The following is a 57,671-nucleotide window of genomic DNA, read 5'->3' on the forward strand; positions in this document are numbered from 1 at the left end:
TTATTGTATGCCTGCTCAGTGACAGCCGCCTGCGCTCCACTGAATTTCACAAGGTCATTCAACATGAATTTTCCGACGAAGTGGTTCATATGGTTCAGGGGCTGGAAAAGCTGCACGGGTTTAAAGCAAGTCAATCGGATGGTCAGGTACAGTCTGAGCGTCTGAGAAGAATGTTGTTAGCCATGGTTGATGACGTGCGCGTGGTGCTCATCAAGCTTGCGTACAGGGTGCAGCGGCTCAGAGAGCTGTCCAAGGCAGATGAAGAGACACAAAAGCGCATTGCATCAGAATCACTTGAAATCTTTTCACCCATTGCCAACCGCTTAGGGATAGGACAACTGAAATGGGAACTCGAAGACCTGTCCTTCCGTTATCTGCAACCTGAGACCTATAAGCGCATTGCAAACATGCTTGAGGAAAAAAGAGGCGGACGTGAGACCTATATTAAACAGGTTGTCACAGAAATTAATACGTTGCTAAACAGCTCCGGGATTGATGCCAGAGTTTATGGCAGGCCAAAGCATATCTATAGTATCTGGTCAAAGATGACGCATAAAGACAAACAGTTCTCGGAATTGTTTGATGTGCTGGCGTTAAGAATCACGGTCACCACCATTGCAGAGTGTTATACCGTACTGGGGCTGATACATGGTCGCTGGCATCATATCCCCAAAGAGTTTGATGATTATATTGCCAACACAAAGCCCAATGGCTATCAAAGCCTGCATACGGCCGTTTACGGGCCCGAAGGGAAGCCGGTCGAAATTCAGATCAGAACCAAAGCCATGCACGAGTTTGCAGAATTTGGTGTGGCGGCACACTGGCGCTATAAAGAGCGAAGCAAACAGGACGATGTGCTGGAAAAAACGATTCATTCGATCCGGAAGTTATTGGAAACACCGGAAAATAGTGATGAGGAGTTTTTAGACAGTTTTAAAACAGAGCTCTTCTCTGACAGAGTATTTGTGTTAAGTCCTGAGGGCAAAATCATTGATTTGCCGCAAGGCGCAACCCCGCTTGATTTTGCCTACAGCATTCACACAGAAGTCGGGCATAAATGTCGGGGCGCAAAAGTGAACGGTCAGATCGTACCGCTAACCACGCAACTGCAAAATGGTATGCAGGTCGAAATTTTAACTACGAACCATGCAGCACCCAGCAGAGACTGGCTCAATCCTCACTTAGGTTACATCGCCAGCAACAAGGCACGCTCAAAAATCAAAATCTGGTTTCGGCAACAGGATTATGAGCAAAATGTGATGGATGGGAAAACGGCAATCGACCGCGAACTCAAGCGCATGCACATTTTAAATCCTGATACGAATAAAGCCCTCACTCATTTTAAAGTGAATAGTGAAAAAGAGTGGTACGCGAAAGTTGGGCGTGGCGATATCACATCAGTTCAGTTAACGCAGGGCTTAAACCAGATTTATGCCCATGAGTCATTGAAAGCACTGCCCTTTAAACCCAAACCGAAAAAGAGGGGTGCAGATCCATCGATCAATGTGTGTGGCGTAGGTAACCTGTTAACCTATATGGCCAACTGCTGTAAGCCTGTTCCCGGTGATGAGATTATTGGCTTTATCACCCAGGGCCAGGGGGTTTCGGTTCATCGCCCGGATTGCACAAACATCCTCAACCTGGAACATGATAAGCAAAAGCGACTCATTTCTGTTGAGTGGGCAGACCATGATCATCAGACATTTGAGATCCATCTTGTTATCGAGGCCATTGATCGAACCGGCCTGTTAAAAGACATTACAAGCATACTGTCCGACCTGAAAGTAAACGTACTCAGTGTTCAGACCCTATCAAACAAAGATACGCAAACAGCAGATATGCAAATCATGATGGAAATAGAGGATCTTGAACAACTGCAAAAAGTCACTGACAAAATTATGCAGCTACCCAATGTACTCAAGGTTTATCGGCAGAACGCATAAAAACGATAGCCTTAGCCTCGAGTTTCTAATATCCACAAAACAAGGCCTGACCCCGAAACTTCTAAAAAAACCGAGCTCAAGAAATGCTTTACAATCAATCTGTTTGACTCTGGATATGCTTTAAGACCCTATAAATCCAAGAAATTCAGAGGGGGTTAAGTTTTCACACAGCCTAGACCAAGGATGGATATTCAATAGAGCTAATAAGACTCAATTCGGTATTGAATATAGTGTCCTACTCATTTTCCTCAACGGCAAATATTCGTTGCTTTGAAAGGACGAGTGTTTTCTTAGTCTCAGTATTTAAAAAGAAAAAATACTGACTGTTTGCCGCTAACAAAAGTAAACTTTTACTGGGAATCTTAATATTAGGGTCGATCAAAAATGTTTCTTCAACGCTTGAGGGGGTTGCTACTTTAGCCTCGTACACTTCTTTTCTTGCCGATGTATATAGGTACAGAGAAAAAATAAGTGTAATACTTATAATTACATAAGCTTGTAGAGGTTGAGCGAAATAACGTATGTAAAATCTGGCTGGAATCCGAAAAATTAATAAAAGCGATGTGAGTTGTAGATAGGCGAACATCATCTCCTTCGAATAAAAATATCCATATGCTGTTGCAGCAATAGATGTGGCTAAGAGAAAATAATACATCTTATCATTTTGTTTGTTATTGTATTCTAGTTCTGAAGGTGACATACGACTGTCACCATTAACTCTAAAGATAAATCCAATTAACGCAAAAATAGCCCCTACTAGTGAAAACCGAATGGCTTCCATACTTGAAGCTAAATAATCAGCTAGCGTGAAATACCGCGTTACATCAATCCCAAAAGCGCCAAGAAATGTGTATTCATATAGAAATCCACTGGTAAGAAATAGCGCTGATAAAATTGAAAGAAATGCACCAATATTTATTTCATCAAATGAAATTTTTACAGCTGTTTTATCTGCAATTTCATTACGTATGCTCTTATATTTCTTTTTTGTTTTTCTATCGATTTCCCAAAGGTGTTTTGCTTCAAGGGGTTCAGCAGAGGCATCTAGTTCTCTAGCTCGAGTTAAATGCTGCTGAGCAGTTTTAGTCTTTTTTTGAAGCGTCTCAGTGAAATTCATCACTAGAAAATACCTAACAACAAGAGACCGAATGTTTTCATTATTAATGGCTTTTGAGGCGAGTTTGTCAATCACCTCTTTATTCGAAAAATAGTCCTGACGTAGGTCATGTATGGCTTTTTTTAGGTCTTCTGGGCGTTCGATTTCTTCAATACAACAATCTTCTTCAAATTCTTCCTGATGCGTTATTTTCCATGTTGCTAGATGGACCATCTTGTCGGTGTGTTCGTCATAACCATGAAGTCTTGAATCTGGGTCTAAAGCTCTAATCAGAATTTTTAACGCAAAGTGAATGGACAGTTGTGTTTTCAATGACTTTTTAAGTACCAAGAAGCGAATTTTGTATGCGAATTTAATAAGAGGGAGTCCAATATAATTGAAGCGAAACCTTTCAAGCTTAGTTTTCAAGCCAGCCTTAGACGAATCTCCAATATATTGATTCATAATTTTACTCTCCTAAATCACCCCTGATTTCACAGAAACTTCGAAACTCTTACTTTCCATTGAAGAGTACAATCTGAATGACTGGTTTTGGTCGGGATCAGCTATTCCGATTTCTATGAATGAACAATATTACTTATAAAGATATGGCGGGAATGAAGTCTGAAGGCCTTATTATGCCCGTTTGTAAACAGCGCCGCGGAGCAGGCCGGCGAGGTCGCGTATCTCCTCTTCCATGATCAGGCTCTCCGGTGTGTCGGGCAGGCCGCAGGTGCCGGTTTCGACGATGATATAACCATGCGGCTTCAGGCATACAGGTGCATCATTAAGGATGGTGGCGAGCAACTGCAGGCCGTCGGCCTCATCGGTCAGTGCATGGCGCGGCTCCAGAGCCAGCTCCGGTTCCAGTCCATGCATCTCATCGCTGCTGACATAGGGCGGGTTGGAGATCACAACATCAAAAGGGCCGTCTTCTGGCTGCAGCGCTTGCAGCAGATCACCGCTGCGCCATGCCAGACGAGATGCGACATTGAGTGCGGCGGCATTGGTCTGCGCCATCCTGAGCGAGGCTTCTGATATGTCGGTGGCAGTGACTGCGGCATGCGGGTATTCGGCGGCCAGCGTGACGGCGATGCAGCCGGAGCCGGTGCCGATGTCGCAGAATTGATAGGGCGCGCTTTGATCCGGAAAGCGGGCGAGAACAGCCTCGATCAGATGTTCGGTTTCCGGTCGCGGGATCAATACATCCGGGCTGACCCGGAACGGGCGCGACCAGAACTCTTTTTCACCGGTGATATAGGCCAGCGGCTCGCGTGCAAGCCGGCGTTGTAGCAGGGCTGCAAAATGGCGGCTCACCGTTGCGGGCGGCTCATCATGCGCGCGTATAATCAGATCGGTGCGACTGCATGGCCATACATGCATGAGCAGCAACTCGGCATCCAGGCGCGGGCTATCACAGCCGGCCTGTTGGAGGTCTGCGGCAGCAAGCCGTAGCAGTTCGCTGGTTGTCGTCACAGTGATGTTTCAGTGCCCGTCAGCGTCAGGCCCGTCATGAGATTTGTGGTCTCCGCCCTTGTGCAGGAAATAGAGTGCAACCGACAGGGCGAGAATAGAAAACGCAAAATAGAGCATTTCCAGCGGGCCATTGTAGGTGGTATGCAGTACCGTTTTGAAAAAGCTGACTACCAGCACCATGACAATGACCTTGGCGAGCTTGTCTTTGAGCTGATCAAGGTTACGGATTTCCAGCACATTGGATGATTCACTGGCCTGGGCGGCATCAATTTCGGAGATGAACAGCTCATACAGGCCAAAGCTGAACAGCAGCAGAACCACGGCAATCAGATAGAGGTCTACAGCGCCGATAATGGAGCCGACAATTGTTTCGTGGAATCCTGCCGGATGCTCATGATGTAGATAGCTGGAGACGGTGTCGGCAGCAACGGAGTAGATATCAACACTGCCGACAATAAACAGGATGACCGCGCCAATCATGCCGAAAATCACGGCCAGCAGAATAAACAGCCGGCTGTTCCATAGTAGTTTCTCAAAGTGTTTTTCGATGATATTCATCAATGTTATCCCCGGCCGCTAAGGCCTGCCCGTCTGAATGAGACTGATTCCATCACGCCTGCGCCAGTCAGGCAATCAGCCGCACTTATTGTGCCTGCTTATCCGTGTTGTGCTGCGAGCAGTTCAGCCTGATGATAGGTGATCAGCGCATCTAGCAGTTCACCCATATCGCCTCCCAGAATCTGTTCGAGCTTATACAGGGTCAGGCCGATACGGTGATCGGTAATGCGTCCCTGCGGATAGTTATAGGTACGAATACGTTCCGAGCGGTCGCCGGAGCCGACCATGCCCTTGCGTGCCTGGGAACGTTCGGCATCCAGCTCAGACTGCTCCTTGTCGAATAGTCTGGCCTGTAACACCTTCATGGCCTGAGCCTTGTTTTTATGCTGGCTGGCCTGATCCTGACAGGTGACGACAAGGCCGCTGGGTATGTGGGTGATACGCACTGCCGACTCGGTTTTATTGACATGCTGGCCGCCGGCGCCGGAAGCACGATAGACGTCTATGCGCAGATCTTCCGGGCGGATGTTGATATCCACCTCTTCAGCGACAGGCAGGATGGCTACGGTGCAGGCCGATGTGTGAATGCGGCCGCCGGATTCGGTTTCCGGTACGCGCTGCACGCGATGTGCGCCCGACTCGAACTTGAAGCGCGAGAAGACGCCGTTACCGCTGATCTGGGCGATGATCTCCTTGTAGCCGCCGATACCGGTGTCACTGGCGGAGAGGATCTCCACCTTGTAGCCCTGAGTTTCTGCATAGCGGCTGTACATGCGGAACAGGTCGGCTGCGAACAGGGCTGCTTCATCACCACCGGTGCCGGCACGGATCTCGAGAATAACATCGCGATTATCGTTCGGGTCTTTCGGCAGCAGCAGCATCGATAACGCGGCATCGCTGGCGCTGATGGCCTGCTTGATTTCACGCGCCTCGGCTTCCGCCATCTCTTTGAGTTCCGCATCGCAATCCGGATCGGCAATCAGCTCCAGATTGTCCGCCAGTTGTTGTTGCAGATCGAGGTAATGTTGTGCCTCTTCGGCGACGGGTTCGATTTCTGAGAATTCGCGGGATAGAGCCGTATAGCGTTTATTGTCGGAGGTGACGTCGGGATCGGCGAGCATAACGGCGATCTCTTCCCGCCTGTGCAGGATGTTATCCAGACGATTGTTCATTCTTCCCCTTTGTTGCCGGTACGGAGTGTAGATGGCGGGACTGCGGCAGATCCAGGTCAAACAGGCGGGTGGCAGCACCCATCAGCAGATCACCCTCGATATCATCCGGCAGGGTCTTCAGTGTTCTCAGTGTAGGGTGCATATAGCGTTTCATCAGCGCCTTGCTGAATCGTTCGACGGCTTGTAACTGCTCCGGTTCAAAATCTTTCATGTAGCGCAGCGCTTTCTCAACTTCCTCAGCACGCTGCTGTTCCATCTGCTGCTGAATGCTGCGGATCATGGGTACGGTCTCAAGCGATTTCAGCCAGACAAGAAATGCCAGCTCCTCTTCCTCAAGGATTTTGCGCGCCAGTTCGGCTTCTTCCTGACGTTGCTCAACATTGCCCTGTACAACCTGTTGCAGGTCATCGATGTCATAGAGGTATACGTCATCAATCTCGGCAATGCGGGGATCGATATCGCGCGGTACGGCAATATCGACGAGGAACATCGGCCGGTTGCGGCGCTTTTTCATGGCGGCGGCAACAACATCGGGCAGCAGTACAAAGGTGGAAGCGCCGGTGCTGGAGAGTACAATGTCGGCTGCATCCAGATAGTCTGGCAGCTGCTCCATACTCAGGGCATGGCCCTCAAATTCGACAGCCAGCGCTTCGGCCCGCTTCAGGGTGCGGTTAGCCACCAGAATGTCGGAGCAGCCGTTGGCTCTGAGATGACGGGCGGCCAGCTCTGCCATTTCGCCTGCACCCATCAACAGTACCGTCTTGCCGGCCAGATCGCCGAAGATGTGTCGGGCCAGCTCAACAGCGCAGGATGAGATGTTGACCGATTGTCTGCCGATATTCGTTTCGCTGCGGGCTCGTTTGGCTGCAGCGAACGTGGACTGGAACAGTCGGTGCAGTACATGTCCGGCTGTGCCGGCGGAGAGAGCGTGCTCGTAGGATGATTTAACCTGACCGAGAATTTGAGGTTCGCCGAGAACCAGTGAGTCCAGGCCGGAGGCAACAGCAAACAGATGACGAATGGCCTCTTCGGCCGTGTGCGAATAGAGGTGCTCGCTGACCAGCTCTATATCCATGCCCGCCTTATCGGCGAACCAGGTATGTACAGCGGCGATGGCGGCATCAGGGTCATGGGTCACCACGGTCATTTCCACGCGGTTACAGGTGGATAGCAACGATGCCTCGCGAATAGAGGGGTCGCTGACACAGTGTTGCAGAATATCGGCAATTTCACTTTCCGGTACGGCCAGGCGCTCACGCAGCTCGACCGGTGCGGTTTTATGATTCAACCCTATATGACAGATGCGCATGGGCGAAAGCTTAGCGTTTCAGTGCCACAGGGTACAGAGGGACATCTGTCATGCTAATCAGGTTTCGTCTTCCACCATATTCAGCGTGATCTGCTGGTGATGGGTTGCATCGCGATAGAGGCGTGCATCGATGCGTCCGGGCTGGTCGGGGTCGAGCCTCAGATAGCACTCGGGACGCCGTCCCAATGCGGATTGATACAGTGTTGTCAGCCGGGCAAGCGTTGCCTGACTGACATGGCTGCTGTGATAAATGCCGCAGATATCAAGCCCTCGGGTGTCGAGTTCGCGCTGCTGCTGCAGGATAAATTCAACGTTGTCAGGATCGGCGGAAATCAGGTTTTGCGTGACAATTAAACGTGTTTCCACGATATTTCCCGCCTTTGCTAACAGGCCGCTGCAATCCTGGCGCTCGTTGACAAGGAGTTCATGCAGCAGGTTTTGCATGCAATGGCGGCGAATGGATATGGTCTGCGGGCTGTTTTCAGGGTGTGATTGCATGAGGCAAGAGTAGAGCCATGGCTCTGCCCGTCAATGGATTGTGCTTATCATACGTGACGGATTGCTGGCGTAAATAAATGACCCGGGATAGGGGGTGTAATTGAAACAACAGTTGATGATATCTACATCTTCATCGGGCCGCCTGATTGCGCTGGTGATGGGGCGAAATGTTCTGACCCTGTCGGTACTTGTCATCTCTGCACTCGTTGCTTTTGGCGTGTGGGGCGCATATGGGACATGGCAGAGTGGCCGGCTTGCACTGGAGCTGGAAAAGACCGCTGTGCTGCTGCAGCAAGCCAGGGCGCAGCAGGCTGCAACGGTTGCAAGCCTGCAGGGGCAGTTGCAGACAGAGCAGCACAAATCACTGGTGTATACACGCGCATTGGGCGAATTGCAGGCAAAGATGACCCGGCTGGATGCGCTGGGTTCACGTCTGGTGGATGTGGCATCGCTGGATAAATCCGAATTCGATTTTGGCATGGAGCCTGCGCTTGGCGGTCTGCGTCAGCCGGGAACGGTGGTGGATGCTCCTGTCGTGCAACAGGGTATGGCACAGATTGATGCACGCCTGAAGCAGATGGACGCGCAGTTTACAGCTCTGGACTATATGTTGGAGAGCAAACGCACCCAGTTGGATGCCCGGCCGCATACCTGGCCGACGAAGGGCGGCTGGATCAGCTCCGGCTTTGGTCCACGCATCGATCCGTTTACCGGTGGGCAGGCGATGCATTATGGCGTTGATATCGCCAACAGACCCGGCGCACCGGTGCTGGCAAGTAGTGCCGGCGTGGTCAGTTTTGCCGGCAAAATGCAGGATTTCGGTTATGTGGTCGATGTCGATCATGGTTACGGTTATTCGACGCGCTATGCACATATGAGCAGCCTCAGTGTCAAAATCGGTGATGTCGTTGAGGACAGGCAGACGCTGGGAAAAGTCGGTTCCACCGGCCACTCAACCGGTCCGCATATTCATTATGAAGTACGTCACTACGGCAAGCTGGTTAACCCGAGGCAATTTCTGCCCAGAGGGTAATCTTCCGTCCGGCACAGGGTGATCCTGATGTCTGCACAGAGCCGCTATCTTCGAGCTGCTTCCATGATTATAATCCACAGGCTCGGATTCTGAGCTTATCTCAACTGACAGGCGCACTGTTACCGGGCAACGTCAATAATTTTTTTGCATGAAAGGGAGTAGCGATGATCATCGGCATACCTGCAGAGATCAAAAACAGGGAGCATAGGGTGGCTCTGATACCTGAAGGCGCCAGGGCGCTGGTGGAAGACGGGCATCAGGTGCTTGTCGAGCAGGGTGCCGGGGCAGGCAGTGGCTTTTCCGACAAGGAGTATACCGATGCCGGAGCCATGATCGTAGCCTCTGCAGCTGATGCATGGGCTGCGGAGCTGGTCGTCAAGGTCAAGGAGCCGTTGCCCCGGGAGTATCAGTTCCTGCGGCCGGGGCTGGGCCTGTTTACCTTCCTGCATCTGGCTGCCTGCCCGGAGTTGTTGCAGGTGTTGCTGGAGAAGAAGGTGCTGGCCATCGGCTATGAGACGGTGCAGACCGATGATGGCAGGCTGCCTCTGTTGGCTCCGATGAGTCAGGTTGCAGGCAGGCTTGCGACCCAGATCGGGGCGTCGTTGTTGCAGTCGGAGAATGGCACGCAGTGGCCGGGACGCGGTGTGCTGATGGGCGGCGTCGCGAATGTGAAGCCGGCGAACGTGTTGATTCTGGGCGGCGGCAACGTCGGGCGCAGTGCCGCCGAAGTTGCTATCGGTATGGGAGCAATAGTGCATATTCTGGAGGCGCGCGTGGAATCGGTAGCCGCTTTGCGCCAGCATTTCGGTCAGCGCTGTGAAGTGCGTTTCTTTGCTCAGCAAATGATGTTTGAGGCGCTGGATGAGTGCGATCTGCTAATTGGAGCCGCTCTGGTTCCCGGCGCACATGCGCCGCACCTGTTGACCTCCAGCTTTCTCGAGCGCATGCCCGACGGCTCGGTATTCATGGATGTGGCGATTGATCAGGGAGGTATCTCGGAGACGAGTCGTCCGACCAGTTATGAACAGCCGGTTTATGTTGAATCAGGTGTGCTGCACTGCTGCCTGCCTAATCTGCCGAGTGCCGTGCCGGTTAGCAGTACTCAGGCATTAACGGCTGAAACTTTCCCGTACATACGGTTGCTGGCGCAAGCCGGCATGGTGTCGGCGATACGCGAGCACAGGTCGTTAAGGCGGAGCGTCAATACATGGGACGGGCAGATTACCCATCCTGCCGTGGCTGAAGCTGCAGGCATGCCGTATGAGCCGCTGTCGCTGTAGTTCTGCGAGGGGCCATCGACCACGGTTGATCGGGCAGGGGCAATTAGCCGGCTGAAGTGTAAGGTCTGTCAAGCGTAAAAAAGGGGGGTGAATAGTATTATTCAGCCCCTTTTTTTTGTGCATCGCGCTAGCGGGAAATATGGCTGAAAGCTTTTTGATTCCCGGTATGCGATAGGTGCTTTTAAAGCTACATTCTACTCTGCTAAAGCAGAGCATCCCCCTTTCTTTTGCGGAAAAGAAAGGGGTGAAAGAAAGCCGCCCCCCGATATCTTTGCCCTGCGGGTTCCCTCATACGAGCCATTCACTACAGCCGCTGCATCCGCAGCTTGTTCCTGTAGTGAATAACTCTATTCGGCAAATCTATAAGGGGGAATCCAAATCACTCACTTTTCAACTATCGCGCGGCGGGACAGCGCCGCTTGCTTCCCGATAATGCGCTATGAACCTGAAACAGAGGGGGATTGAACACTATTCAATCCCCTCTTATTTATTACTTGTCAGCAGCAGCCCGTGCAGCGGCGATGGCGGCCATGTTGACGATGTCATCCACGCTGGCACCGGTGTGTAGCACATGCGCCTGCTGGGGCAGACCGAGCAGTATCGGGCCGATGGCTGTGCCACCGCCAAGCTCGCGCAGCAGTTTGTAAGCGATGTTGCCGGCCTGCATGGTCGGGAATATCAGTACGTTGGCCGGCTCCTGCAGTTTGCTGAACGGATACTGTTCCAGGATGGCGCCGTTGACCGCGGTATCGGCCTGCATCTCCCCGTCGACAGTCAGATCCGGCCTGCGTTGCTGCAGCAGGCGGGTGGCTTCGGCAACCTTGCGTGTTTCCGGGTGATCGACGCTGCCGAAGTTGGAAAAGGAGAGCATGGCCACGCGCGCATCACACCCCAGTGATGTGGCGGTATCAGCGGCCAGTTCGGCCAGTTCAGCCAGCTGCTCTGCATCCATCTCCACATTCACCGTACAGTCGGTCAGGAAATATGCGGCGTTTTCCATGACCATGATATACATGCCGTATACATGATGGTGGTTGCCGGTGTTATCATGACCAAGCACCTTCAGCAGCGGCCGTAGTACATTGGGATAATGGGCCGTACGGCCGGAAAGCATACCATCGGCAAAGCCCTGACGTACCAGCATGGCTCCGAGCAGGTTGATGTCACTGTGCAGCATTTTTGCCGCATCATCACGCAGCATGCCATGGCGCTTGCGATCAAAATAATAGGCATCGGCCAGGCTGGAAAAGCGCGAGTTTTCCACAGATGGATCAACGACCTCGATCCGGGAGATATCCAGTCTGTCACGATGACAGATCTGCTCAATCACACTCTTTCGGCCGATCAGAATAGGGTCGGCAATATTCATATCCTGCATGGATATGGCGGCGCGAATCACAGTTTCATCCTCGCCTTCCGGCAGGACCAGACGAGTCGGGTGAGCGCGGGCCTTGTCCGAAATCATGCGCATGAACAGGCGGGAATTATCGATGCGGCCGGCCAGCTCCTGCGCATAGGCCTTGGCATTTGTCAGTGGCTTGCGCGCCACGCCGGTGTCGGTAGCGGCTTTGGCGACAGCAACCGGTACCACTTCAATCAGGCGGGGATCGAACGGCTTGGGCAGGATATATTCAGGGCCGAAGCGCAGCTCTCTGGCGCCATAGGCTTTGAGTACGGAGTGCGGCACATCGGCGCGGGCCAGCTCCGCCAGCGCATGAACGGCTGCAACTTTCATCTCTTCATTGAAGGTGGTGGCGCGCACATCCAGTGCGCCGCGGAAGAGGAAGGGGAAGCCCAGTACGTTATTGACCTGATTGGGGTGATCGGAGCGCCCGGTGGCCATAATCAGATCCTTGCGGGTGGACATGGCCAGCGCATAGTCAATTTCCGGGTCCGGGTTGGCCATGGCGAAGACAATCGGTTTTTCAGCCATCGACAGCAGCATCTCCGCACTGACGATGTTGCCTTGTGACAGGCCGATAAATACATCGGCGTCTTTCATGGCTTCTGCCAGCGTACGCTCCGGCCTTTCGGTGGCAAAGTATGCCTTGTGCGGCGGCAGATCTTCACCGCTGTCTTTGTGGATGACGCCCTTGCGGTCGAGAAACAGAATATTCTCGTGCGTGGCGCCCAGCTGCTCAATCAGCTTCATGCAGGCAAAACCGGCAGCGCCGGCACCGAGACAGACGATTTTCACGTCCTCAATCTGTTTGTTCTGCAGTACCAGCGCATTGATGAAGGCCGCAGCCATAATCACAGCCGTACCATGCTGGTCATCATGCAGCACCGGAATATTCATGCGCTTTTTCAGCTCTTCCTCGATAATAAAGCATTCGGGAGCTTTGATATCTTCCAGATTGATGCCGCCGAAGGTCGGTTCCATACGGGCAATGGTCTCTACGATGCTCATCGGATCGTTTTCATCGAGCTCAATATCAAATACGTCAATGTCAGCAAAGCGTTTGAACAGTACGGCCTTACCTTCCATGACAGGCTTTCCGGCCAGCGCGCCGATATTACCCAGCCCGAGTACGGCCGTGCCGTTGGTGATGACGCCGACCAGATTGGCGCGTGAGGTGAATTCATCGGCCAGTTCCGGGTTTTCAGCAATAGCCAGACATGGTTCGGCGACGCCCGGAGTATAAGCCAGCGCCAGATCTCGCTGGGTCAGGCATGGTTTTGTCGGGCGGATGCTGATCTTTCCCGGTGTGGGTGAGCGATGATATTCGAATGCGTCCCTGCGTAGATCTTCTTTTGCCATTATGCACCCCATTGTGTTCGCTTCATGTTTATCTACAGTTGTTCTCTGTATCCGCAAGCATAGCGCCGGATGGAGGTGTGGTCATTGGGTAGATTGATGCGAATTGGATTTGTCGGCGCGGGTGCCGTCGGTTGTCATTATGGCAGCAAATTAATTCAGAGTGGTGAGGATGTGCTGTTGCTGGCTCGCGGTGCGCATTTGCAGGCGCTGCAGCAGGGTCTGATTCATGAATCGGAGGGAGAGCGGCTGCAACTGGCTGTGGATGCCACGGATGATGTGGCGCGACTGGCCGATTGCAATGTGGTGGTGTTAAGCTGCAAGATGACCGGGCTGAAGGAGCTGCTCAGCGCGCTGCAGGGCTGTTTATCGGAGGACGCCATGTTGGTGAGCCTGCAGAACGGCGTGCAGGCTCCGGATATGCTGGCGGAGGCCTTTCCCGACCATGCCGTGGTGGCGGGCACAGCCTTTATCGGCGTGCGCCTGGAATCACCCGGCCATATCATTCACTCGGCCGCTGGCGGGATCAGGCTCGGCCTGTGGCGTGAGGGCAGGGGCAGCGCGTTGCTGCCTGCGTTGAATGAGGCTCTGTGTGCGGCGGGTGTGGCAAGTGATATTGATGCTGATCCTGCCGCAATGTTGTGGCGCAAGCTGCTGTGGAATTGCGGCTTTAATGCCATCACTGCCATCACCCGCCGATATGCGCGTGAAGTGGCTGCCAATGATGAGACATTGCAGATGGTGAGGGCGGCGATGCAGGAGACGGTCGCGCTCGCAAATGAGCTGTCTGTCGCCATTGATGCCTCGGATATCGACAGACATATTGATGTGACGCTGGCGATGGGTCCGGTGAAAACCAGCATGTGGCAGGATGTCGAGGCAGGGCATGTCAGCGAGGTGGATTATATGAACGGTTATGTGGCTGAGCGGTCTGAGTCGCTGGGGCTGGCGGCACCGGTCAACCGGATGTTAACCACGCTGATGCATGCACTGACTAAGGCCGGCTGATTGCCCTAAGCCGCTCGGCAATCCACTGGCCGATATGGTTGATCTCCTGCGGACAAACGGAGTGCTGCATCGGGTAGCTGTGCCACTCCAGTTGATAACCGGCAGCTTTCAGCTGACGGGCGCAGCTGTCGCCGAGCGCAAAGGGTACAACAGGATCATCAATGCCGTGTGCCATGAACAGCGGCGTATTCAGCGATGCCTGGCTATATTCTGCAGCCGCTTCAGGCATGAGCAGGTAGCCGGAGAGAACAATGATGCCGGCCAGCGGAGACGGCTTGCGCAGACCGGTGTAGAGAGCCATCGCAGCGCCCTGCGAGAAGCCGGCCAGTATGATGCGATCAGCCGGAATGCCGCGCATGATCTCCTGTTCGATCAGCATATTGATACCGGCCGATGAGGCCTGAATACCCGCTTCATCGTGCTCGATGCCGAGGTCGTTCTGACGGATGTCATACCATGCCGGCATGATATAACCGCCGTTAAGTGTAACCGGTATGGATGGCGCATGCGGAAAGATAAAGCGCACCGCGATATCGGCGGGCAGCCCCAGCTGCGGAACGACAGGTTCAAAATCGTGACCATCTGCGCCCAGCCCGTGCAGCCAGATGACGCTGGCTGCAGGCTTTTCGCCTGTTTCGATGGTGATGTGGGGTAGTGGATGCAGTGTCATGGGCCAATCATGCCGTAATTAATTCTTTGTGTCTTTGCGTCTTTGTGGTTCAATTTCGAAATGAGTAAACATCTGCATATTCTCGGTATCTGTGGTACGGCCATGGCCGCCATTGCCGCACTGGCCAAAGAACAGGGGTGGCATGTGACCGGCTCGGATGCGGGCGTCTATCCGCCGATGTCCGATTACCTGGCGGGGCTGGGAATTGAAATTGCCCCGTTTGATGCATCCTGCCTGCAGTCGGCGCCGGATCTGTGCGTGATCGGCAATGCGATGTCACGTGGCAATGTCGAAGTGGAGGCCATCCTCGACGGCGGATTGCCGTACTGCTCAGGCCCTGCTTTTGTCGGCGACCATATTCTGCCCGGTCGCCATGCTGTGGTGGTGGCGGGGACACATGGCAAAACGACGACATCCAGCCTGCTGGCCTGGGTGCTAGATCGGGCGGATCTCTCTCCCGGTTTTATGATCGGCGGTATTCCGGAAGATTTCGGGACGGGGGCGCGAACGGGTGGCGGGCCGCATTTTGTACTGGAGGGCGATGAGTACGACACCGCCTTTTTCGACAAGCGCAGCAAATTTCTGCACTACCATGCACGCACATTGATTCTGAATAATCTGGAATACGATCATGCCGATATCTTTCCGGATCTGGAAGCCATCCAGGCCCAGTTTCACCATCTGATCCGCACCGTGCCTGCTGCCGGCAGCATCGTGGTGAATGGCGATGATGATAATCTTGATTATGTGCTGGCACGCGGTTGCTGGACGCCGCTGGTACGTTTTGCCCGTTACGGTGGTCGCGATGCCGAGTGGCACTGGCAGCCGTTGAGTGATGATGGCAGCCGTTTCCGTCTCTACCAGCATGGTGATGAGGTGATGGAGGTGAGCTGGGGCATGATCGGGCTGCATCAGGTTGCCAATGCCTGTGCGGTGGCGGCAACGGCAAGCAGGCTGGGTGTTTCAAGCGCGGATATTGCCGCGGCATTTGCCTCGTTCGGGGGGATTCGCAGACGCATGACGCTGGTCGGTGAGGTGGGCGGCATCCGTATATTTGATGATTTTGCGCATCACCCGACGGCCATCAGTGGCGTGGTGGCCGCTGCACGCGCGGCGATGAAAGGACGCGGCCGGTTATGGGTAGTGGTTGAGCCGCGCTCCAATACGATGCGCTCGCGCATTCATCAGCAGGCGCTGCCCGCCTGTTTTGCTGCCGCAGACCAGGTCGTGTTTGTGCCGGCATCGGATCGGAACCTGAACGCCTCCGATGTGCTGGATGTGGCAGAGGTCTGTCGCGCTATTGGTCCGCATGCTGTGGTGCTGGCGGATGCCGAAGCGATTATCGCGCATATTCGCAGCCACGCATCAGAGGGTGATGATGTGCTGATTCTGTCCAACGGCGGATTTGATGGTATCCATCAGCGTTTGCTGACGGCGCTGTCGGTTTGATGTGAAGGAAAATGCGAGCGGATATATTACCCAGCTACGCTTTTGTATATCGCAGGCTTTGTTGCTAGTATGACGCCGCTTTTGATTTTTCCGCACGCGGATTTGGAAGGGAGAGGGATATGCCAACAACATTGAATAATATCGCTAAGCAGGGAGCAAATGGCGCAGCCATGATGCCTGTGATCCAGGGCGTGGGGCGTGCAGCGATTGAGATTGCAGCCGTACTGCGTGGCGCTGTGTTCCGGGGCGCGTTGGGCGGCGCCGGTAGCGAAAATGTTCAGGGCGAGCAGCAGCAGATGCTGGATGTGCTCTCCGATGAGATCTTTCTGGATGAGATGCGTTCCACCGGTTTTGTCTGTGCGGTCGGCTCCGAAGAGCAGGAAGAGCTGCTGGTGATTGAAGAGTACAGCCACGCCGATTATCTGGTGCTGGTTGATCCGCTGGATGGCTCATCCAATCTGGATGTGGACGGACCTGTCGGTACGATCTTCTCCGTTGTCAAACGCAAAACCCCTAACTCCGATACCCCGCATGTATCCGATACGCTGCAGTCCGGTAAGGAAGTGATCGCGGCTGGCTACGTGCTTTACGGCCCCTCCCTGATGATGGTCTGCTCTGTCGGTGACGGCGTTCACGGCTACACCTTTAATCCCGGATCAGCCCGTTTTGAACTGAGCCATGGCGATATCCGTATTCCGGAGACCGGCGGCTACTACTCGGTCAATGAGTCCAATAAGGACAAATGGCTGGACGGTATGGGCGATCATCTGGATCGCATGAAAGCGGATACCGGCCTTGGCATGCGCTATGTCGGCGCCATGGTAGCTGATATGCACCGCACACTGCTCAAGGGCGGCGTATTCCTCTATCCTGCGGATGAGAAAAACACGACCGGTAAGTTGCGTCTGCTGTATGAAGCCATTCCGATGGGCTTTATTATGGAACAGGCCGGTGGCAAGGCGATGAGTAGCGGTATTGCTGTGCTCGATATCGAGCCTGAAGCACTGCATCAGCGCGTACCTGTCTATCTGGGTTCCCACACCAACGTTGATTCGCTGCTCGGATAAGCATTGCCTGAGAGCAACATCTTTGTAGAAACATATCTGAGGGAAATCGGCGTGCAGACGCCGGTTTCCCTTCTTTCTTTGGCGCAGGAAACTCAGCCGCCTGTGGCCCCCGCAGCGCAGCCGAGCCCGGTTGAGTCGGAGCCTGCGGCAGCGCTTGAGTCGCAGGTATCTACGCCTGCACCTGCTGCCGATACGGTTGTATTCAAATCGCTGGATGAGTTGTCGGCAACGGCATCAACCTGTCGCCTCTGCTCGCTGGCCGATACGCGCACGCAGGTGGTGTTCGGCGTTGGTAATCCGCAGGCGGATCTGGTGTTTATCGGTGAAGCGCCGGGGCGCGATGAGGATCTGCAGGGTGAGCCGTTTGTCGGCCGGGCCGGCCAGTTGCTCGATCGCATGATGGCAGCTATCGGCCTGGATCGGGATGCCGTCTATATCATGAATACCATCAAGTGCCGGCCGCCGAATAATCGCGACCCGCGAGCCGATGAAGTGAAGGCCTGTAACCTCTGGTTTGAGCAGCAGCTTGATGCGCTGCAACCGAAAATGATCTGCCTGCTGGGCCGCGTGGCGGCACAGACCGTGCTCGGAACCGACGCAACACTCGGCGCGCTGCGCGGAGCGTGGCATGAGTATCACGGCATCCCCGTATGGGTGACCTATCACCCGGCCTACCTGCTGCGCTCCCCGCAACAGAAACAGAAAGGCTGGCAGGATCTCTGCCTGCTCGCCGATCGCTACCGTGACCTGACTCAATCCTGATCTCTGGCGCCTGCTGCTGGACGGGCTTTTTTTCTCCCCATGCGGAAACAACCTAGCGGCCACTCGTAATGCCCGACACCAAGATGCCTCGTTGACCCGCAGCCTGAATCGGGACATTGTGACTCCTTTCAGTGTTTTCGGTGGAGGATTTATGTTCGTATCTATGAAGAAAAAACAAGGAATTATTTCCTTGTATCAACACTGTTATACGAAAAATCAGGAATCTGAAGCATGAGCGGAGAGCCATTTAAGCCACCAGAACAAGGGAAGTCAGCTTTCCATTGCCCAAGCTGCAAAGCCTACGCCAATCAACTCTGGGGAGGCGCATACGCGCCATTTCATGGAGGAGGCTCCATTCAGGAGGTTAATGGTGTTACTTTTGCTTGGTGTACGCATTGCCACCATGAATCTATCTGGGTGAGTAATAAGTTGATTTACCCTGCATCAACACAAGCTCCCCCACCCAATGCCGATTTACCAGAAGAAATCCTCCTCGACTACGAAGAAGCGTCACGCATTGTTGGTGATTCACCAAGAGGTGCTGCGGCCTTATTGCGATTGTGTATACAAAAATTGTGCAAGCATCTTGGAGAGTCCGGAAAAAATATAAACAATGATATCGCGGCGCTTGTCAAAAAAGGCCTGAACCCCACACTCCAAAAAAGCCTTGATGTAGTTAGAGTTATAGGGAATGAGGCAGTCCATCCGGGAACGATAGACTTAAATGATGAACCTGAAACGGCAATCGCATTGTTCAACCTAGTTAATATTATTACTCAGGCAATGATCACTCAGCCGAAGATGATCGAGTCTCTTTACGAAAGCCTCCCCGACGAAAAGCGAAACCAAATTGAGCAAAGAGATAAATAATCGTATAACAACCCATCAAGCCTATCCAAAAAAGCGCTTCGTGCTTTTTAGATCGGCTGATGTGAGGCGTTGTTAGGCATCTGGAGGAATATTTGTACTTTCACACAAACACCTGCGGCCCAAGCGTTGGTGCGTTCCGTACCATCTTGGTTGCTGCCATTGCCTATGCCGTTAAGAACAACTTCAGCCAAGTTGTTCTTGCCGTCCATGCCAAAGGCAATCTAGACAACGTTATTTCCGACTCAATTGGCAAGGATGTGGTTAAGAAAATTCAGAAAGGGCCAACTTCTGTTATTCAAGGAGTAAGACTTGGCCTTACTACAGAGCGCATTGCTGTTCCATTTCTGGGCGATGCGGTATTTGTTGCCGCACACACTTCAACCAGTTACCTCAAGAAATTAGAAGCTGACCACAAATGCAAGGCATTGTTCTATGTCCCATGGCGAGACGAAGAGTTGGCTGAATTTCTTGTGCGCCATCAGTCACATGAGATCAAGGCTGATGCCTAACAGGTCATTCACAGTGATCGGGGTCAGCCTTTGAATGGCGGATTCGACCCTATTGATCCATGTTGACTATAGAGGCGGACAGAGTCCGCGAGCTTCCTGTTTCGCTCCGGTTTCAGCGCTTTTAGCAGAACAACAGGTCATTCTTCATGCGCAGAGTGTGCGCGTGAAGTGGTTTATATCAGTGCGTGCGCGATGAAGAAGCCGGCCAGTGATGTGACTGCAATAGCGATATCGAATTCCATGTTGGTCTCCCTCGGTTTTGATAGGTGAACTCTGTCACCGGAAGGGAATGGTGGATGTGGTCTGAGTCACACCGGGCGATAATCGTTATGAGGCCTTTGGTGCAGGTCGCATTTTGTGCGCAACAGGGCGTCCGGGCCTGCCGGTTTTTACCAGCTTACAATCGACGAGGTGGTCGCGCAGCTTGTCGCCTTTGATTTTCTCATGGCTGTCGTTCTTGTAATAGAAGCAGCGTTCAAAGCCGTGGTTATCATACAGCATCTTCCAGTAGGCCTCCGGATAGGCAATGCCGGACTTGTGCATGCGTTTCGGGTTGCTGCCATAAATCACGCCGTTCATGACATTTACCGAACCGAGTTTGCGGGCGATTTGACGCTCATAGCGCTCGGCCTTGATCCAGGTTTTGCGGTTGATCCTGGAGTATTGCGGAATGATGTTCGCCATCGAATAGACCGAGTGCAGCGACCTCTTTGAGTAGTCGAATGAGGCATCCGGAGCCAGGTGGCCGCGATCGGCATGAAACTCGTTTTTGGTGTAGTCCGATGAGGTGGTTCTGTATCTGGCCGGGATATCTCTGTCGGGATAGAAGCGGGGACGCTTCTTGATGTTGCCGGCTTCCATATTGTTGCCGATGAGTGTGTAGCCGACGAACAGAGCGCCTTTGGCCTTGTAGTCATAACAGATCTGGTAGAATTTCTTGTCCAGAACCTGATCGCAATTGCGATTGTTGATGAAGTCGCTGATGCCGGCGGCTGAGGCGCTGGCGATGCCGGTAAGCAGGCTGAAGAGTATAAGACTAAAGCGAACCATGATTTCCTCTCCGTGGATATCTGTTGCGCAACGGGTTGTGGCTGCGGGATGGCTGTTTTGCTGCAGGCGCTGATTAAAAGAGAGCCGCGTGAGCAAGTGACTGATTCATACTGGAGCCGATGTCCGGAATCGAACCGGAGACCTTCTCATTACGAGTGAGATGCTCTACCAACTGAGCTACATCGGCCAGTGTTCCAGCAGGCCGCGCATCTTAGCAATATTTATGCGGATGGGAACTGTCAATTATCGGGAGAGCAAAAGCCCGCCCACCTGTTACTGCTCCTGTACGGCCTGGATGGCGGCCAGTAGTGCAGGGGCGGCGGTTTCCGTGCGCAGGATGCGCGGGCCGAACGCGATGCTGCGAAAGCCCCGCTCGCCCAGTGTGGCGATGTCCGCATCGCTCCAGCCGCCCTCAGGTCCCACGGCCAGCGTGATTTCGCTGCTCTCTCTGATCTCTGTGCGGATCTGCTGCCATGATGCTGCCGTGTGCGGATGCAGTGTCAGGCCAAGGCCATGACAGGGGATGTCGGAGAGGCGGGTGTGCCAGTGAACTGTCGGCACGATGGTGCGTCCGCACTGTTCTGCCGCCTCGGTGACAATTTTGCGCCAGCGATCCAGCCGGGCGTCCAGTTTGCTGCCGTCGAGCTTCAATGATGAGCGCTCGGAGCGGGTGATGTGGAAACCGGCGGCACCGAGCTCTGTACCTTTCTGCAAAACCGTCTCGATTTTCTCGCTGCGACAGGCGCCCTGAACAATATGAACCCGACAGGCCATCTCGCGATCAATGTTTTCAAAGGCTGTAATCCGGCATGATGCAGCCTTTCTGGAGAGGCTGTCGATGACAGCATGGTATTCACCGCCATGGCCGTTAAACAGGATTACTGTGTCACCGACGGCATGGCGCATCACGGTGTGCAGATAATGGGCGAGGTTGGCCGGCAGATCGACGGTTGTGCCGGCCTCAAGCGGCTGGTTCAGGTGTAGGCGACAGGACATGGGGCGGATTCGGCCTGATTTCCGAAAGGCATGCAAGCTGCGATACAAGAGAGGCGGTAGCTACTTGACCGGACAGGCTGTTGGCTCATGATGCGCGCATGTTTTTTGGCGATATTGAATCACAACCATGGCAGTCCGTACGCGTCTGGAAACCGGCCGATGCAGGCGTTGGCCGTGATGCGGCAGCCGTGCTGACCGTTGCCGGCTCATTAACCCGCTTTCTGGAGCGGCATTTTGCCATCCGGCTGGATGTGCGTGTGCATGACCAGTTTGTCGATTCCATGAGTGCGGAAGAGGCGCAGCTGCTGGTTTGCGCTCCCGGCGCATCGGCCTTGCGTCGTCAGGTGTCGCTGCTGCACCGTGGCTCGGTGATGTTTGATGCTGAATCGGTGTTGCCGCTGGAGGATCTGCCTGCTGATCTGATGCTTGAACTGCAGGAGGGTGCTCGTCCGTTGGGTAATCTGTTGCTGGATCGGGGACTCTCCCTGTCGCGTTCGGATCTTGCCGTGGTGAAGCTCGATATGGAGGGTGCAAATAACGGGCGCTGGGCCAGGCGTTCGGTATTGCGCTCACCTTCTGGAACACGCGCGCTGGTGGTTGAGGTGTTTCATCCGGCGCTTTGGCAGCGTATAGAAAACGCTGCCCGCCGTTACCCCCAGTGAGGTTTTCTCCGGCAGGGTCTGCATCTGACTGGTACAGGCTGCTGCGCATCGACAAACCTGCCGGTTACTGGTTGCTGCTGTGGCCGACCCTGTGGGGATTGCTGGCGGCATCGGGCGGTCGCCCCTCTTTAAAGAATATCATCATCTTTGTGGCCGGTGTGCTGTTGATGCGTTCGGCCGGCTGCGTGATTAACGATTTTGCCGATCGTAATTACGATCCGCATGTTGAGCGTACGAAATCCCGCCCGATTGCCGCAGGTGCGATTGCGCCCGGGGCGGCGATGGTCGGTTTTATTGTGATGTTGCTGCTGGCGCTGCTGTTGGTATCCATGACTTCTGCCTATGTGATGGCGCTGGCTGTGGCGGGTGCGCTGTTGGCATTCATTTACCCGTTTGTTAAACGCTATACCCATTTTCCGCAGGCCTGGCTGGGTATGTCCTTTGGCTGGGGCGCGGTGATGGCGTGGGCTGCTGAAACGGGTTCGGTGTTTGACTCGCCGGTGCCGTGGTTGTTGTTTGCAGCCAATATCTGCTGGTCGATCTCCTATGATACGGCTTATGCGTTGGGTGATCGTGCGGATGATCTGAAGATCGGCGTCAAGTCCGCTGCGATCTGGTTCGGTGACAGATCTGTTGTGGCGATTGTGCTGCTGGGTATGGCCACCGTGTCGCTGCTCGGCGTGGCGACTTTTATGCTGGGCGGCTTCTGGGTAGGGCTCGGCTGGTGGCTGGCACTGATGCTGCAGATGCTGTTGTGTGGCCGGTTGATGCGCTGCGGCGAGCGATGGGGCTTCGATTTCTTTCTGCAATCCCATTATGTCGGCGCACTGTTTGCCGCGGGTCTTGCACTGCAGGGCTTGTCCGCGACCTTATAAGGTATACAATACGCCGCTTCACGGGGGCGACTTGGTATCGACGGAGATGCTGAACCCTGTGGGGCATGTCGGGTTGTTGGTCCCGTAAAAAGCTGGCACTTGCATATAATTGCAAACGACGACGTAGAACTAGCTTACGCTGCGTAAGTTACCCCGCTCTTGAGGTGTCCATCCATTGAGAATCCGGGGCCATTTAGATGGAATCGCCACTACAGAACGGAGACTCGTGGTCTGTAGGGTTAAATAGCTACGAATCGACCCCTTGGGCATCTTGTCCGTTTGGTTCTCAAGGGGTGCTACTCGAACGGACTAAACATGTAGAACCACAGGCTGATGATTTTCGGACGCGGGTTCGAAACCCGCCGCCTCCACCAAACACAAATGGCCTCCCATCAGGGAGGCCATTTGTGTTTGGTGGTGTGCGTCCGGGATGAGTAGCTTGTTCGACAGTTCGGCAGGATAGCCGAACTGAACGTCGCTATAAGCGACGGCCCGAAGGGCGAGGGGCAGGAGCCCCGAGTAAACCCGCCTGTTTGGATGTGCCAATCACAGATCACTGGCATCAGGGAGGCCATTTGTGTTTGGTGGCTGTGCGTTAGTGCTGAGTGCCCATGGTTCATGGCGCACGTCCATGTGCGCCACCCTTACAGGGCGCTAACGCGTGCAATGATGCGATCCTGCATCATTGTCGACCAATCGGCAGGAGCAAGTAGCGGTGCTCCCGCTACGCGATAGGGGTTGTCGCTGAATCAACGTCGCGCAACGCGCGCCCGCAGGGCAAGGGCAGGATGCCCGCAGTCAAACCCGCCACCGGAGCAGGGACTGCACTCGAGGTGCCTGCTACGGCCCTCCGAATACATATCATACCTTCACGCTCAGAACTCCCGCTCACCTCTTTCGACAATGGCTCAATGTTGATTTTCAACCGGTTCAGGTGGTTGAGAAGCCATCTCTTGTTGCCCTATGTGCGTTTGCGCTTTAGTCTGACCACTGTTCAAGAAGGGGAAAGACCGCGCAGATTATATGGTTGAAGTTACATGGCGCCATGTTATTTTCCCCTAGTTATTAAACAGTTAAATAACGGGCGAAATCTTGACCAAATTGTGCTTCGGTGTTAGCAAGCGTGCCCATTTTTTTGGGGGGCTGGCTCAGGGAGTAGTGAATTCAGGAGGGGGTTTCAATGGGCGCGGAATATCTCGCCAATGAGTATGCACCAATTTTTATCTTTATAATTATTGCTTTTGTTATGGGGGCGGCACCGCTTGCACTGACCTATTTGCTGGCAGAGCAGCGGCCGAATGCTGAAAAGCGCTCGGCTTACGAGTGTGGCTTTGAGGCATTTGAAGATGCGCGCATGCAATTTGACGTTCGTTTCTATCTGGTGGCTATCCTGTTTGTTGTGTTTGATCTGGAAAGTGCCTTCCTGTTTCCATGGGCTGTCGTGCTCAATAAGATCGGTCTGTTCGGCTTTGTTGAGATGATGATGTTCCTGGTGATTCTGCTGGTGGGCTATATCTACGCTTGGAAGAAGGGGGCCTTGCAATGGGAATAGAAGGCGTTCTTGAAAAAGGTTTTATTACCACGACCGCAGACAAACTGATTAACGGCGCAAGAGCCGGCTCTTTGTGGCCGATGACCTTTGGCCTGGCCTGCTGTGCAGTTGAAATGATGCATGCCGGCGCATCGCGCTACGATCTGGATCGTTTTGGTATTGTGTTTCGCCCCTCTCCGCGTCAGTCGGATGTGATGGTGGTGGCCGGCACGCTGTGCAATAAAATGGCACCGGCGCTGCGCAAGGTGTACGACCAGATGTCTGAGCCCCGCTGGGTGATTTCGATGGGCAGCTGCGCTAATGGCGGCGGTTACTATCACTACTCTTATTCGGTAACGCGCGGGTGCGACCGGATCGTGCCGGTTGATATCTATGTGCCGGGCTGCCCGCCAACTGCGGAGGCGCTGCTGTACGGTTTTATTCAGCTGCAGGAAAAAATAAAACGTACCAACACGATTGCCCGGTAGGCATACGATATGACGGAAAAAAACATGACGGAAGAAAAGTTGCAGGATGATATCGGCGTCACTGCGGAGACTGCCTTGCCACCGGAAGTGGATGGTTTGCGCAAGCGGTTTGGAGATCAGGTGCTGGATGTGGAGGCGGGGCTCGACTGTCCGAGCGTCACGCTGGCGCGTGAGTGTATTGCCGAGGCTTGTCACTACCTGAAAGGCGAGCACAGTTTTGAGCAGGTGATGGATATCTGCGGTGTCGATCGCAGTGATTACCGGGGCTGGCCGGCGGATGCTCCGCGTTTTCAGGTGGTCTATCAGTTGCTTTCCGTGTCACGCAACTGCCGGATACGCCTGAAGGTGGGCGCTAATGAGCGTGATCTGGTTGATTCGGTTACGGAAGTGTGGCCGACGGCAAACTGGTTTGAGCGCGAAGCCTTTGATATGTACGGCATTATATTTAATCACCATCCGGACTTGCGTCGTCTGCTGACGGATTATGGCTTTGAAGGCTATCCGCTGCGTAAGGATTTCCCTGTGACCGGACGGGTGGAGATGTTCTTTGATGAGGCACAGTGGCGCTGTGTTTATCGTCCGAACAAACTGGAGGCCAGACAGCTGATCCAGAAATCGTGGCCGGGGGTCGATCGTGGCTGAGATCAAGAATTATACCCTGAACTTCGGCCCGCAGCATCCGGCTGCGCACGGTGTGTTGCGTCTGGTGCTGGAGCTGGACGGTGAAGTTGTCGAGCGCGCCGATCCGCATATCGGCCTGCTGCACCGCGGAACCGAGAAGCTGTTTGAAGAAAAAACCTATCTGCAGAACCTGCCGTACTTTGATCGCTTTGATTACGTATCGATGATGGCCAATGAGCATGCTTATACACTGGCCGTGGAGAAGTTGCTCGGTATCGAGGCGCCTGAGCGGGCCCAGTATATCCGGGTGATGTTTGCCGAGTTGACCCGTATTCTCAACCATTGCATGTGGTTGGGCGCTGTGGCGCTGGATATCGGCGCGATGACGGTGTTTCTGTTCTGTTTCCGTGAGCGCGAGGATATCTTCGATTATTATGAGGCGGTATCCGGTGCGCGTATGCATGCATCCTATTTCCGTCCGGGTGGCGTGGCCAAAGATCTGCCGGAAGGCCTGCTGGAGCGCATCAAGGGCTTCACCGAGCGCTTTCCCGGCTTTGTCGATGAATATGAGACCCTGCTGACGGAAAACCGTATCTGGAAACAGCGCAATGTCGATATTGCCGTTGTGGATGAGGAGTCGGCGCTGGAATGGGGCTTTAGCGGTCCGATGATTCGCGGTTCCGGTGTGGCTTGGGATCTGCGTAAAACCCAGCCGTATGATGTCTATGACAAGATGGATTTTGATATTCCGGTAGGCGTTACGGGCGACTGTTACGACCGTTATCTGGTGCGTGTGGAAGAGATGCGTCAGTCCAACCGCATTATTGAACAGTGTGTTGAATGGTTGAGCAATAATCCCGGCCCGGTCAAGGTGGATGATTACAAGCTGACCAGTCCGCCGCGTGCTGAAATGAAGTCGGATATGGAGTCCCTGATCCATCACTTTAAATATTTCTCGGAAGGGTATCACGTGCCTGAAGGTGAGGTGTATCAGGTGGTTGAGCACCCGAAGGGTGAATTCGGCGTATATCTGGTTTCCGATGGCTCCAACAAGCCATACCGCATGAAGGTGCGGGCGCCCGGTTTTGCCCATATTGAAGCACTCGATTATATGTGTCGCGGTCACATGATTGCCGACGTGGTGGCGATTCTCGGTACGCAGGATATTGTTTTCGGAGAGGTTGACCGATGAGTGCTGCAGTAAGCATAAACTCCCATCGTTTCAGTGAGGCGCGTCTGGCTGAAATTGCCGAGTTGGTGAAGCGTTATCCCGGTGCACAATCGGCGTTGATGCCTGTATTATATATGGCGCAGGAAGATTTCGGATATCTGTCGATGGATGTGCAGCAGCATGTTGCCGATGTGCTGGGGCTCAGGCTGATGCAGGTGCGGGAAGTCGTGACCTTTTACACCATGTTCCGTGAGAAACCCTGTGGCACCTATTTGCTGGAAGTATGTACCAATGCCGGTTGCATGCTTAATGGTGCCAATGAGTTGGTGGCGCATATGTGCGAAACGCTGGGTATCAAGGTGGGTGAAACAACGGATGACGGCCTGTTTACAGTGGCTGAAGTGGAGTGCGCGGGTGCCTGTGGCGGTGCGCCGGTGGTGCAGGTGAATCATACATACCATGAAAAAGTGACGCCTGAGACCATGGATGCATTGATTACGCAGATGCGTGCGGACGGAGGTGCAGTATGATTCCTTCTGATCCCAAACAGGTGAAGCAGATCTGCTTCGATCGTATCGATATTCCGGATGTAAACACGCTGGCCGTTGCGCGCAAACACGGTGCATATGCTTTTCTGCCGACAGTGCTCAAGGAGTTTACGGCGGCAAAAATTGTTGATGAGATGAAGCTTTCCGGCCTGCGTGGCCGCGGTGGCGCAGGTTTTCCAACAGGTTTGAAGTGGTCATTTGTGCCGCGTAATACGGGTAAGCCGACCTATTTGTTGTGCAATGCCGATGAGGGTGAACCGGGTACATTCAAGGATCGCGATATCATGCGCTTTGATCCGCACTTGCTGATTGAAGGGATGATCATGGCGGGCTTTGCGCTGAATGTGCGCGATGCCTATATCTATGTGCGCGGCGAATTTCTGCATGAAGCGAACGTGATGAATGAGGCGATTCGTGAAGCCTATGCGGCCAACCTGCTGGGTGAGAATATCCTTGGCAGCGGTTACAGCATGCATCTGACCGTACATCGCGGTGCAGGGGCCTATATCTGCGGTGAGGAGACAGCGCTGATCGAGTCTCTGGAGGGCAAGCCCGGACGTCCGCGTTTCAAGCCGCCTTTCCCTGCTGTAGAGGGTTTCTATCGTTGTCCGACGGTGGTCAATAATGTGGAAACGCTGGCAACCGTTCCGGCTATTCTGGAGCATGGCGGCGCCTGGCATGCGGCAATCGGCGTGCCGAATAATACCGGCTGCAAGATTTTTTCCGTATCCGGCCATGTGAACAAGCCTGGCAACTATGAAGTGCCGATGGGTACGTCGCTGAAGACGTTGATCGAAGAGTACTGTGGCGGCCTGCAGCATGGCTCCGTGCCGAAAGTGGTGATTCCCGGCGGTTCATCCACCCCCTGGCTGACGGCTGAACATTATGAGGCTCCGCTGACCTATGACGGGATGATTAAAGCCGGTTCCATGCTGGGTTCGGGCGCGATTATTGTTATGGATGAAACCGCTGACTTGATCGCAGTGACGCGTCGTCTGGCGCATTTCTATGCGCATGAATCCTGTGGCCAATGTACGCCATGTCGTGAAGGCACCGGTTGGCTGGAGCGCATTATGATCCGTGTTGAAAACGGACAGGCTTGTGCGGAAGATATACAGGTGCTCAGTGATGCGGCGACGCATATGGCAGGGCGTACGATTTGCGCGCTGGCTGATGGTGCTGCGGCTCCCATTTTGTCGATGCTCAAACATTTCCCGGACGAAGTGCGAGCGCGAGCGCTGGGGAAAGCTGCATGAGTGTTCGTATGTTCTCTAAAACGGCCGCGGGCCAGCTGTGTGATACCGATGGAGGTGTGGCGTGACGAGTCTGTTTATCAATGATCAGGAGGTCGAGGTCACGCCCGGCACCAGTATTCTGGAGGCTTGCCGCCAGAACGATTTTGATGTGCCCTATTTTTGTTATCACCCCGAGCTGTCGGTCGCGGCCAACTGCCGTATGTGCCTGGTGGAAGTGGAAGGCTGGCCGAAGCCTGCTGCATCGTGCTGTACACCTGTTTCCGAAGGCATGAAGGTAAAAACCCAAACCGAATCACTGAAAAAAGACCGTCAGATGGTGATGGAGTATCTGCTGATACACCATCCGCTGGATTGCCCTGTCTGTGATCAGGGCGGTAGCTGCAAACTGCAGGATTATGCACTGGATCATGGTGCCTCCAAGGGGCGTTATGCCGAACCCAAGCGTGCGGTGGTGAATTACGAGCTGGGGCCTTTCGTTAATACCTGCATGACCCGTTGTATCCATTGTACCCGTTGCGTGCGTTTTGCCGATGAAGTGGCCGGAACCGGTGATATCGGCATCCTGAACCGCTCAGACCATATGAGTATTGCCGGCATCGTTGAAGAGGCGCTGGAATCGGAGTTGTCGGGCAATTTGCCGGATATCTGCCCGGTTGGCGCACTGCTGGACAAGCCGTCGCATGACGTATCGCGCCCATGGGAGATGTCCCACCACAAGAGCACCTGCACGCAATGCCCGAACGGTTGCGACATTCATATTGAATCGCGCGGTGATGAAGTGATGCGTATTCGTCCGATTGCAGGTTCCCCTGAACCATGGATCTGTGATCGCGGCCGTTATGTTTATGATGCCTTCCGCTCCGATGCCCGTATTCTGGAGCCTGCTGTGCGCCGTGATGGCGAGTTGCAGAGTGTCGGCTGGGATGAGGCGTTTGATCGCGTTGTTTCACTGCTCAAGGATAAACGTGTAGGTATTCTGTTCTCACCCGACTGGAGCGTGGAGGGTCATACCGCGATCCGCATGATGCGTGACACGCTCTTCCCGGATGCGAAGGTGGCTTTTGATCTGCATCGCAGAGATATGCGGCCGTTTGCCTTTGAAGAGGGCTTGTCGATGACGACGGCCCAGATTGAAGCGGCCGACCAGGTCGTGGTACTGGGTTCCGATCTGCGCCAACGTCTGCCGCTGTTAATGCAGCGCCTGCGTAAACGTGGTCATGCAGGCAAGCCTGTTTCACGTATCGGTGCAATGAACTACCGCACCAATATGGAGATCAGCAATGATGCGATCATCCGTCCGCGTGACTGGCCTGCAGTGATTGCCAGGGCTATGGAGCAGGTGCGTGATCTGGGCAAAACGGCTGCCGGCTTTGATGCATGGCTGGCTGCTGTGCCAGCTCGCCATGAAGCAGGCAAGATCCTTGCCGATGCGCTGATGGCGGAGAGTTGCGCCTTGCTGGTTGGTGAGGAGATTCGTTCCGATAATGATGCAGCGGCATTGATTTCCGGTCTGGATCTGCTGATGCGTGCCTGCGGCCATGCCGAGACCGGCAGTGACGGACGTAATCTGATTCCTGAAGGGATGAGTGCACAAATATTGTCGTCTGTCTTTGCTGATGTACGCGTCAGTGCCGGTGATCTGTTTGCTGCAGCCGGAGCAGGTGAGCTGGATGCGATTGTGGTGGTGGGCAGCGACCCGCTGGGTGATGGTCTGTTTCCAACTGCAGCCACTGCTGCTCTGGACAAGGTGCCGCTGATTCAGATCGGTTCTATTGCCGGTCGCATCGGCGAGCGTGCCGAAGTGCAGCTGCCGGCTGCTGCCTACTCCGAAACGGAAGGCACATTTGTGAATATGGAGGGTCGTGTCCGGGTGGCAACCAATCCGATTCGATCCCTTGGTCAGGAGCGTCCGCTGTGGAAGGTGATGATGCGCCTTGTGCAGGTGATGGGCGGCGAAGTGCCGGTAGTCAGTCTGGATGAGTTGCGTGCTGCAATTGTCGCGCGTGTGCCGGAGTTGGCCGGAGCCTGGTCTGCAACAGAGCAGGATAAGCTGTTGCTCGCTCCCCGGCGTAACCGGACCTCGAGCTTTACGCCGAGCAAGCAGAAACATGCATTTGACCTGGATGTGGTCAGTCGCTACTCCATGTACCGCGAGGGTATGTGGGTCAGGGCCTCCAAGTTACTCAGTGAGGCTGCGATGCTTCACTGCCTGGATGATCTGCTGGTGCATCCGGATACGCTGGCGGAAGCCGGTTTGCAGCCGGGCGAGATGGTGGTGCGCTCATTTTTGGGTGAAACAGCGTGTCATGTCGGCGTGCGTGAAGATGTCAGCCCCGGCGTGTTGTTTGTATCCAGACGCGGTGTAGCAGGCGCACTGTCTGATCTTGACGTGGCAAGTCTGGCGGGAGGACAATCATGAGTGGTTGGGATATGGCCGCCCAGGCGGGCATCTGGGCGCTGGAGATACTGGCGATTACTGTGCCTGTGGCGCTCGGTGTTGCTTATATCACTTACTTTGAACGTCGTGTGATTGGCTGGGTTCAGGTCCGTAAGGGGTGCAACCGTGTCGGTTGGGCAGGTTTGCTGCAGCCGCTCGCCGATGGTCTGAAGCTGGTGCTGAAAGAGACGATTATCCCGACAACCGCGAACAAATATCTGTTTATCGCGGCTCCTATCATTTCGTTAATGCCGGCACTGGTCGCGTTTGCCGTCGTACCATTCGGTGAAACAACGTTGTTTGGTTTGTGGGATGTCATGCATGTCATGAATATTTCCAACCTGAATGTCGGTCTGCTATATATTATGGCTATCTCCAGTCTATCCATCTACGGCGTGCTGATGGCGGGCTGGGCGTCCAACTCTAAATATCCGTTTATCGGTGCCATGCGCGCTACCTGTCAGATGATCTCCTATGAGGTTTCGATGGGCTTCGGACTGGTGACCGTCATGATGCTGGCAGGGTCACTGAATCTGGCCGATATCGTTCATGCCCAGCAGGGTGGCTTGCTGCACTGGTATATGATTCCGCTGTTTCCGATGCTGATCGTCTACTTTATCTCCGGTTGTGCCGAGACTGCGCGTACACCGTTCGATCTGGTGGAGACTGAGGAGCTGGTGTCCGGTTATTATACCGAATATTCAGGCATGTGGTTTGCCACCTTCTCACTGGCTGAATATGCCGCGATGATTCTGATCAGCCTGATGACATCCATCCTGTTTCTTGGCGGCTGGTATGCGCCGATTCCTGCACTGGACTTTATTCCCGGTACGGTCTGGCTGCTGGGCAAGACAGCCTTCCTGATCTTTGTATTTATCTGGTTCCGGGCCACATTCCCGCGTTATCGTTATGACCAGATGATGCGTCTGGGCTGGAAAGTGTTCCTGCCGTGGACGCTGGCATGGATTGCCGTGGTCGGCATCTTTATCTACACGCCGGGGCTGGATTCGATCATTAACTTCTGGATGCCGTGGAGGTAATGCAAATATGATTAAAAAAGCATTGAAAACATGGCTGCTGTGGGAGCTGGTGCTGGGGCTGGCCCTGACCGGTCGCTATATGTTCCAGAAAAAGATTACCGTGGAATATCCGGAAGAGAAAACGCCGTTATCTCCGCGCTTCCGCGGCCTGCATGCACTGCGCCGCTATGAGTCCGGTGAAGAGCGTTGTATCGCCTGCAAACTATGCGAGGTGATCTGTCCTGCGGTAGCGATTCTGATTGAGTCGGCTGAGCGCGATGACGGCAGTCGTCGCACCACGCGTTACGACATCGATTTCAGCAAGTGCATTTACTGCGGCCTGTGCCAGGAGGCATGCCCGGTGGATGCGATTGTGGAAACTCAGGAATTCGAATATGCCACGGAAACACGCGATGGCTTGTATTACACCAAGGATATGTTGCTGGCCGTTGGTGACAGGAATGAGAAGCAGATTGCCGCCAATTTGGCTGCAGATGCACGCTACAGCTGACGAAAGTCTGGAGGGGTGATGCTGGAAACCGTATTTTTTAACCTGTTTGCAGGACTGTCTGTGCTCTCCGGCATGGGCGTCGTGCTGGCGCGCAACACGATGCATTCGGTCATGTTTCTGATCTTCTGCTTCTTTAATGCAGCCGGTCTGTTCTTCCTGCTCGATGCAGAGTTTATCGGCATCATCATGATCCTGATTTATGTCGGAGCGGTCATGGTGCTGTTCACCTTCGTGGTGATGATGCTGGAGATCAATACAGCCCGCATGCGTGAAGGCTTTCTGCAGTATCTGCCTCTGGGTGGTCTGGTTGCGATTGTCCTGCTGGTCGAGTTTATCAGTGCCGCGGTCTCCGGTGTATTCAGCAGCGGCGCGATGGCCACGGCTGATCACTTGCCGCAAAGCGTCAATAATACGGTTGAGATCGGCCAGGTTCTTTATACGAAGTATCTGCTGGGCTTTGAAATCGCGGCCCTGATTCTGCTGGTCGCGCTGATCGGCGCTATCGTTCTGACACTCAGAACCCGCAAGGATGCGAAGTACCAGAAGATTGCTGCTCAGGTGGGCGTGCGCAAGGAAGATCGTATGCGTAAGGTAAGGATGTAAGATGATTGAATTATCACAATACCTGATCGTGGCCGCGGCGCTGTTTACACTGGGCGTTATCGGTCTGTTTCTCAATCGCAAGAATGTGATTAATATCCTGATGTGTATTGAGTTGATGCTACTGGCTGTCAATATCAATCTGGTAGCCTTTTCTCACTACCAGCATGATCTGGCCGGTCAGATATTTGTCTTTTTCGTGTTGACTGTGGCCGCTTCGGAAGTGGCCGTCGGCCTGGCCATTCTGGTGGCCTACTACAGAACGCGCCGTTCTGTTGAAACTGAAGACATCAACTCGCTGCAGGGTTAAGGGGAGGGGTTTAAGTGCAAGAAACTGCAACTATGCTGAGCACAACCGAATTACTGGCCATCCCGGGGTTGCCCCTGCTGGCGGCGCTGACAGTGGGCCTGTTCGGTTGGGCGCTGAAAGAGAAGCTCTCCCATACAATCACATCCGGCTGTGTGATTATCTCCGCATTTCTGTCGATCCACGTATTTATGCAGGTGCTCGCCGGTGCCAGCTTCTATGGTAATTTCTGGAGCTGGATCGTTTCGGGCGACTTTGTCGTCAATGTAGGCATGATGATTGATCGCCTGACGGTCATGATGATGGTGGTTGTGACCGTGGTTTCAGCCTGCGTGCATATCTATACCATCGGTTATATGCATGGCGATCCGGGCTACAGTCGCTTCTTCTCCTATATCTCCGGCTTCACCTTCTCGATGCTGGTGCTGGTCATGGGTAACAACTTCTTTACGCTCTTCTTCGGCTGGGAAGCAGTGGGCCTGGTCTCCTATCTGTTGATCGGTTTCTGGTTCAAGCGCGAATCCGCCACCTTTGCCGCAATGAAAGCCTTTATTGTTAACCGCGTAGGCGATCTCGGCTTTGCCGTGGGCATTCTGGCTATCTGGTACTATTTCGGCAGTGTCGACTACAGAACGGTTTTTGACATGGTGCCGGCCTTTGTTGACCAGCATCTGACGCTGGGTTTTATGGGTTGGCAGATGAGTGCACTGACCTTTATCTGTCTGGCACTGTTTGTCGGCGCAATGGGTAAATCCGGTCAGGTGCCGCTGCATGTCTGGCTGCCTGATTCGATGGAAGGCCCGACGCCGATTTCGGCGCTGATTCATGCCGCCACAATGGTGACCGCCGGCGTCTTCATGGTAGCCCGTTGCTCGCCGATGTTCGAGTACTCCGATACTGCACTGGCGGCGGTGACGCTGGTCGGTGCCATTACCGCCTGGATGTGCGCTACCATCGGTCTGGTACAGAATGACATCAAGCGGGTGATCGCCTATTCGACCTGTTCGCAGCTGGGTTATATGTTTGTGGCCTGCGGCGTATCGGCCTATTCGGTCGGCATTTTTCACCTGATGACTCACGCCTTCTTCAAGGCGCTGCTGTTCCTGGCAGCAGGCTCCGTCATTCATGCTGTCATGGCCGAACAGGATATTCGCAAAATGGGCCGCCTGCGCAAGTATATGCCTATCACCTATATTACCATGCTGATTGCAGCGCTGGCGCTCTCCGGCGTGCCGCCGTTTGCAGGCTTCTGGTCCAAGGATCTGATTATTGAGGCAACGATGATCCGTGAGATGGGCTGGGTCGGTAATTTCGCCTCTTTCGCGGTGCTGTCGGCCGTGTTTATGACGGCGTTCTATACCTTCCGCATGTTCTTCCTGACCTTTCATAACTCCGATCGTGTGCCGGCCAATATCAAGTCGCATGTGCATGAGTCGCCGAAGGTGATAACCATACCATTGATGATTCTGGCTTTCGGAGCATTTGCTGCCGGTGCATGGGGCGTGCTGGTGCTGGATATTGCCAATCCGGACGTGGCCAGCGGCTATTTCGGCACATCCCTGTTCGTACTGGATGCGCATAACCCGTTGATGATGATTGCCGAAGAGGGGCATCACCCCTGGTATCACTTCATCTTCAGCGCACCGTTCTGGCTGGCTATGGGTGGCATTGGTCTGGCTTATGCGATGTATTTCCGCGAGACAGCCATGCCGAAACAGCTGGCTGCAGCAACCGGCCCGCTTCATACCTTCCTGCTCAATAAATGGTACTGGGATGAGTTTTATGAGCGCTTTGTTGTCAAGCCGGCCCAGTGTGCGGGCACGCTGCTCTGGCAGAAGGCTGACCTGGCTGTGATTGATAAAGGGATAATTCACGGCGGCATTGTCGATACGATCAAGGCCGGTGCCGCGGGCATGCGCAGGGCGCAGACCGGATTTGTTTACCATTATGCCTTTGCCATGGTAACCGGTGTCTTCGGTCTGCTGACCTATCTGTTGTTGAAGGCATAAGGGAGATACTGAGAATGGACTTAAACAACGTTCTGGGCTTTCCGATTCTGTCCCTGAGTATATTCCTGCCGATGTTTGGTGCGTTGGTGATATGGCTGTTTGTGCGCGGTGATCGGGCTGTGCGCTGGGCTGCGCTGGCTGTGTCGGTTGCAACCTTTATTGTAACCCTGCCGCTGGCCTTCATGTTCGATAAGAATACGGCACACATGCAGTTTGAAGAGCTGCATCCGTGGATATCCACTTTCCATGTGAATTATCAGCTGGGCGTTGATGGCATCTCCATGCCGTTTATCATCCTGACCAGTCTGCTGACCATTATCTGTATTATTTCCGCATGGGAGTGCATCCAGACACGTGTGAAAGAGTACATGCTGGCGTTTCTGGTGCTGGAAACCACGCTGATTGGCGTCTTCTGCGCCCTTGATGCGATCCTGTTCTACTTCTTCTGGGAAGCGATGCTGATTCCGATGTATCTGATTATCGGTGTCTGGGGCGGCAAGAACCGCGTCTATGCAACGTTGAAATTCTTCCTTTATACACTGGCCGGTTCCGTACTGATGCTGATTGCCGTGCTGGCCATGTACTTTAAGGCGGGTCATACATTCAGTCTTCTGGCCTATATGGACTATCCGTTTGATTTCACCTGGCAGTTCTGGATCTGGATTGCGTTCTTTATTGCCTTTGCCGTGAAGGTGCCGATGTGGCCGGTGCATACCTGGCTACCGGATGCGCATACCGAGGCGCCGACTGCCGGTTCAGTCATTCTGGCGGGCATTCTGCTGAAGATGGGTGCATACGGTTTTCTGCGCTTTTCGCTCCCGATTCTGCCGGATGCATCGCAGTATTTTGTACCGTTTATGGTTATTCTGAGTCTGGTTGCCATCGTCTATATCTCGCTGGTTGCCATGATGCAGACGGATATGAAGCGATTGATTGCCTACTCTTCAATCGCCCATATGGGCTTTGTCACGCTGGGTACGTTTATGTTCACCCAGGTCGCCCTTGAAGGCGCGCTGTTCGGCATGATCTCACACGGCTTTGTCGCTGCTGCACTCTTCCTCTGCGTGGGTGTGATGTATGACCGGTTGCATACGCGTGAAATTGCCGCCTACGGAGGCGTGGCGAATGTCATGCCGATTTTTGCAGCTGTCATTATCCTGTTTGCCATGGCGAATGTGGCACTGCCCGGCGCATCCTCCTTCGTGGCTGAGATTATGGTACTGATCGGCACTTTTGATGCATCGGCAATCACGCAGCGAATCTGCCTGTATCGGTGAAGTGGGTAGCGATTATTGCTACGACCAGCGTGGTGCTCTCGGCATGCTATACCCTGTGGATGTGCAAGCGGGTGGTGTTTGGCGATGTGACGAAGGAGTCGGTTGGATCGATGAAGGATATGAGTGTGCGAGAGTTCGGTTACTTCGTGCCGCTTATCATTCTGGTTGCCTGGCTGGGTTTCTATCCGACGCCGGTGCTGGATCTGATGCATGAATCGGTGATCCATCTGGTGGCACAGGCATCAACGAGCAAACTGGATGCAGCGGCAGCGCTGGCGCAGACCGCGCCAATGCTTGATGTTGCACACCACTAAAGGTTGAAGGAGCAGGATAACTAAGATGGCTAATGTAACCTTTCCATACCCCTTCCCTGAGCATTTGTTTGCTCTGATGCCGGAGATGTTCGTGGCGGTAATTGCCATGGCGCTGCTATTGCTGGACCTGTTTATTGCCCGTGATAAAAAGGCTGTTACAGCCTATATCGCCATTGCCACTTCTCTGACGGCCGCGGTGCTTACGGTGCAGGCGATGATGCCTGAGTCTGTTACGGCGTTTTATGGATTTTTTGTTCTCGACCATTTTGCCGTACTGGCCAAGGTGTTGATCTGTCTGGGTACCGCGTTCGGTATGGTATTGTCGGTCAGCTATATGAAAGAGGAAGAGAATGTCGGCGAATTTTATGTACTGATGCTGTTTTCAATGTTGGGCATGATGCTGATGGTGTCGGCGACCAACTTTATTACCATGTATCTGGGGCTGGAGCTGATGGCCTTGTGTATCTATGTGCTGGTCGGCTACCAACGGGATGTGCTGCGCTCCAATGAGGCTGCGCTGAAATACTTTATCCTCGGTGCGCTGTCATCATGCATGCTGCTCTATGGCGTTACGTTCTTTTACGGTGTGACCGGCAGCTTCGACTTTATTGCCATCGGTAAGGGACTTGCCGCAGCCGGTAGCGGCTCCCATACAGCAGTGATGCTGGGTCTGGTGTTTATTGTGGCCGGTCTGGCGTTCAAGGTCTCTATGGCGCCATTCCACATGTGGACGCCGGATGCGTATGAAGGAGCTCCGACATCCATTACCGCGTTTATGTCGGTTGCGCCGAAGGTGGCCGGCTTTGTTGTCTTTATCCGCATACTGGTCGATGCGATGCCGGCATTGCAGCATGAGTACACCATGATCCTGACTGCGATGGCGGTGCTGACGATGGCTGTCGGTAATCTCGGCGCGATTGCCCAGCGTAATATCAAACGAATGCTGGCATATTCAACCATCGGCCATGTCGGTTTTGTCATGCTCGGTCTGATTGCTGCCAATAGCGAAGGCTATGCAGGCATTATGGTCTACCTGACGATTTACCTGTTCATGACCATGGGAGCATTCGCAGTCATCATTCTGATGCGCCGGGAAGGCATCCAGGGAGAGCTGCTGGACGATTTTGCCGGCCTCTCCAGGGTTCGTCCGGGTTATGCGCTGGCGATGGGACTGCTGCTCTTCTCGCTGGCAGGCATTCCGTTTCTGGGCGGCTTCTGGGCCAAATATGTTGTGTTTATGGCTGCCGTTCAGGCAGGGCACCTCTATCTGGTGCTGTATGCACTGCTGTTTTCGGCCGTGGGCGCGTTTTATTATATTCGTGTGATCAAATACATCTATTTTGACGAAGAGAAGGTGGCCTTCAACTTCGATGAAAGCAGATTGATGCAGGCAACCGTGGTCGTCATGACGATTGCGGTAGTTGCGCTGGGCTTCTATCCCGACCCGCTGATGGATCTGTGCAGGCAGGCTGTGGCAGGCCTGATCTGACGTGCCGGTCTGCTTTGTTAAAATATAGTGAATGCGCAATTGACGCTTGAAAGTGACGCCGCACATTGCTACAATGCGCCACGCTGTAAAAGAGGGGATTCACTTCGACCTTATTGAACATCCCGGGCAGGTAATGGTGGTGGTTCAATGAGTGAGTATAGCAGCATCGTCCGATATCAGGTTGGTGCGGGCATCGTTCTGATGGCGGTGTTCATATTGCTGGGTAAATACACTCTGGGTGCTTCATGTTTGTTTGGTGCATTGCTGATGGCAGCCGGTTCCTGGGAGCTGGCCAGAAGAGTGGTAGCGTCCGGCGGACTTGATGCTGATGGTTTACAGGTCTCACTGTACAAAGGTGCGGCTATAAGGTTTGTGCTGATCCTCATCGGATTGGCGGCAGGCTTTCTGCTGGGGCTTAATTTACCGGCGATTGCTGGCGGCATGTTTGCCGCTCAGGTATTATTTTACGTAGTGTCGCTGAGGCGGTTTGGCTCAGAGGCGAGGGACTAAGGGAGATCACCTTGGCTGGACAAGAACATAGCGGCGGAATCGCAGAGCATCTGCAGTATTGGTCATACTCTTTTGATGACAGTAATCCGTTTATGCAGATTCATCTGGACACCATGCTGCTGACGACGCTTATTGCGGTTGGCCTGATCTCGTTTTCACTGTGGTTGCGCGGCAAGTTGGTTGAAGGCGCTCCAACAGGTATTCAGAACTTCATGGAGTCGGTGATTGAGTTTATCAACCAGACCGTGAAGGATAACTTCTCGGTGAATAACCCGCTGATTGCACCGCTGGCCATGACCATCTTCGTGTTTATCCTGCTGTGTAACTCGCTGGATATTCTGCCTGCATATCTGATGCATCATGTTGCCGGCCTGTTTGGTCTGCATACATTCCGTCAGGTGCCGACCAACGATCTGAATTTGCCTGCAGCCATGGCTGTGTCCGTGTTCCTGCTGGTGCTCTATTACGAATTCAAGCTCAAGCCCGGCCACTTCCTCAAGGAGCTGTTGCTGCAGCCATTTGCGGCGCTTCTGCTTGATTCGAAGAATCCGATTGTTAAGTTGCTCGGCGTAATTCTGATTCCGCTGAATCTCACATTGAAGCTGATTGAGGAGTTTGCCAAGCCACTCTCCCTCTCCTTCCGACTGTTCGGCAACATGTTTGCCGGTGAAGTTATTTTTCTGCTCATTGCCTCGCTGCTGCTGGTCGGCAGCGTTGATGACCTGTCCTCTGTGGGTGGTGTTGTCTCCGGGGCTATGGGGCTACTCGTAGGTCTAGGCTGGTCGTTGTTTCATATGTTTATCGGTCTGCTGCAGGCGTTTATCTTTATGATTCTATCGGTTGTGTATCTGTCTATCGCACATCAGCCGGTTGAGCATTAAAATCTTTATCACAATAGCATAGGAGTACAAAAAAATGGATCCACATACAATCATCATCGCGGCTTCGGCCATCTCAGTTGGCGTCATTCTGGCGGCAGCAGGACTCGGTTCAGCTATCGGCTGGGGCCTGATCTGCTCCAAGACACTGGAAGGCATTGCACGTCAGCCGGAAATGCGTCCTCAGCTGATGTTTAACATGTTCATCTTCGCTGGTCTGATGGAATCTTTCCCGTTCATCATCATGGCATTTGCCCTGTGGTTCCTGTTCGCCAATCCGTTCATTGCCTAAGGATCGATTGCGTCGAATAAAATTAGTGGGGAATTTTCATGAGTATTGATCTTACATTTATAGCCCAGATTATCGTCTTCATTCTGATGGTTGTCGTTCTGTGGAAGCTGCTTTATGCACCGCTGAACGAAGCCATGGAGGCTCGCACCAAAAAGATTGAAAGCGGGCTGGCTGCAGCGGAGGCCGGAGTCGCGGCTCAGGCTAATGCCGAAGCTTTGATCACTGCTCAGCTGAATGAGGCCAAGAGCAAGGCGCATGAAATCATAGCTGCGGCAGAGAAACGTGCTGTCGAGGTTAATGAAGAGGCGCTGAACAAGTCTCGTCGTGAAGCCGAGCAGATTCTGGACAATGCCCGCGAAGAGGTTGGTGCCGAGCTGGAACGTGCACGTCAATCACTGCGTCAGGAAATTGCAGGGATTGCCATGCAGGCTGCCGAGAAGGTGGTTGAGGCTGAGCTGGATGCCAAGCGTCATGCCAAGATGATCGAGGCAATTATTGAAGAAGGCCTGGGCGCAGCATGAGCACACTGGCCATATCCCGCCGTTATGCGCAGGCATTGTTCGAGCTGATTCAGGAAGGATCGGATCTGGCCGAGGGTTTGTCTAAGCTGGCGGCTGTTGCCTCTGTAGAAGAGGTGCGTCAGACGCTGGTTACGCCAAGCATTGCTGCTGAGGTCAAGATTGCCATACTTGATAAAGTGTGTGGCGGTCTCTCCGCAGAGCTTGGTCGCCTGCTGACGCTGCTCGGAAGCAAAAATAAATTAGAGCTGCTGCCTGAAATCAACGCCATGGTTGAGCAGCTGATTCGTGATAGCGAAAGTGAAATCAGTGCGGTAGTGACATCTGCGGTCAAGCTTACAGCCAAGACACAGAGTGACATTACAGCTGCGCTGACCAAGCAGTCGGGCCGCAAGGTCAGGCTCGAGACAGCACTCGATGCATCACTGCTGGGCGGCATTGTCGTGCATATTGGTGATCGACAGATTGACTACTCAGTGCGTAGTCGACTCGAATCCATGCGCAAGACGATGGCCGGCTAAAGCCGTTTACAGTACATCAAGTACACAGAATACAGAGGTTGAATATGAAACTGGACACAACAGAAATCAGTTCGATTATCAAGGAACAGATCAAGGGCTTTGAAAGCGCTGCGGCAGATGCAAATGTCGGTACGATTGTATCCGTTGGTGACGGCGTAGCTTTGATCCACGGCCTTTCCGGCGCGATGGCCGGCGAGCTTCTTGATTTTCCGGGCGACACACGCGGTATTGTGCTGAACCTGGAAGAGGACAGCGTGGGTGCGGTCATTTTCGGTGAATATACGCATCTCTCCGAAGGCGATCAGGTTAAGTGCACAGGTCGCATCTTCGAGGTTCCTGTCGGTCCTGAGCTGAAAGGTCGCGTAGTCAATGCACTGGGCGAGCCTATTGACGGTAAAGGTCCGGTTAACGCTACGGCCACAGATATGGTTGAGAAAGTGGCACCTGGCGTGATCTGGCGTAAGAGTGTTGATCAGCCGATGGCTACAGGCATCAAGGCTGTTGATGCCATGATCCCGGTCGGTCGCGGACAGCGCGAGCTGATTATTGGTGATCGCCAGACCGGCAAAACAGCGATTGCGCTGGATACGATTATTAACCAGAAGGATACCGGCGTTACCTGTATCTACGTTGCGATCGGCCAGAAGGCATCCAGCGTTGCTACTGTTGTACGTACACTCAAAGAGCATGGCGCACTGGATCATACCATTATCGTCTCTGCTTCTGCCTCCGAGTCTGCAGCACTGCAGTATCTGGCACCTTATGCCGGCTGCACCATGGGTGAGTATTTCCGCGATCGCGGCGAAGATGCGCTGATTGTATATGATGATCTGACCAAGCAGGCATGGGCCTATCGTCAGGTGTCACTGATTCTGCGCCGTCCTCCGGGCCGTGAAGCTTATCCGGGCGATGTATTCTATCTGCACTCGCGTCTGTTGGAGCGTGCTTCCCGCGTAAACGAAGAGTTCGTCAAGGAATTCACCAAGGGTGAAGTGGAAGGCAAGACCGGTTCTCTGACCGCACTGCCTATCATTGAGACTCAGGAAGGCGATGTTTCCGCATTCGTTCCTACCAACGTGATTTCCATTACCGATGGTCAGATCTTCCTGGAAACCGGCCTGTTTAACTCCGGCCAGCGTCCTGCAGTTAACGTGGGTCTCTCCGTATCCCGTGTGGGTGGTGCGGCACAGACCAAGGCTGTGAAGAAGGTCGGCGGCGGTCTGCGTCTGGATCTGGCACAGTATCGTGAGCTGGCAGCATTTGCGCAGTTTGCTTCTGATCTGGATGCGGCTACTCGTGGCCAGATTGAACGCGGCAAGCGCGGTATGGAAGCTCTGAAACAGTCTGAGAACAATCCGATGAGTGTTGCTGAAATCACAGCTGTTCTGCATGCGTTGAACAATGGCGATCTGGATGATGTTGATGTTGCACGTGTTACAGCTTTTGAAAAAGCATATATCGCACACCTGAAATCCGGGCATGCTGATCTGATTAACGAGCTGAACGAGAAAGCTGCTTTGAGTGATCAGATTGTGGAGTCACTAAATAACGCCATGGCCGAGTTCAAGGCCACCGGCACATACTAAGGAGTCTGACGTGGCTTCTGCCAAGGAAATTAGGGGTCAAATCAAAGCGATCCAAAACACGGCCAAGATCACCAAGGCCATGGAAATGGTTGCTGCGAGCAAGATGCGCAAGGCTCAGGATCGTGTGACTGCCGGGCGTGCATATGCCGAAGGCATCAAGCGCGTAGTTGCCAACCTGATGCAGGCGCATCCTGAATATAAGCACCCCTTCGTTGTTCAGCGGGAGCAGGTTAAGCGCGTTGGGCTTATTCTGATTAATACGGATAAGGGCCTTTGCGGCGGTCTGAATACAAATGCTCAGCGACTTGCGCTGAACATCGTCAAGGACTCCGAGGTTGAGGTTGAGGCGTACACTATCGGTCGTCGTGCCGGTCAGTTTATGCGCAAGATTGTTGATGATCTGCGTGCTTCAGAGGATGAGGTCGCTGACGCGGTAGAACTCGGTGATATCCTTGGTGTGGTGTCCGTCGCGATGGATCGCTATGTCAAGGGTGAAGTGGATGAGGTCTCGCTGGTATTTACCGAGTTTGTGAACACCATGACACAGACACCGGTCAAGATTCAGTTGCTGCCCTGCGCTTCTTCGATAGAGCCGAGCCATCCGGGTTATTGGGACTATATCTATGAGCCTGAGAGCAAGGATGTGCTCGATGGTTTGCTGCGCCGTTATGTTGAGTCGCTGGTCTACCATGGTGTACTGGAAAACAAGGCTTGCGAACATTCGGCCCGAATGATTGCCATGAAGAGTGCTACCGACAATGCCAAGGGCATTGCTCAGGATTTGAAGATTACATATAACAAGGCTCGCCAGGCCGGCATCACGCAGGAAATCGCAGAGATTTGCTCCGGTGCCGCGGCAGCCTGATAGTTTGATAGAAAGAGAGAGGTCGTAACGATGAGTGGAATCATAGTACAGGTAATCGGTCCGGTAGTTGACGTACGTTTCGAATCCGGAAAGTTGCCTAATATTTATAATGCGCTGACAATTGCCGATGCCAATCTGACAATGGAAACCCAGCAGCATATCGGTAACAACACCGTACGTGCTGTTGCCATGGGTTCAACCGATGGTCTGAAGCGTGGTATGGCCGTTGAAGATACCGGCAATGCAATCATGGTTCCTGTCGGTCAGGGCACACTGGGCCGCATCATGAACGTGTTGGGTACCGGCATCGATTTCCAGGGTGAAGCAGTTGAGTGCGAAGAGCGCTGGGCCATTCATCGTGAGCCACCCCGTTTTGAAGAGTTGGCTCCGGCTTCCGAGATCCTGGAGACAGGCATCAAGGTGATTGACCTGATGGCTCCAATTGCCAAGGGCGGCAAGGTTGGCCTGTTCGGCGGCGCCGGCGTGGGCAAAACCGTTAACATGATGGAACTGATCAATAACATCGCCAAGGCACACGGTGGTTTCTCCGTATTCGCCGGTGTGGGTGAGCGTACTCGTGAAGGCAACGACTTCTACTACGAGATGAAAGAGTCCAACGTACTGGACAAGGTTGCACTTGTTTACGGTCAGATGAATGAGCCTCCGGGCAACCGTCTGCGTGTAGCGCTGACCGGCCTGACCATGGCTGAGTACTTCCGTGACGAGGGTCGTGACGTTCTGATCTTCATCGATAACATTTACCGTTACTCACTGGCCGGTGTTGAAGTATCCGCACTGCTGGGTCGTATGCCGTCTGCTGTGGGTTATCAGCCGACACTGGCAGAAGAGATGGGTAAACTGCAGGAGCGTATTGCTTCCACCAAGACCGGTTCCATCACCTCCGTTCAGGCCGTTTACGTACCTGCGGATGACTTGACCGATCCTGCACCTGCCACCACTTTCGCGCATCTGGACTCAACCATCGTGTTGTCCCGTCAGATTGCCGAGCTGGGCATCTATCCTGCGGTTGATCCGCTGGACTCCACCTCCCGTCAGCTGGACCCGAAGGTTGTTGGTTCTGAGCATTACGATATTGCAATTAACGTACAGCAGACGCTGCAGCGTTATAAAGAATTGCAGGACATCATCGCGATTCTCGGTATGGATGAGCTCTCCGACGACGACAAGCTGCTGGTGACCCGCGCTCGTAAGATTCAGCGCTTCCTGTCGCAGCCGTTCCACGTTGCTGAAGTATTCACCGGCTCTCCTGGTGTGTATGCCAAGCGCGATGAGACGATCAAGGGCTTTAAGGGCATCCTCGCCGGCGAGTATGATCATCTGCCTGAGCAGGCGTTTTACATGGTCGGCGGTATCTCTGAGGCCGTTGCCAAGGCTGAGAAGATGCAGGCGCGTGCATAATGTCTGCTAAGATGAGCGTACTGGTCGCGACAGCTGAACGGGAAGTCTATCGCGGTGAATGCAGCTTCCTGGTTGCTCCGGGCGCTGCCGGTGAATTGGGTATTATGCCCAAGCATACGCCGTTAATTGCACAGCTCTGTGCCGGTGAGCTGCGTATTACCAAGGGCGTGGACGAAATTGATGAGGTCTTCGTGTCCGGCGGGTTTGTTGAAGTGCAGCCGGATATGGTGACTGTGCTGGCTGATTCAGCTGAACGCGCTATCGATATCGATGAAGCACAGGCACTGGAAGCAGAGCGCAAGGCCAAGGAAGTGCTGGAAGGCCGGGAAGGCGATGCAGATGTTGCTCTCGCTCAGTCTCAACTGGCTATTACTGTTGCCAGACTCGAGTGGCTTAAGAAAAAGAAACGCTGATTTATCAGGGTTTAACGTCAAAGGGCTGCACATTGTGCGGCCCTTTTTCATTTTGCCTTCAGATAATGCACACGCTTTGCGACAATCATTGCCTCAAAACGCGATTGCATTATCGTGCCAGCTTAGAGGCGTGCTGTGGCCACTTCAACATAACCACTTCACCGGTTTCGGTGGACACGATGATTGAAAACGTCAGGCTGCAATCGTCGGAGATTAATCTATAATCGCCACCATTATTCTGAGTTTGCATCACTGGGAGATCACATGAGTCACAATCATTATCCGGATTTGCAGGTTTGCGTTCTTGCCGCAGGCAAAGGAAAGCGCATGCGCTCCAACTTGCCCAAAGTGCTGCATAAGGTGCTGGGGCGGGCCATGATCGACTACGTACTGCACACGGTTGAGTCCCTGCGACCCAAGGGTATTGCAGTGGTGACCGGGCACGCTTCCGAGATGGTACGGGAGCATGTAGGGCAGCCTGCAAACCTGGATTGGGTGATTCAGGATCAGCAGTTGGGTACAGGCCATGCAGTCAAGCAGTGCGAAACAGTTATTCGCGCTGTGCGTGATGTGTTGATTGTCTGCGGTGATACGCCACTGCTCAGTGCCGCGACACTGGCGCATCTGGTGGACGAGCACCGTAACTGTAACGCCGATGTGACGGTGTTGACGGCTTTGCAGGCGAGCCCGTTCGGTTATGGTCGTATTGTACGCGATGATGATCAGCGTGTATCCGCCATTGTTGAAGAAAAGGATGCCACGGACGCACAGCGACAGATAACCGAAGTAAGCAGTGGAATCTATTGTGTGCGCAATGAAGTGCTGTTCGATCTGTTGCGTGCTATCGGTAATCGCAATGCCCAGAACGAGTACTATCTGCCTGATATTGTGCCGCTGGCACTGGCTGCCGGACAGCGGGTGGATGCAGTGTTGATGGAGCAGTCTGATGAGATGACCGGTGTGAATGATCGGGTCGATCTGGCGAGAGTCGAGGATATGATGCAGAAACGTATCATCCGTGACTGGCAGCTGCGCGGGGTAACTATCGAGAAACCGGAGACGGTACGTATTGAGGCGGGCGTAAGTATTGGCATTGATACGGTTATTCAGGCCGGTTGCTATCTGATCGGAAGTACGCATATCGGTGATGAGTGTCGTGTCGGCCCCAATGCCGTGCTGGTGGATGCATGGCTGGATGATCGCGTGAATGTATTTGCATTCTCTCATATCCAGGGCGCCAGCGTTGGTTCGAATACCTCGGTCGGCCCGTACGGGCGACTGCGTCCTGGTGCGCAGCTGGATGAGCATGTGCATATTGGTAATTTTGTCGAGATCAAAAAATCGGTCATCGGGCGCGGTAGCAAGGTGAATCATCTCTCCTATATCGGGGATGCAACCATGGGCAGTGATTGCAATATCGGAGCAGGCACGATTACCTGTAATTACGACGGGGCCAACAAGTTCCGCACGGAAATCGGTGATAATGTGTTTGTCGGTTCCGATACCCAACTGGTAGCACCTGTCAGTGTCGGTGACGGCGCTACGATTGGCGCCGGTGGTACGATCACCCGCGATGTGCCTGCAGGTGGTCTGACACTCTCCGAGCGTACGGAACAACGTTATATCGCAGGCTGGAAGAGACCGGAAAAGGATATACGTTAATGTGCGGTATTGTTGGAGCCATTGCCGGTAGAAATGTACTGCCCATCCTGATGGATGGATTGCAGCGGCTGGAGTACAGGGGCTACGACTCGGCCGGTGTGGCCATCAGGGATGCCGCAGGAGAGCTGCTTCGATTCAGGGCGCTGGGCAAGGTCTCTGTGCTCAAAGAGCTGGTGGATCGTTCGGATATTGCCGGTGATCTCGGCATTGCACATACCCGCTGGGCAACGCACGGAGCTCCGTCGGAGCGTAATGCGCATCCGCATATGAGCGGGGTGCGGGTGGCAGTGGTACACAACGGCATTATTGAAAATCATCGGGAGCTGCGGGATCGCCTGCTGGCTCTTGGTTATACCTTCACCTCCGAGACCGATACCGAAGTGATTGCCCATTTGTTGGCACACAAGCTGGAGGGTGGCAGGGATCTGTATGCTGCCGTTGTTGAGGCGGCGGCGGAGCTGGATGGTGCCTACGCACTGGCTGCGGCGAGCCCGGAGGACCCTGATCGAATTGTTGTCACCCGCGAAGGCAGTCCTCTGGTGATCGGGCTGGGTGAGGGGGAGAATTTTATTGCCTCTGATGTGGCCGCGCTGCTGCCGGTTACCCGTCGCTTTATTTTTCTCGAAGAGGGTGATGTGGCCGAGGTTCGTCGCGATGGCGTTACCGTTTGCGATGGCGATGGCATTGAGGTTGTGCGGGAGATCAAGACGTCCGAGCTCTCCAGTGCCAGTATCGATAAGGGGCTGTATGCGCATTACATGCTCAAGGAGATCTATGAGCAGCCGGCTGTGATCGCGGAGACACTGGAGGGGCGTATCCATAAGGGACGCCTGCTGGAGGCCAGTTTCGGCCATGAAACAACGGCACTGTTGGATAAGGCGCGCCATATCCAGATTGTTGCCTGCGGCACGAGCTACCACGCTGGCATGGTGGCCAGATACTGGATGGAAGAGTTCGGCATCCCGTGCAGTGTTGAAGTGGCATCCGAGTACCGTTACCGCAAGGTGGTGGTGCCGGAAGGATCGCTGCTGATAACAATTTCCCAGTCGGGCGAGACGGCCGATACGCTGGCCGCCCTGCGCGGCAGTCGTGCCAACGGCTATATCGGCAGTCTGACGGTTTGCAATGTGCCGGAGAGTTCGCTGGTGCGTGAATCCGATGTCTGTTTTATGACACGTGCAGGTACCGAGATCGGCGTGGCCTCAACCAAGGCATTTACCACGCAGCTGGTGGCCTTGCGTTTGCTGGCCATCGCGCTTGCCCGCCGCAAGGAATTGAGCACTGCGCAGGAAGAGGCGATGGTAAACGAGTTGCATGCGCTTCCACGCCAGATCGAAGTGGTACTGCAGCTGGCCGATGCTATCAAGACGATGGCTGAGGGGTTTGTAGACAAGCATAACGCACTGTTTCTCGGCCGAGGTGCTTTTTACCCTGTAGCTTTAGAGGGAGCGCTGAAGCTGAAGGAGATCTCCTATATCCATGCAGAGGCCTATCCGGCCGGAGAGTTGAAGCATGGTCCGCTGGCACTGGTGGATGAGAGCATGCCTGTGGTCTGCGCCCTGCCGGATGATCCGTTGCTTGAAAAAGTGCTTTCGAATTTGCAGGAGGTGCGGGCGCGCGGCGGTGAGCTGTTTCTGTTCAGTGATCATAAGGTGAATGTCGGCCTGGATCACTATCAGAACCTGACGCTGTCAGACATCTATCCGGGAACGGCTCCGATTGTGTACAGCATTCCGCTGCAGTTGCTGGCCTATCATGTGGCAGTGCTCAAGGGCACGGACGTGGATCAGCCGCGTAATCTGGCCAAGTCGGTGACGGTGGAGTAACTGCAAGGGAAGAGTCTGTGGAAAGGCTGGCGGTAGAGCAGGCCGCAGGAAGCGGGCTATAAAGCGTTTAGGGTGTTATCATTGGTATGAATGAGTTGATCGCTCAGGGGTGCAGGGTTCATGGCACAGCAGATACATTATGGTTCATCCGGGGTTTTTACTTCAATGATTCTGATCATCAATAGCGGAAGCTCGTCTATCAAGATGGCGGTGATAGATATGCCATCGGAAAGTCTGCTGGCCGAAGGTATGGCTGAGCGGCTGGGTGAGCCGGGGACATCGCTGAGCTGGCATGTTGCGGGTGATACAGAGCGACTCTCCCTGCCCGGGGCAGATCACCATGTCGCTATGGAGCAGATGCTGGCCTCGCTTTTTGGCCGCATAGATAAAACCAATATCCTCGCGGTGGGCCACCGGGTTGTGCATGGCGCTGAACGTTTTATTGCGCCGACGCCGTTGAATGATGCAGTTATTGCCGAAATTGAAGCGTTGTCGCATCTGGCGCCGCTGCATAATCCGGCGAATGTGCTCGGCATACGCGCTGCGCGCGAGCATCTGCCGGGCATTGCACACGTCGCGGTATTTGATACCGCTTTTCACCATGCCATGCCGCGTCGTGCCAGCCTCTATGCCGTGCCGTATCACTGGTACATCGAATACGGAGTGCGCCGTTACGGCTTTCACGGCACCAGTCATCACTATGTAGCACGCGAAGCGGCCTCTCTGCTGGGACGGGAGTTTGCCGATTGCAGGCTGCTCACAGCGCATCTGGGAAACGGTTGTAGTGCGGCGGCGATAGCCGATGGCGTCAGCGTGGATACCACGATGGGCATGACGCCGCTTGAGGGGCTGGTCATGGGTACACGCAGCGGTGATGTTGATCCCGGCCTGCATGATTTCATTGCTCGGGCGAGCGGAAAATCTCTGGCAGAGATTACCGATGTGCTGAACAGGCAGTCGGGGCTGTTGGGTTTATCCGGGCGCAGCAATGATATGCGTACCCTGCTGGAGGCGGCTGAGGCGGGCGATGAGATGGCTGCACTGGCCGTGGATATCTTCTGTTATCGGCTGGCAAAGTCGCTGGCGGGCCTTGCTGTTGCCCTCGGACGTGTGGATGCTATCGTATTTACCGGCGGCATAGGTGAGCATGCGAGCGAGATACGTGCCAAAACAGTGCAGCAGCTGACGATGTTCGGTGTTGCGCTGGATACAGAGCGGAATGAGCTGCATGGCCGACAGTCAAATGGATTTATCACCATGTCCGGTGCGACCCTGCCTGTGCTGGTGATTGCGACGAATGAGGAAGCGATGATTGCCCGTTATGTGTATGGCGTGATCTGTCCGGAGGAATAATCTGATGAGCCACGCATTTCTGCTTGTTTCCACCGGCGCGGGAGCCGGCCTGACTACCGTGAGTCTGGGGCTTGTGCGGGCGCTGGACCGATTGGGCATCCATACCGGTTTTTGCAAACCGATCGCCCAGCTTCACGATGGTGATCATGGGCCGGAGCGCTCCACGCAACTGATTGAACATGTGATGAATATCAGCCCGCCCCACCCGATCAGTCTCAGGCGGGCGACTGCCCTGCTTGGAACCGATCAGGAGGGGTTATTGATGGAGGAGGTGATTGCACTCTACCGGCAGAGCACCCGGCACGCTGATGTGGTGATCGTTGAGGGGCTGGTGGCGGATGGTCATGCCGGTTATGCCACTCGCCTGAATGCCGACGTGGCGCGTGCGCTGGATGCAGAGGTGATTCTGGTCGGCAAGCCGGAACCCGATCTGGACGAGTATATTGATATTGCGGCCAGTGCCTTTGGCGATAGCAATGGCACGGCATTGATCGGTATTATCCTGAATAAGGTGGGGATGACCGATGCAGGGCATGCTGTACTGCAGGCGGATAAACTACAGACAGCTGATGCAGATGCCGATCGTGAGGGAGGGCGCTTATCCGCGGAGCACCCCGACATGATCGGGAAGCCCTTCCATTTTATCGGCGCTATCCCGTGGCAGGCTACGTTGATTTCCCCTCGGATGAGCGATGTGGCCGATTACATGTCTGCCAAAATTCTTTATTCCGGTGAAATTGCCCAGAGGCGGGTGGAGCGTATGGAGGTCTGCGCCCGTACGGTGGCCAACACGCTCAGTGTTTATCAGCCCCATACGCTGCTGATCTTTCCGGGTGATCGCGATGATGTGTTTATTGCCGCATGTATGTCCGCCATGAACGGCGTGCCGCTTGCCGGTATCCTGCTAACCGGGGGGCTGCAGCCGCATCCGCGCGTGCTGGCTCTGTGTGCGCAGTCTATTGAGACCGGCATTCCGATACTGCTGGTAGAAACCAGTTCCTATCAGACGGCCGCGCAACTGGTGCAAATGCCCGCAGAAGTAGCGGTCAATGACTATCATCTGATTGACCGGGCGATGGACCATGTGGCGAATCATCTGGATGCAGACTGGCTGAAAGCGCGTTGCGCGATTGAACGTCAGCCGCGTCTGTCACCGGCAGCATTCCGTTATCAACTGATTCAGCAGGCCAGCGAGGCAAACCGGCGGATTGTCTTGCCCGAAGGTGAGGAGCCGCGCACGGTCATGGCGGCTTACCAGTGCCGGAAGCGGCAGATCGCGCAATGCATACTGCTCGGTAATCCGGCCAAGATTCATCAGGTCGCCAGCTCACAGGGCATCGTGCTGGATGAAGGCATTACTATTATTGACCCCGCTACAGTACGGGAGCGCTATATCGATCCGATGGTGGTCTTGCGACAACACAAGGGGATGAACCGTCAGATGGCCGAGGATCAATTGCAGGCCCGCATTGTGCTGGGCACGATGATGCTGGCGATGGGCGAAGTGGACGGGCTTGTCGCCGGCGCTCTGCATTCGACCGCCAATACAGTGCGACCAGCCTTTCAGTTGATCGGTACCAGCGCATCGGCCAAGCTGGTCTCTTCCATCTTCTTTATGTGCCTGCCCGACCAGGTTGTGGTCTATGGCGACTGTGCGATTAATCCGGACCCGGATGCCGAGCAGCTGGCTGATATTGCTATTCAGAGTGCCGATTCGGCTCGGCGCTTCGGGCTGGAGCCGAGGGTGGCGATGATCAGTTACAGTACCGGTGAATCAGGTGCGGGACTTGAGGTAGACAAGGTGAGAGAGGCAACCCGCATCGTCAGGGAGCGTCGTCCGGACCTGCTGGTGGACGGTCCATTGCAGTATGATGCTGCGGCGATTGTTTCGGTTGGACAAAGCAAGGCACCGGAGAGTCGTGTGGCAGGTAAGGCGAATGTGTTCATATTCCCCGATCTGAATACAGGCAATACCACATACAAAGCTGTGCAGCGCAATGCTCATGTCGTTAGCATCGGGCCGATGCTGCAGGGGTTGTGCAAGCCGGTAAATGATCTGTCTCGCGGCGCATCGGTTGAAGATATTGTCTATACCATTGCGCTGACCGCGATTCAGGCCGGGGCAGCCGACACGGCCTGAACAGTTTGCTTCCGGCATGCCGGTTGATATGTGGTCGGTGCCTTTTGTATGACAGCCTTTGACACTGTGGCTTCACCTTTCTAAGCTCACGGGAGCATGGAAATTAATGGAATGACAAAGCTTTATGGGATCATCGGCTGGCCGGTCACACATTCGCTGTCACCGCTGTTTCAGAATGATTTTATCAAGGATGCAGGCATGAATGCCGCCTACCTGCCCTTTGCAGTGGAGCCGGAGCAACTGGTTGTTGCACTGAGCGGACTGCAGTCTCTTGGTGTAGAGGGGGTCAATGTTACCGTGCCTCACAAAGAGCAGGTGTTGCGCATGGTGGATGCCGATGCCGATGCGCGCCATATCGGGGCGGTTAATACCTTGCGCCGAAGCGATGCCGGCTGGCAGGCAACCAATACCGACTGGCGCGGATTCAGCGCTGTGGTCGAGGGACTGGAGCTGGACCTTAAGGGCAAAGATGTGCTGCTGTTTGGTGCCGGCGGCACCGCGCGTGCCGTTTTACATGCGCTGGATGCATTGCAGGTTGGCCGTCTGTTTATATGCAATCGGAACCCTCAGCGCCTGGCTACGTTGATGGAGCATGCGACAAATACCTATCCGAAGCTGACCTGCCTGCCGCTGAAGTGGGAGGCTGCGGCGGTTGCGGAGGCCACTGCCTCATCGGCCTTGTTGGTTAATACCACCACCGTTGGTTTAAAGGATGGCGAGTCATTTCCCTTTCCACTCTGCGGTGATGGCGCGGCTATTGATGCCGTCTATCGACCGGACGGTGTCACTGCATTCTGCCTGGCTGCCGGAGAGGCAGGCCGGAAAGCCGTAGACGGACTACCGATGTTGATTGCCCAGGGGGCTGTTGCCTTTGCATGGTGGCACGGTTGCATGTTGCCGGATTGTCGTACCACACTGAGCCGTGTAGAGGCTCATCTCGGGCGCACTGCAACGCACCTGCCCGGTTGGTCGCCCCGATGAGTCGTTCACGTCTGGGCGATATTCTGCTCAAACACGGGCGTATTGACCGCACGCAGCTCGATACGCTGATCAAGGAAACGCGGCTGCACGGCAACACGCTGACCTCCCAACTGGTGAAACAGGGTGTATTCAGTGAGAATGAACTGGTTGCATTTATCGCCAGAACCTACGGTTGTCGGGTTGTAGAGGTATCTGCCGAGTCGCTGCCCAGTGAGGCCAGCAGCCTGCCGGTTGATCTGTTGCGTAAAAATATGCTGATCCCGATAGGGCGCAAGGGCAATGTACTGAAGCTGGCTGTGGCCGACCCGTACGACATCAGCGGGCTTGATGAACTATCCTTTATCACCGGCTGTCAACTGGATCTGGCTGTTGCCGCAGAAAGTCAGCTGGCTGAAGCGCTTGACCAGCTGGGACAGAGCGATTCCCATTTGCAGGAGGTGATGGCCGATCTCGGAGCGATGAACGTCGAGGTGGTTGATACCAGCGAAGAGCATGTGGATGAGCTGTCGCTGTCGGTGGAGACGGAAGCGGCTCCCGTGGTTCGACTGGTAAACCTGATTCTACTGGAAGCGATCAAACGCGGCGCTTCCGATATCCATCTGGAGCCCTATGAGCGTGTCATGCGTGTGCGTTATCGGGTGGACGGCGTCCTGCATGAGATTATGCGACCGAGCATGGGCATGAAGGATGCACTTGTCTCGCGACTGAAGATACTCGCCCGGCTGGATATTTCAGAGCGCCGGCTGCCGCAGGACGGACGTATCAAACTGCGTCTGTCACGGGCAAAAACGGTGGATTTCCGTGTTTCTGTTTTGCCGACACTGTTTGGTGAAAAGGTGGTTATGCGTTTGCTTGACCCATCCAGCCTGCAACTGGACATGACCAAGCTGGGATACAACCGCCAGTCGCTGGCCTGGTTGAAAGAGGCAATTCACCGTCCCTACGGCATGGTGCTGGTGACCGGGCCGACAGGTTCAGGTAAAACGGTCAGCTTGTATTCCGCTGTGGCCGAACTGAACCAGCCTGAGGTGAATATCTCTACGGCAGAGGATCCGGTTGAGTTCAACTTTATGGGAATCAATCAGGTAAATGTGCATGCGGAAATTGGTCTGGATTTTCCTGCCGTGCTGCGCTCCTTCCTGCGTCAGGACCCGGATGTGATTCTGGTCGGCGAAATTCGTGATCACGATACAGCAGCTATCGCCATTAAGGCGGCTCTGACCGGCCATATGGTGCTGGCAACATTGCATACCAACGATGCACCCTCCACCATGGTTCGCCTGGTGAATATGGGTATTGAGCCCTTTCTTGTGGGCTCAGCCATCAATCTGGTCAGCGCGCAGCGGCTGGCGCGCTGCATCTGCAGTAAATGCAGGGTGGCAGAAGAGGTGCCGGCTGAAGCCCTGATAGCGGCGGGCGTTCCTCAGGAGGAGGTGACAGCCTATCATCCCATGCATGGGGCCGGTTGCTCGGCCTGTAATGGTACGGGCTACAAGGGGCGTACTGGTATTTATCAGGTGATGCCTGTTTTTGATGAGATCAGAGAGGCTGTTTATGCTGGCGGCAATACAGATGCTATTAGTGCGATGGCGGTGCGAATGGGCGTGAAAACGCTACGTATGGAAGCGCTGGAGAAGGTGAAAATGGGTGAGATTTCTTTTGCAGAATGTCTGCGTGTGACGGTGGCTGACTGATGCCTCTGTACCTCTGGCAGGCGAAAAACAAACAGGGCGTAGCCCAGGATGGCGAACTGGAGGCTGCAAATGCGGGCGTGGCCACGGTTATTCTGCGCCGTCGCGGGTTGGTCGGCATCAAGGTGAAAAAGAAGCCGATTGAAATCCACCTGTTTCCTGAAACGGTGGATGACAAGGATATTTCTATTTTTTTCCGCCAGCTTTCAACCATGATCAATGCGGGGCTGCCACTGGTTCAGTGCTTTGAGCTGGCTGAGCGGGGCACGGAAAAGAAGGCCATGGTCAAGCTGCTCGCCGATGTGCGGCAAAACCTGGAAGGCGGTAACCCGTTGGGCGAAACCATGCGTAAATATCCCAAGGAGTTTGATCGGCTGACCTGTGCTCTGGTCGAGGCAGGTGAACAGGGCGGTATACTCGATACGATTCTGCTGCGCCTGTGTGTCTACAAGGAAAAGGCGCTGGCTTTGAAGGCGAAAATCAAGTCCGCCATGGTCTACCCGATCGCCATTCTGACGGTATCCTTTATTGTGACGGCTATTCTGATGATTTTTGTGATTCCGGTGTTCGGCGAAATGTTCGCTGATGTCGGAGCACAGTTGCCTGCGCCGACACGGATCACCATGGCGGTATCGGACATTTTTGTTGCGTACTGGTATCTGGTGGTTGGTGTACCCATTGCACTGGTGGTGGCGATACGGAGTCTCTATCAGACGCCGAAAGGACGTTATCAACTGGATAAACTGTTGCTGGCGCTGCCGGTAATGGGGGATGTGCTGCGCAAGGCATCTGTGGCCCGTTTTTGCCGCACATTCTCCACGCTGAGTGCTGCCGGTGTGCCGATTCTTGAGGCGCTGGATACGGTGGCGGAAACATCAGGCAACGTAGTGATAGAAGAGGTGATCCTGTCATCCAAGGAGTCGATTTCTCAGGGGCAGACGCTGACCGCGCCGCTTGAGGCGAGCAAGATTTTTCCGGTGATGGTGACCCAGATGATCTCCATCGGAGAGCAGACCGGCAGCATGGAAGAGATGCTTGCGAAGATTGCCGATTTTTATGAGGAAGAAGTGGATACAGCGGTTGATAATATGCAGCAGTTGATGGAGCCTGTTATTATGGTCTTTCTCGGCGGCGTCATCGGCGGTTTGGTGATTTCGATGTACCTGCCTATTTTCCAGATGGCGTCACTGGTCTGATTCCGGGCTGCAGGCAGAGCGCAGTGATTCGACGAACCGGTTCACTCTGCTGATGCGACTGATTCTTTATCGTACCCTTGGCGGCAGTACTATTGCGCTGGCACTGGTTGTATGGGTCTACCAGAACGCGCCATATCAGCATTTGATTGTACTCATCGGCGGCTTGTTCATGTTGTTGCTGCTGTTGCAGGCCGGGCTGACATTCACTGCTTTTAGTGAGCGCAACCAGTGGGTGTTTCAGTTTGCATCCGATACCCTGCTCTCCTCCGGCCTGATCTTTGCCACCGGTGGCATCGACAGTCCGTTCTCTATTTTGCTCGGTTTACTGATTATCTCTGCCGGCGCCTTTGCATGGTTTATGCTGCCGCTGGCAATCACGATGGTGGCCTGTGCGGGTTATTTGACGGCGGTCTATAGCGAGATGTGGATGAGCAGAGAGCCGCTACCGGATACAGCGCAGGCTTTGCAGATTCTGCTGCAGGTTTCTGCGTTGATGCTGGTCGGCGGCATTATGGCGGCGATTGCCAGGCGCCATGCCGGTCTGCGCGACCGTAGTGACCGGGTGCTACGTCAGCATCGGAAATTACGCGATTTACACGACAAGCTGATGGAAGCGATGTGTGAGGGTGTGATTGTACTGGATGACCGGCTTGAACTGAGCGATATGAACAGTGCGGCAGCCGCACTGCTCGCGGGCAGGCCTGTTTCCGTATTAACGGCCATTCCCGAGGTTTACCATTGCCTGCATCAGCAGGGCAGGCATGCCTGTCAGTGTGAATACCGGCATGGTGAGCAGGTGTTACTGGTGGCCGTTACCCACCTGAGTAATGATGCGGATGCACGCTGGTTGCTGACGCTGGTTGATATCAGTGACTTGCGTCAGATGGAGTGGCAGATGCATCAGCAGGAAAAAATGGCGGCGCTGGGACAGATGGCGGCAATGCTGGCGCATGAAGTGCGCAATCCGGTCCAGATCATGGTGCAGGGGCTGGAGATGTTGCCGGGTGGAGAAGTGAAAGGAGTTAACATCCGTGATATTCTGCACGATGAAATGCTGCGCCTGAACAGGCTGGTTACGACAATGCTGGATTATTCACAGCCACTGAAGCGAGTGCCGAGTCTCAGTTATATGCCGGCCGTAATCAGGGCGTCCATGCAACAGCTGGATATGGCAAAACAGTGCGATATCGACATGCATTGT

51 protein-coding genes, 1 tRNA gene, 1 other RNA gene and 1 pseudogene (1 of these 54 cut by a window edge) are annotated in these 57,671 nt (G+C 54.2%); 43 read left to right on the forward strand and 11 right to left on the reverse strand.

The features are described from left to right. The coding region (locus SPV1_RS05940) for a RelA/SpoT family protein (RefSeq protein WP_155806637.1) at window positions 1-1,943 on the forward strand (1,943 nt) is incomplete at its 5' end. A gap of 235 nt (window positions 1,944-2,178) precedes the next feature. Here the strand turns inward: SPV1_RS05940 and SPV1_RS05945 are convergent. The 6 genes from SPV1_RS05945 to SPV1_RS05970 form a co-directional block, all read right to left on the reverse strand. After that, the gene (locus tag SPV1_RS05945) at window positions 2,179-3,504 is read right to left on the reverse strand and encodes a hypothetical protein (protein ID WP_009850234.1); all 1,326 of its coding nucleotides are present in this window, start codon (window positions 3,502-3,504) and stop codon (window positions 2,179-2,181) included. Window positions 3,505-3,675: 171 nt separating this feature from the next. Continuing rightward, window positions 3,676-4,515, reverse strand: coding sequence for a peptide chain release factor N(5)-glutamine methyltransferase (prmC, locus tag SPV1_RS05950; protein ID WP_009850235.1), 840 nt, complete (start codon window positions 4,513-4,515; stop codon window positions 3,676-3,678). Window positions 4,516-4,524: 9 nt separating this feature from the next. Further along, window positions 4,525-5,073, reverse strand: coding sequence for a YqhA family protein (locus SPV1_RS05955; RefSeq protein WP_009850236.1), 549 nt, complete (start codon window positions 5,071-5,073; stop codon window positions 4,525-4,527). A gap of 98 nt (window positions 5,074-5,171) precedes the next feature. Beyond that, complete coding sequence (gene prfA / locus SPV1_RS05960; protein ID WP_009850237.1) at window positions 5,172-6,245, reverse strand: peptide chain release factor 1; 1,074 nt, start codon at window positions 6,243-6,245, stop codon at window positions 5,172-5,174. Then, window positions 6,226-7,533, reverse strand: a complete 1,308-nt coding sequence (gene hemA / locus SPV1_RS05965) for a glutamyl-tRNA reductase (RefSeq protein WP_231288298.1) — start codon at window positions 7,531-7,533, stop codon at window positions 6,226-6,228. Before hemA ends, prfA begins: the two co-directional genes overlap by 20 nt. Before the next feature lie 78 nt (window positions 7,534-7,611). Next, complete coding sequence (locus SPV1_RS05970) at window positions 7,612-7,998, reverse strand: hypothetical protein (protein WP_152909335.1); 387 nt, start codon at window positions 7,996-7,998, stop codon at window positions 7,612-7,614. A gap of 154 nt (window positions 7,999-8,152) precedes the next feature. Here SPV1_RS05970 and SPV1_RS05975 point away from each other — a divergent pair, with 154 nt between their 5' ends. Both SPV1_RS05975 and ald read left to right on the forward strand, forming a co-directional pair. Continuing rightward, a complete protein-coding gene (locus SPV1_RS05975) occupies window positions 8,153-9,085 on the forward strand; it encodes a M23 family metallopeptidase (protein WP_152909336.1) in 933 nt (310 codons plus the stop codon). Window positions 9,086-9,249: 164 nt separating this feature from the next. After that, the gene (gene ald, locus SPV1_RS05980; RefSeq protein WP_009850241.1) at window positions 9,250-10,365 is read left to right on the forward strand and encodes an alanine dehydrogenase; all 1,116 of its coding nucleotides are present in this window, start codon (window positions 9,250-9,252) and stop codon (window positions 10,363-10,365) included. A 490-nt stretch (window positions 10,366-10,855) separates the two neighbouring features. Here the strand turns inward: ald and SPV1_RS05985 are convergent, their stop codons facing one another. Continuing rightward, a complete protein-coding gene (locus SPV1_RS05985) occupies window positions 10,856-13,126 on the reverse strand; it encodes an NADP-dependent malic enzyme (protein ID WP_009850242.1) in 2,271 nt (756 codons plus the stop codon). Between the two features lie 96 nt (window positions 13,127-13,222). On the opposite strand from SPV1_RS05985, the gene SPV1_RS05990 reads away from it, so the two are divergent. Then, entirely contained in the window at window positions 13,223-14,131 is a 909-nt protein-coding gene (locus SPV1_RS05990; protein ID WP_009850243.1) for a ketopantoate reductase family protein, read from the forward strand. Here SPV1_RS05990 and SPV1_RS05995 read toward each other — a convergent pair. Further along, window positions 14,118-14,801 (reverse strand): alpha/beta hydrolase, encoded by a 684-nt coding sequence (locus tag SPV1_RS05995; RefSeq protein ID WP_009850244.1) that lies wholly within the window; start codon window positions 14,799-14,801, stop codon window positions 14,118-14,120. The genes SPV1_RS05990 and SPV1_RS05995 overlap by 14 nt on opposite strands. A gap of 60 nt (window positions 14,802-14,861) precedes the next feature. On the opposite strand from SPV1_RS05995, the gene mpl reads away from it, so the two are divergent. The 5 genes from mpl to SPV1_RS06020 all read left to right on the forward strand — a co-directional run bounded on the left by mpl (window position 14,862) and on the right by SPV1_RS06020 (window position 19,458). Beyond that, window positions 14,862-16,250, forward strand: a complete 1,389-nt coding sequence (gene mpl / locus SPV1_RS06000; RefSeq protein ID WP_009850245.1) for a UDP-N-acetylmuramate:L-alanyl-gamma-D-glutamyl-meso-diaminopimelate ligase — start codon at window positions 14,862-14,864, stop codon at window positions 16,248-16,250. A 119-nt stretch (window positions 16,251-16,369) separates the two neighbouring features. Then, window positions 16,370-17,317, forward strand: a complete 948-nt coding sequence (locus SPV1_RS06005) for a class 1 fructose-bisphosphatase (RefSeq protein ID WP_009850246.1) — start codon at window positions 16,370-16,372, stop codon at window positions 17,315-17,317. A 78-nt stretch (window positions 17,318-17,395) separates the two neighbouring features. Then, on the forward strand, window positions 17,396-18,079 hold the full coding sequence (locus SPV1_RS06010) for a uracil-DNA glycosylase (RefSeq protein ID WP_231288299.1): 684 nt from the start codon (window positions 17,396-17,398) through the stop codon (window positions 18,077-18,079). Window positions 18,080-18,310: 231 nt separating this feature from the next. Further along, the gene (locus tag SPV1_RS06015; protein WP_009850248.1) at window positions 18,311-18,949 is read left to right on the forward strand and encodes a DUF4145 domain-containing protein; all 639 of its coding nucleotides are present in this window, start codon (window positions 18,311-18,313) and stop codon (window positions 18,947-18,949) included. A 92-nt stretch (window positions 18,950-19,041) separates the two neighbouring features. Continuing rightward, complete coding sequence (locus tag SPV1_RS06020; RefSeq protein ID WP_231288300.1) at window positions 19,042-19,458, forward strand: hypothetical protein; 417 nt, start codon at window positions 19,042-19,044, stop codon at window positions 19,456-19,458. Window positions 19,459-19,785: 327 nt separating this feature from the next. On the opposite strand, the gene SPV1_RS06025 is transcribed toward SPV1_RS06020, so the two are convergent. The 3 genes from SPV1_RS06025 to SPV1_RS06035 all read right to left on the reverse strand — a co-directional run bounded on the left by SPV1_RS06025 (window position 19,786) and on the right by SPV1_RS06035 (window position 21,504). Beyond that, entirely contained in the window at window positions 19,786-20,508 is a 723-nt protein-coding gene (locus SPV1_RS06025) for a DNA/RNA non-specific endonuclease (RefSeq protein ID WP_009850251.1), read from the reverse strand. A 111-nt stretch (window positions 20,509-20,619) separates the two neighbouring features. After that, a tRNA-Thr gene (locus tag SPV1_RS06030) sits at window positions 20,620-20,695 on the reverse strand. Window positions 20,696-20,781: 86 nt separating this feature from the next. Next, window positions 20,782-21,504, reverse strand: a complete 723-nt coding sequence (locus tag SPV1_RS06035) for a 16S rRNA (uracil(1498)-N(3))-methyltransferase (RefSeq protein WP_009850252.1) — start codon at window positions 21,502-21,504, stop codon at window positions 20,782-20,784. A gap of 98 nt (window positions 21,505-21,602) precedes the next feature. On the opposite strand from SPV1_RS06035, the gene SPV1_RS06040 reads away from it, so the two are divergent. From SPV1_RS06040 to SPV1_RS06200, 34 genes and pseudogenes are all read left to right on the forward strand, one after another. Next, window positions 21,603-22,166 (forward strand): chorismate--pyruvate lyase family protein, encoded by a 564-nt coding sequence (locus tag SPV1_RS06040; protein ID WP_040881527.1) that lies wholly within the window; start codon window positions 21,603-21,605, stop codon window positions 22,164-22,166. Beyond that, on the forward strand, window positions 22,163-23,041 hold the full coding sequence (locus tag SPV1_RS06045; protein WP_009850254.1) for a 4-hydroxybenzoate octaprenyltransferase: 879 nt from the start codon (window positions 22,163-22,165) through the stop codon (window positions 23,039-23,041). Before SPV1_RS06040 ends, SPV1_RS06045 begins: the two co-directional genes overlap by 4 nt. 22 nt (window positions 23,042-23,063) lie before the next feature. Next, window positions 23,064-23,415, forward strand: a transfer-messenger RNA (tmRNA) gene (gene ssrA, locus SPV1_RS14150). Window positions 23,416-24,221: 806 nt separating this feature from the next. Then, window positions 24,222-24,593, forward strand: coding sequence for an NADH-quinone oxidoreductase subunit A (ndhC, locus tag SPV1_RS06050; protein WP_009850255.1), 372 nt, complete (start codon window positions 24,222-24,224; stop codon window positions 24,591-24,593). Then, on the forward strand, window positions 24,584-25,060 hold the full coding sequence (locus SPV1_RS06055; protein WP_009850256.1) for a NuoB/complex I 20 kDa subunit family protein: 477 nt from the start codon (window positions 24,584-24,586) through the stop codon (window positions 25,058-25,060). The genes ndhC and SPV1_RS06055 overlap by 10 nt, the downstream gene beginning before the upstream one ends. A 9-nt stretch (window positions 25,061-25,069) precedes the next feature. After that, window positions 25,070-25,702: an NADH-quinone oxidoreductase subunit C gene (locus tag SPV1_RS06060; RefSeq protein ID WP_009850257.1), complete on the forward strand. Its 633-nt coding sequence runs from the start codon at window positions 25,070-25,072 to the stop codon at window positions 25,700-25,702. Beyond that, window positions 25,695-26,873, forward strand: coding sequence for an NADH-quinone oxidoreductase subunit D (locus tag SPV1_RS06065; RefSeq protein ID WP_009850258.1), 1,179 nt, complete (start codon window positions 25,695-25,697; stop codon window positions 26,871-26,873). Before SPV1_RS06060 ends, SPV1_RS06065 begins: the two co-directional genes overlap by 8 nt. After that, window positions 26,870-27,382: an NADH-quinone oxidoreductase subunit NuoE family protein gene (locus tag SPV1_RS06070; RefSeq protein ID WP_009850259.1), complete on the forward strand. Its 513-nt coding sequence runs from the start codon at window positions 26,870-26,872 to the stop codon at window positions 27,380-27,382. The genes SPV1_RS06065 and SPV1_RS06070 overlap by 4 nt, the downstream gene beginning before the upstream one ends. Further along, the gene (nuoF, locus tag SPV1_RS06075; protein WP_009850260.1) at window positions 27,379-28,656 is read left to right on the forward strand and encodes an NADH-quinone oxidoreductase subunit NuoF; all 1,278 of its coding nucleotides are present in this window, start codon (window positions 27,379-27,381) and stop codon (window positions 28,654-28,656) included. The genes SPV1_RS06070 and nuoF overlap by 4 nt, the downstream gene beginning before the upstream one ends. Before the next feature lie 61 nt (window positions 28,657-28,717). Next, the gene (nuoG, locus tag SPV1_RS06080; RefSeq protein WP_009850261.1) at window positions 28,718-31,075 is read left to right on the forward strand and encodes an NADH-quinone oxidoreductase subunit NuoG; all 2,358 of its coding nucleotides are present in this window, start codon (window positions 28,718-28,720) and stop codon (window positions 31,073-31,075) included. Beyond that, window positions 31,072-32,133: an NADH-quinone oxidoreductase subunit NuoH gene (nuoH, locus tag SPV1_RS06085; RefSeq protein WP_009850262.1), complete on the forward strand. Its 1,062-nt coding sequence runs from the start codon at window positions 31,072-31,074 to the stop codon at window positions 32,131-32,133. The genes nuoG and nuoH overlap by 4 nt, the downstream gene beginning before the upstream one ends. A gap of 7 nt (window positions 32,134-32,140) precedes the next feature. Beyond that, on the forward strand, window positions 32,141-32,623 hold the full coding sequence (gene nuoI / locus SPV1_RS06090; protein ID WP_009850263.1) for an NADH-quinone oxidoreductase subunit NuoI: 483 nt from the start codon (window positions 32,141-32,143) through the stop codon (window positions 32,621-32,623). Between the two features lie 18 nt (window positions 32,624-32,641). Continuing rightward, the gene (locus tag SPV1_RS06095) at window positions 32,642-33,226 is read left to right on the forward strand and encodes an NADH-quinone oxidoreductase subunit J (protein WP_009850264.1); all 585 of its coding nucleotides are present in this window, start codon (window positions 32,642-32,644) and stop codon (window positions 33,224-33,226) included. A 1-nt stretch (window position 33,227) separates the two neighbouring features. Then, window positions 33,228-33,533, forward strand: a complete 306-nt coding sequence (gene nuoK, locus SPV1_RS06100; RefSeq protein WP_009850265.1) for an NADH-quinone oxidoreductase subunit NuoK — start codon at window positions 33,228-33,230, stop codon at window positions 33,531-33,533. 32 nt (window positions 33,534-33,565) lie between these two features. Then, entirely contained in the window at window positions 33,566-35,539 is a 1,974-nt protein-coding gene (gene nuoL, locus SPV1_RS06105; protein ID WP_009850266.1) for an NADH-quinone oxidoreductase subunit L, read from the forward strand. 14 nt (window positions 35,540-35,553) lie between these two features. Continuing rightward, window positions 35,554-37,130, forward strand: a pseudogene (locus SPV1_RS06110) (NADH-quinone oxidoreductase subunit M). 25 nt (window positions 37,131-37,155) lie between these two features. Then, window positions 37,156-38,619 carry an NADH-quinone oxidoreductase subunit N gene (locus SPV1_RS06115; protein ID WP_040881528.1) on the forward strand — a complete coding sequence of 488 codons (1,464 nt, stop codon included), beginning with the start codon at window positions 37,156-37,158 and terminating at the stop codon, window positions 38,617-38,619. 147 nt (window positions 38,620-38,766) lie between these two features. Then, window positions 38,767-39,129 carry an ATP synthase subunit I gene (locus tag SPV1_RS06120; RefSeq protein ID WP_009850270.1) on the forward strand — a complete coding sequence of 121 codons (363 nt, stop codon included), beginning with the start codon at window positions 38,767-38,769 and terminating at the stop codon, window positions 39,127-39,129. An 11-nt stretch (window positions 39,130-39,140) separates the two neighbouring features. Continuing rightward, entirely contained in the window at window positions 39,141-40,010 is an 870-nt protein-coding gene (gene atpB / locus SPV1_RS06125) for a F0F1 ATP synthase subunit A (protein WP_018294242.1), read from the forward strand. Window positions 40,011-40,044: 34 nt separating this feature from the next. Continuing rightward, a complete protein-coding gene (atpE, locus tag SPV1_RS06130) occupies window positions 40,045-40,299 on the forward strand; it encodes a F0F1 ATP synthase subunit C (protein ID WP_009850272.1) in 255 nt (84 codons plus the stop codon). A 38-nt stretch (window positions 40,300-40,337) separates the two neighbouring features. Then, entirely contained in the window at window positions 40,338-40,820 is a 483-nt protein-coding gene (gene atpF / locus SPV1_RS06135; protein WP_009850273.1) for a F0F1 ATP synthase subunit B, read from the forward strand. Beyond that, on the forward strand, window positions 40,817-41,338 hold the full coding sequence (locus SPV1_RS06140; RefSeq protein ID WP_009850274.1) for a F0F1 ATP synthase subunit delta: 522 nt from the start codon (window positions 40,817-40,819) through the stop codon (window positions 41,336-41,338). The genes atpF and SPV1_RS06140 overlap by 4 nt, the downstream gene beginning before the upstream one ends. A 44-nt stretch (window positions 41,339-41,382) precedes the next feature. Continuing rightward, the gene (atpA, locus tag SPV1_RS06145; protein WP_009850275.1) at window positions 41,383-42,924 is read left to right on the forward strand and encodes a F0F1 ATP synthase subunit alpha; all 1,542 of its coding nucleotides are present in this window, start codon (window positions 41,383-41,385) and stop codon (window positions 42,922-42,924) included. A 10-nt stretch (window positions 42,925-42,934) separates the two neighbouring features. Continuing rightward, the gene (atpG, locus tag SPV1_RS06150; RefSeq protein WP_009850276.1) at window positions 42,935-43,789 is read left to right on the forward strand and encodes a F0F1 ATP synthase subunit gamma; all 855 of its coding nucleotides are present in this window, start codon (window positions 42,935-42,937) and stop codon (window positions 43,787-43,789) included. Between the two features lie 30 nt (window positions 43,790-43,819). Beyond that, on the forward strand, window positions 43,820-45,208 hold the full coding sequence (gene atpD / locus SPV1_RS06155; protein WP_009850277.1) for a F0F1 ATP synthase subunit beta: 1,389 nt from the start codon (window positions 43,820-43,822) through the stop codon (window positions 45,206-45,208). Beyond that, window positions 45,208-45,621, forward strand: a complete 414-nt coding sequence (locus SPV1_RS06160) for a F0F1 ATP synthase subunit epsilon (protein WP_009850278.1) — start codon at window positions 45,208-45,210, stop codon at window positions 45,619-45,621. The genes atpD and SPV1_RS06160 overlap by 1 nt, the downstream gene beginning before the upstream one ends. 264 nt (window positions 45,622-45,885) lie before the next feature. Continuing rightward, window positions 45,886-47,283: a bifunctional UDP-N-acetylglucosamine diphosphorylase/glucosamine-1-phosphate N-acetyltransferase GlmU gene (gene glmU, locus SPV1_RS06165; RefSeq protein ID WP_009850280.1), complete on the forward strand. Its 1,398-nt coding sequence runs from the start codon at window positions 45,886-45,888 to the stop codon at window positions 47,281-47,283. Continuing rightward, window positions 47,283-49,109, forward strand: coding sequence for a glutamine--fructose-6-phosphate transaminase (isomerizing) (gene glmS / locus SPV1_RS06170; RefSeq protein WP_009850281.1), 1,827 nt, complete (start codon window positions 47,283-47,285; stop codon window positions 49,107-49,109). Before glmU ends, glmS begins: the two co-directional genes overlap by 1 nt. A gap of 120 nt (window positions 49,110-49,229) precedes the next feature. Further along, window positions 49,230-50,462 (forward strand): acetate/propionate family kinase, encoded by a 1,233-nt coding sequence (locus SPV1_RS06175; RefSeq protein WP_009850282.1) that lies wholly within the window; start codon window positions 49,230-49,232, stop codon window positions 50,460-50,462. Between the two features lie 4 nt (window positions 50,463-50,466). Beyond that, window positions 50,467-52,602, forward strand: a complete 2,136-nt coding sequence (pta, locus tag SPV1_RS06180) for a phosphate acetyltransferase (RefSeq protein ID WP_009850283.1) — start codon at window positions 50,467-50,469, stop codon at window positions 52,600-52,602. Between the two features lie 111 nt (window positions 52,603-52,713). Continuing rightward, window positions 52,714-53,583, forward strand: a complete 870-nt coding sequence (locus SPV1_RS06185; protein WP_152909337.1) for a shikimate dehydrogenase family protein — start codon at window positions 52,714-52,716, stop codon at window positions 53,581-53,583. Then, complete coding sequence (gene pilB, locus SPV1_RS06190) at window positions 53,580-55,277, forward strand: type IV-A pilus assembly ATPase PilB (RefSeq protein ID WP_009850285.1); 1,698 nt, start codon at window positions 53,580-53,582, stop codon at window positions 55,275-55,277. Before SPV1_RS06185 ends, pilB begins: the two co-directional genes overlap by 4 nt. After that, a complete protein-coding gene (locus SPV1_RS06195; RefSeq protein ID WP_009850286.1) occupies window positions 55,277-56,470 on the forward strand; it encodes a type II secretion system F family protein in 1,194 nt (397 codons plus the stop codon). Before pilB ends, SPV1_RS06195 begins: the two co-directional genes overlap by 1 nt. Window positions 56,471-56,522: 52 nt before the next feature. Beyond that, window positions 56,523-57,671: the 5' portion of a sensor histidine kinase gene (locus tag SPV1_RS06200; protein WP_009850287.1), read on the forward strand. 372 nt of this gene lie beyond the right edge of the window; only the first 1,149 of its 1,521 coding nucleotides appear in the window; the start codon lies at window positions 56,523-56,525; the stop codon falls past the right edge of the window.

Source organism: Mariprofundus ferrooxydans PV-1 (genome assembly GCF_000153765.1).
Lineage (GTDB): Bacteria > Pseudomonadota > Zetaproteobacteria > Mariprofundales > Mariprofundaceae > Mariprofundus > Mariprofundus ferrooxydans.

Coding starts and splice junctions, on each gene's coding strand:
- SPV1_RS05945 (WP_009850234.1), bottom strand. CDS start 3,504: ATGAATCAATATATTGGAGATTCGTCTAAGGCTGGCTTGAAAACTAAG.
- SPV1_RS05955 (WP_009850236.1), bottom strand. CDS start 5,073: ATGAATATCATCGAAAAACACTTTGAGAAACTACTATGGAACAGCCGG.
- prfA (WP_009850237.1), bottom strand. CDS start 6,245: ATGAACAATCGTCTGGATAACATCCTGCACAGGCGGGAAGAGATCGCC.
- SPV1_RS05970 (WP_152909335.1), bottom strand. CDS start 7,998: ATGCAAAACCTGCTGCATGAACTCCTTGTCAACGAGCGCCAGGATTGC.
- ald (WP_009850241.1), top strand. CDS start 9,250: ATGATCATCGGCATACCTGCAGAGATCAAAAACAGGGAGCATAGGGTG.
- SPV1_RS05985 (WP_009850242.1), bottom strand. CDS start 13,126: ATGGCAAAAGAAGATCTACGCAGGGACGCATTCGAATATCATCGCTCA.
- SPV1_RS05990 (WP_009850243.1), top strand. CDS start 13,223: ATGCGAATTGGATTTGTCGGCGCGGGTGCCGTCGGTTGTCATTATGGC.
- SPV1_RS05995 (WP_009850244.1), bottom strand. CDS start 14,801: ATGACACTGCATCCACTACCCCACATCACCATCGAAACAGGCGAAAAG.
- mpl (WP_009850245.1), top strand. CDS start 14,862: ATGAGTAAACATCTGCATATTCTCGGTATCTGTGGTACGGCCATGGCC.
- SPV1_RS06005 (WP_009850246.1), top strand. CDS start 16,370: ATGCCAACAACATTGAATAATATCGCTAAGCAGGGAGCAAATGGCGCA.
- SPV1_RS06015 (WP_009850248.1), top strand. CDS start 18,311: ATGAGCGGAGAGCCATTTAAGCCACCAGAACAAGGGAAGTCAGCTTTC.
- SPV1_RS06025 (WP_009850251.1), bottom strand. CDS start 20,508: ATGGTTCGCTTTAGTCTTATACTCTTCAGCCTGCTTACCGGCATCGCC.
- SPV1_RS06035 (WP_009850252.1), bottom strand. CDS start 21,504: ATGTCCTGTCGCCTACACCTGAACCAGCCGCTTGAGGCCGGCACAACC.
- SPV1_RS06040 (WP_040881527.1), top strand. CDS start 21,603: ATGTTTTTTGGCGATATTGAATCACAACCATGGCAGTCCGTACGCGTC.
- ndhC (WP_009850255.1), top strand. CDS start 24,222: ATGGGCGCGGAATATCTCGCCAATGAGTATGCACCAATTTTTATCTTT.
- SPV1_RS06055 (WP_009850256.1), top strand. CDS start 24,584: ATGGGAATAGAAGGCGTTCTTGAAAAAGGTTTTATTACCACGACCGCA.
- SPV1_RS06060 (WP_009850257.1), top strand. CDS start 25,070: ATGACGGAAAAAAACATGACGGAAGAAAAGTTGCAGGATGATATCGGC.
- SPV1_RS06070 (WP_009850259.1), top strand. CDS start 26,870: ATGAGTGCTGCAGTAAGCATAAACTCCCATCGTTTCAGTGAGGCGCGT.
- nuoF (WP_009850260.1), top strand. CDS start 27,379: ATGATTCCTTCTGATCCCAAACAGGTGAAGCAGATCTGCTTCGATCGT.
- nuoH (WP_009850262.1), top strand. CDS start 31,072: ATGAGTGGTTGGGATATGGCCGCCCAGGCGGGCATCTGGGCGCTGGAG.
- nuoI (WP_009850263.1), top strand. CDS start 32,141: ATGATTAAAAAAGCATTGAAAACATGGCTGCTGTGGGAGCTGGTGCTG.
- SPV1_RS06095 (WP_009850264.1), top strand. CDS start 32,642: ATGCTGGAAACCGTATTTTTTAACCTGTTTGCAGGACTGTCTGTGCTC.
- nuoK (WP_009850265.1), top strand. CDS start 33,228: ATGATTGAATTATCACAATACCTGATCGTGGCCGCGGCGCTGTTTACA.
- nuoL (WP_009850266.1), top strand. CDS start 33,566: ATGCTGAGCACAACCGAATTACTGGCCATCCCGGGGTTGCCCCTGCTG.
- SPV1_RS06115 (WP_040881528.1), top strand. CDS start 37,156: ATGGCTAATGTAACCTTTCCATACCCCTTCCCTGAGCATTTGTTTGCT.
- SPV1_RS06120 (WP_009850270.1), top strand. CDS start 38,767: ATGAGTGAGTATAGCAGCATCGTCCGATATCAGGTTGGTGCGGGCATC.
- atpE (WP_009850272.1), top strand. CDS start 40,045: ATGGATCCACATACAATCATCATCGCGGCTTCGGCCATCTCAGTTGGC.
- atpF (WP_009850273.1), top strand. CDS start 40,338: ATGAGTATTGATCTTACATTTATAGCCCAGATTATCGTCTTCATTCTG.
- SPV1_RS06140 (WP_009850274.1), top strand. CDS start 40,817: ATGAGCACACTGGCCATATCCCGCCGTTATGCGCAGGCATTGTTCGAG.
- atpA (WP_009850275.1), top strand. CDS start 41,383: ATGAAACTGGACACAACAGAAATCAGTTCGATTATCAAGGAACAGATC.
- atpD (WP_009850277.1), top strand. CDS start 43,820: ATGAGTGGAATCATAGTACAGGTAATCGGTCCGGTAGTTGACGTACGT.
- SPV1_RS06160 (WP_009850278.1), top strand. CDS start 45,208: ATGTCTGCTAAGATGAGCGTACTGGTCGCGACAGCTGAACGGGAAGTC.
- glmU (WP_009850280.1), top strand. CDS start 45,886: ATGAGTCACAATCATTATCCGGATTTGCAGGTTTGCGTTCTTGCCGCA.
- glmS (WP_009850281.1), top strand. CDS start 47,283: ATGTGCGGTATTGTTGGAGCCATTGCCGGTAGAAATGTACTGCCCATC.
- SPV1_RS06175 (WP_009850282.1), top strand. CDS start 49,230: ATGGCACAGCAGATACATTATGGTTCATCCGGGGTTTTTACTTCAATG.
- pta (WP_009850283.1), top strand. CDS start 50,467: ATGAGCCACGCATTTCTGCTTGTTTCCACCGGCGCGGGAGCCGGCCTG.
- SPV1_RS06185 (WP_152909337.1), top strand. CDS start 52,714: ATGACAAAGCTTTATGGGATCATCGGCTGGCCGGTCACACATTCGCTG.
- pilB (WP_009850285.1), top strand. CDS start 53,580: ATGAGTCGTTCACGTCTGGGCGATATTCTGCTCAAACACGGGCGTATT.
- SPV1_RS06195 (WP_009850286.1), top strand. CDS start 55,277: ATGCCTCTGTACCTCTGGCAGGCGAAAAACAAACAGGGCGTAGCCCAG.